Origin of the sequence: Weissella thailandensis, from assembly GCF_005405465.1 — a bacterium.
In the GTDB taxonomy this organism is placed as follows: Bacteria; Bacillota; Bacilli; order Lactobacillales; family Lactobacillaceae; genus Weissella; species Weissella thailandensis.
In genome coordinates, this window is the sequence record NZ_BJEC01000001.1 from 141,674 (window position 1) to 198,590 (window position 56,917).

Genomic DNA, 56,917 nt, shown 5'->3' on the forward strand with positions numbered 1-56,917 from the left:
GCAATCTGTTGATTTTAGTAGTTCTGTATTTAACACCCCTTATGAAGGACCAAAACAACTAAAAGCTTACCAGCAATTTATGCTAGATCATACAGACAGAGCAATTATTTTCTATGACCGAGAGGCTGAGAATGCGCGAGCTCGTTTTGACTACCAAGCAATGAAAAACTATGCTTCAGAACACAACTATCCAGTTATGTTAATTGATTTAGATCGCTTACAAGATTATGCCGACGAATATCAAATGAGAAATTCTGATTATTTGGAATAAGAAATATTATTTTTTGCATAACTAACTTTGTCATCTATAGAGAAAGCTGGTACACTAAGGTAAGAAGAAAACTAAGGAGTGCAAGTGATGGAAAACGTGCAACATACTCGTGAAGAAATTCTAAACAAGGATTTTAAGAAAACACGTATTGGTACCGGTTACGATATAACGGATGTAGATGCTTATTTAGATGAGATTATCTCTGACTATCAAGCTTTTCAAACTAATATTAGTGAATTAAATAATCAAAACCAAAAACTAAAGGATCAAGTTGCTGAATTAACAAAGCAAGTTTCAGCAGCTCCAACGACATCGTCAACGCCAAAAGCTTCGCCAGCTCCTGCTGTTAATACAAATATGGACATTTTAAAGCGTCTTTCGAATTTGGAACGCCGCGTATTTGGTGCTTCATCTGAACAATTTAAGAAGAATAAAGAAGCAGATAATGATAAGGCAGAAGAAGTGGAAGATGTAATTGTTAAAGAAAATAGTACACAATCTGCTGAATAAGTGTATAATGGTTATTCGTGATGTGTTAGTGGGTGATTGCGTGTGGCTTATGCTGCATGAGGAAAGTCCATGCTCGCACTAACTGTGATGTTAGTAGTGTTCGCGCTAGCTGAAAAAATAAGGCTAGGCATTCAATGATTTGAATGATGGCCAGCCAAAGATCTAAGGATTTTATCTATGATTTAGTAAGCTGCTAAGGTGCCACAGTGACGAACCATCAAAGAAATGCGATGGATGGAACGCGGTAAACCCCACGAGCGGGCAACCCAAACTTTGGTAGGGGCGCTTGACCTAGCGAAAAGAAGTGATGGTCGGGGAAACAGAAATGTTTGAGATAGATGATTACCACCAAATAAAGATTGCCAATTTTTATTTGGAACAAAACATGGCTTATAGCTAATACATCAGGCAGCCGGCGTCCTTGTGGCGTCGGTTTTCTTTTTGCCCAAATTTTTAATCTCATTTATAATGAAAAGTATCAACTTGAAAAGAGAACTGAATATGAAAAACTTTAAATTAATGGCAACAATGGGCGCTGGTATGGAATCACTAGTAGCCCGTGAGCTGAAAGAAATGGGCTATGCTACCGAAACAGAAAATGGACGTGTTTTCTTTGATGGCACAGTTGAAGATATTTATCGCACAAACTTATGGCTACGTGTGGCTGATCGTATTAAAATAGTTGTGCAAGAATTTGATGCCAAAACTTTTGACCAATTATTCGAAAAAACAAAAGCTTTCCCATGGGAAGATTTATTACCTTATGATGCCAATTTCCCAGTAAATGGTCGTTCAAAGCACTCTATCCTACACTCTGTACCAACTGTGCAAGCAATTACTAAAAAAGCAATTGTTAAGCGCTTGTCTGAAGCTTATCATGCTCATAGTTATCTGCCAGAAACTGGTCAACGCTATGTTTTGGAAACGGCAATCGACAAAAATCATGTCATGATTACCCTAGATACGACTGGTGACTCATTGTTTAAGCGTGGTTATCGTACCGAAAAGGGTGGGGCCCCATTAAAAGAAACAATGGCGGCCGCATTAGTCAAATTAGCCCATTGGTTCACCGATAACCCATTTGTTGATCCAACAGCTGGATCAGGGACGATTGCCATTGAAGCTGCTTTGATAGGTCGTAATATCGCTCCTGGTTTAAACCGTGAGTTTGATATTACTGATTGGGACTGGTTTGATAAAAATATTGGTCAGACGCTAAAGGCACAAGCACGCAGTATGATTAATTTTGATGAGCCCTTAGATATAACCGGTTATGATATCGACGAAAATATGATTGAGATTGCACAAGCTAACGCTGAAGCCGCTGGCGTCGGTGAGGATGTAACATTCAAGCAATTAGCCGCAGCAGATTGGTCAACTGACAAAATCAATGGTGTCTTAGTTGCTAATCCACCTTATGGGGAACGACTTGGTGATGAAGATGCTGCCCGTCAACTTTATAGCCAAATGGGCTATATTTATAACAAGATGCCAACATGGTCTAAATATATTTTGACATCAGACGAAGAATTTGAAACTGCCTTTGGTAAAAAAGCAACTAAAAAGCGTAAGTTGTACAACGGTGCTTTAAAAGTTGATTTATACCAATATTGGGGTAAAAAAATTCGTAATTAATCAAGCGATATTTGCAATTCGAGAGGAGACAGACTATGAATCCGTTACTTGCGGGTATGAATGATAAGCAAGCTGAAGCTGTTAAAACAACAGAAGGGCCATTGTTAATTATGGCTGGTGCGGGTTCTGGAAAAACACGTGTGTTAACCCATCGCGTAGCTCATCTGATACAGGATTTAGATGTTTTGCCATGGCGTATTTTAGCGATTACATTTACCAATAAAGCTGCCCGTGAAATGAAGGAACGTATTGGGCAACTGGTTGAAGAAAACGACGCTAATGCTGTTTGGGTGTCAACTTTTCACGCCTTGGCAGTTCGTATCTTGCGCCGAGACATTGATAAATTAGGATATAAAAAAGACTTTTCTATTATTGATGCTAGTGCCCAGCGTACTTTAATAAAGCGCATTCTAAAGGACCTTAACGTAGATATTGAAAAATACACGCCACGTTCAGTTCTGGGTGCTATTTCTAATGCTAAAAATGTCATGGAAACACCTGAAGAGTATGCTAAAAAAGCATCTGGTCCATTTGAAGAAATTGTTGGCAAAACATACAAAGAATATCAACATCGTTTAGCTTTAGCCCAGTCATTAGACTTTGATGATTTGATTATGCTAACAATTGAGTTACTACACAAAGACCAAGAGGTACTTAGCTACTATCAAGAAAAATTTCTTTATGTGCATGTTGATGAGTACCAGGATACTAACGATGCGCAGTATGAATTAGTGACGCTACTTGCCGCTAAGCACCGTAATTTGGCAGTTGTTGGTGATTCTGATCAATCAATTTATGGCTGGCGTGGTGCGAACATGCAAATCATTTTGAATTTCAGCAAAGAATATCCTGACGCCAAAACAGTCATGCTAGAACAAAATTATCGATCAACGCAAACAATTCTGGATGCTGCTAATGCTGTGATTCGTCATAATAATGAACGAATTGCCAAAAAGCTTTGGACAGATAATGGTGAGGGTGAAAAAATCACCTATTATCGTGGTCAATCCGATCGATCAGAAGCACTATTTGTTATCAAAGAAATTCGTGATGCGGTTAATGCGCAAAAATATGACTACAAAGATTTTGCCATTCTATATCGAACTAATGCGCAATCACGTGGTGTCGAAGAGGCACTAGTTAAAGCAAATATGCCTTATACCGTTATTGGTGGTTCTAAGTTCTATGACCGTAAAGAAATTCGCGATATTTTGGCCTATTTGTCATTAGCCACAAATCCAGCAGATAACGAAAATTTCTTGCGTATTGTTAATGAACCTAAACGTGGTATTGGACAAACTTCTCTAGAGAAGCTACGCCGCTTTTCTTTGGAAAAAGGTTGGACGTTATTAGATAGTGCAGCTAACGCCGCTTTAATTCCTAGTCTTTCTGCAAGAGCAGCCAATAAATTAATTGATTTTGCTACAATGATAGCGACATTTATCGAACAAATGTCATTTGATTTGAGTTTGACTGATTTGACAAAATCTATTTTAGAAAAATCCGGCTATGAAGCACAACTTAAGAAGTCACCAACACCAGAAAATGAAGGGCGTCTCGAAAACTTATCTGAATTTTTGTCAGTTACTGAAGAATTTGATAAAAATTATGAACCAACTGATGAAAGCATCTCAAAATATGTTGATTTCTTAGGTGAATTAGCCTTAGTCTCTGATTTAGACAATGTCGATGAAAATAGTAATAATCAGATCACGTTGATGACCTTGCATGCTGCAAAAGGATTGGAATTCCCTGTCGTCTTTCTTGTTGGTATGGAAGAAAATATTTTCCCCTTATCAAGAGCAGCTGCGGACGATGAACAACTTGAAGAAGAACGTCGGCTGGCCTATGTTGGAATTACACGTGCCAAAGAAAAGCTATTTTTAACAAATGCTTATTCAAGATTACTTTATGGTCGAACAACAAGTAACCCAGCTTCTAGATTTATTGATGAAATTGATGCACAATTAATCAATGAAAAATATGATGGTACTGGGTTCCAACCTACTAATCGTGAAAGAGATTTGCCATTTAACAAACGTTCTGTGCCTGCACAAGGTGTCACTTTTAGTGGTCGTAAACGTCAGCAACCATTGCAACGTACCAGTCAATCAAATCCCAACGTTACAAGTACTGGCGCTGAGAAAAAAGATTGGGTAATCGGTGATGCAGTGCAACACAAAAAGTGGGGTATTGGTCACGTTATTAAAATTACAGGTGAGGGCGAAGATAAAGAATTAGATATCGCTTTTCCAGATCAAGGTATTAAGCGTCTATTAGCTGCCTTCGCACCAATCAATAAAGTTGAAAAATAGACAGGAGATTGATCATGACAGAGGTTGCGCAAATGGACTCAACTGAAGCTGCTGAGCAAATAAAGAAATTACAAAAGCAGTTACAACAATGGGCGAAAGAATATTATGAAAATGATGCGCCAACTGTTGAAGATTCTGAGTATGACCAAGCTTATAAGCATTTACAAGAGCTTGAGACAGCCTTCCCAGGATTAGTCAGTCCGAATTCTATAACACAACAAGTTGGTGGACATAAAACAAAGTCGGAACTACCCAAAGTTGTACATGAAGTCCCCATGCTCTCTTTGGGAGATGTCTTTTCATTTGATGAATTGACTAACTGGATGGTAGCCACTCAAAAATCATTTATCGAAAAGCTAAGCTATAATGCAGAGTTAAAAATCGATGGTTTGGCAATAAGTTTGGTATATGAAAATGGTAAGCTGGTACAAGCTTCTACACGTGGTGACGGAAACATTGGAGAAGATGTCACTAAAAACATTAAATACGTTAATGACATCCCTAAACAGTTAAACGAACCATTGTCCATTGAAGTTCGTGGTGAAATATACATGCCAAAACAGGCTTTTGTTATCTTAAATGAAAGTCGTGAACGCGAAGGATTGCCAACATTTGCAAATCCACGTAATGCGGCAGCTGGTTCACTGCGCCAATTGGATCCACTCATCACAAAGCAACGTAAATTGTCAGCGTTTCTTTATCAAGCAATCGACGCAACACAAGTTTTGAATGTTACAACGCAATCTGAATTGCTAGCACGACTGCGTGATTTAGGATTACCGACAAATAATACAAATGCTGTAGTGACCAATATAGAAGATGTTGAAAATTATATCGTGTCACAAACCAATAACCGTGACTCACTATCATATGGTATTGATGGCATTGTAATTAAAGTTAATCGCTTAGATTATCATGAAGAGTTAGGAAACACCGTTAAAGTGCCAAAATGGGCGATTGCATACAAATTCCCACCTGAAGAGTCAGAGACAGTGATTCGAAATATTGAATGGACCGTTGGACGTACCGGTGCGGTTACACCGACTGCAGTCATGGATCCAGTCCAGCTCGCAGGAACAACAGTTTCTCGAGCTTCGCTACACAATGCTGATTATCTGCAACTAAAAGATATTCGTATTGGTGATACCGTGACGCTCCATAAAGCAGGTGACATTATTCCCGAGGTCGGAAAAGTTATTATCAACCAACGACCAGAAACAAGTGTCGTATATGAATTGCCTAACGATTGCCCAGCTTGTCACCAACCACTTGTGCATGTTGATGGTGAAGTTGCGTTAAGGTGTATTAATCCAGCTTGTCCTGCACAAGTACAAGAATCATTGACTCATTTTGCTTCGCGAAACGCTATGAATATCGATGGACTAGGTCCAAAAATCATTTCACAATTATTAGCACATGGATTGATTACGAAAATAACCGATTTATATCGCTTACGCTATGATGATTTGATCAACTTAGACAAATTCGGTGACACAGCTGCAAATAACTTATTAAATGCCATCGATTCGTCTAAAAACAATTCTGTAGAACGTTTATTATTTGGCTTAGGTATTCGAAACGTTGGTGCAAAGGCTGCTAAAACAATTGCGGCAAAATTTGGTAATTTAACTGCAGTATCTGAAGCAACCGCTGACGATATTGCCCAATTGCCAGGTATGGGATTAACCATAGGAGACAGCATTGCGCAATATTTTGCAACAGAGCAAGCAAAACAATTACTAAATGATTTTGTAAATCTTAATGTTAACCTAGAATTTACTTCTCAAACAGCAACTATCGATAATCCATTGTTTTCAGGTAAAAAAATTGTATTAACTGGTGCATTATCTCTATTTTCAAGACGTGATGCGTCAGCATGGCTAGAGTCACAAGGGGCTACTGTAGCAAGTTCAGTTTCTAAAAAAACAGACTTGTTGATTGTGGGTGAGAATGCTGGTTCTAAACTCACAAAAGCCCAAGATTTGGGCATTGAAATTTGGTCAGAAAAACAATTGCGTGATACTATGGATAGTAATCAATAAATTTCTAAGCGAAACGCGGTTTAGGTTAAAGGAGAACACGTATGCGTGCAGTAAAATGGCTTTCTACCATTGGTGTTGTTGCGGTGTTGATTGCAGCACTAGTCTTCTTTGGAAACTTCTTCTCTAAGAATTCTTCCTCAGTTTCAAATTCAAGTAATAGTGGAAAGACAACAACCACAGCAACAAAATCAAGTAGTTCAAAAAAGGGAATTCAGATAACCGAAAAGAATAACGATTCGTCTTATCAAACGGTGATTAAAAATGGTCGTTATTTGACAAGTAAAGCCAGAGGTGTTTCTGCAACCCAACAAAACAACACCTATAACCAAGTTAGTTTTGAAAATGGTCTACAGGACTTTGCAAAGGAACACTTCAGTACTTCTAAGTATATTTTCCAAGAAGGACAATATCTAACAACTGATACAGCGAATAACTGGTTGGATCGTAAATCAAACGATAACCCAACTGGTTTGAACCCTGAAGATAATGGTAAAACTGATAATAGTCGTAATCCAATCTACTTACAAACGATTGAAGAGCAAGACTTTATGACTAAAGATGGTAATAATTTGAAGTTAAACGGAATTGTTCTTGGACTTGCTATGAATACACAGGACACCTATCAAAAAGAGCAATACGGCTCAAATTATACGCAGGACATCAGCAATGCTGATCGTATTCAACAAGGTAAGCAAATGGCCAATGAAGTTGTTAAACGGTACCGTAACATGAGTGGTATCAGCAATGATATTCCTATTTATGTTGCCATGTATTCGCAATCAAAGGATGATTCATTGGCAGGTGGTAGCTTCTACAGTTGGAATGTTTCAAAGTCAGGTAACAACCTTGGTAGTTGGACAGATATTAAAGATCAAACTGTTGTATTACCTATGCAAACTGGCACTGGCGATGAGAAGTCTGTCGCAACAAAGCTAAATAAAAGTTTCACTAGCTTCTCAGAAAATATTCAAAGTTTCTTCCCTAATCTATCTTCAGTTACCGGACAAGCATCATACGAAGGTAATAACTTAAAGGGATTGGTGGTTGACGTTTCAACACAATTCTATTCAGCAACTGAAATAGAAAGTTTTGCTAATTATATCGCGCAGAGTGCACCTAATTATCTACCAACAGGCGTACCTGTCAAGATTAAGATAGAAGCTTCAACTGGTATGCAGGCATACTTAATTCAGAGATCAGATGATAGTAAATACAAGGTTACTATCCTAAACTCATATTAATACAATGAAAAGAGTCACAGCGATGTGGCTTTTTTTCTTGCTTTTCTATACACTTAACAGTAATATGATACAAATGTATATTTTATGAGGAGGCATATACTAATGGGAATGCATCAATATTTATCAGGCTTGAATGAGTTAGAGATGATTACTCGTGCACCAGGATATTTTAAATACCAACCACATTCGGTTGCAGCTCATTCTTGGAAAGTAACTGAGGCAGCTCAATTCCTTGGAGATATTGAAGAGGCACATGGCAAAGACGTTGATTGGCGTATGTTATATGAAAAGGCATTGAATCACGATATTACAGAACGTTTTATCGGTGATATCAGAACACCCGTTAAATATGCATCATCTACTTTACGACATATGCTTGCCGATGTTGAAGACACGTTGTCTGATAATTTCATTAATACTGAAATACCTGAAGAGCTACAAGATGTCTACACTCGTCGATTGCATGAAGGTAAAGACGATACCCTAGAAGGCCGCATTCTTTCAGTTGCAGATAAAGTTGATTTGCTATATGAAGCATTTGGTGAATTACAAAAAGGGAACCCCGAACCTGTATTTACAGAAATCTATAAAGAAAGTCTTGAAACGATTTTCGCTTTCCGGGATATGCCCAGTGTCGCTTACTTCATCAAAGAAGTATTACCTGAATTACTAAATGAACATTTTCCTGGTTCTGAAAAATTACAACGTATTTATATCGGTATTTTTAATGCTGACTAGTTTGTTATAATGACGTTAGTAGTTTGCAAATTAGAATTAATAAGAGCAGCTGCAGAATATGAACTAATTCAGCTGCTCTTTTATTTTTAGCAAGAAAGTAGGATAGCATAAATGTTTAATCGTGATACTGATAATGAATACGATTTAGTTTCAAAATACCAACCCACCGGTGATCAACCTGAGGCGATTACAAAATTAGTCAACGGTTTAAAAAATGGTATCAAAGAACAAGTCTTACTAGGTGCTACCGGAACAGGGAAGACATTTACTATTTCAAATGTCATTGCACAAGCAAATAAGCCAGTTTTAGTATTATCACACAACAAAACCTTGGCGGGACAATTATACGGTGAATTCAAAGAATTTTTCCCGAATAATGCTGTTGAGTATTTTGTTTCTTACTATGATTACTATCAACCTGAGGCGTATGTTCCTTCATCAGATACTTATATTGAAAAGGATTCATCTATTAATGATGAGATTGATAAGCTCCGAAATTCTGCAACTGCCTCGCTACTAGCACGAAACGACACAATTGTGGTTTCCTCAGTTTCGTCAATCTTTGGTTTAGGTAGTCCAGAACAATATTATGACCATGTTATTAATGTCCGTGTTGGAGACATTTTAGAAAGAAATGATCTCATGCATCGGTTAATAGATATTCAATTTCAGCGTAATGATATTGATTTTCAACGTGGGCGTTTTCGTGCTAGAGGTGATGTTTTAGAGGTATTCCCGGCATCATCTGATTCTAAAGCACTACGAATTGAATTTTTTGGGGACGAGGTAGATCGTATTCGCGAAATTGATGCGCTAACCGGAGAAATAACGGCTGAATTAGATTTGGCCACAATTTTCCCAGCAACGCACTTTATGACAAATGATGCAATTCGTGATCGTGCCTTAAAAACAATTCAAGCCGAATTAGATGACCAATTGCAAAATCTTGAAAAAGATGGCAAATTACTTGAAGCGCAGCGACTTAAGCAACGTACTGAATATGATATTGAAATGATTCGAGAAATGGGGTTCACCACCGGTATTGAGAATTACTCACGTCATATGGATGGTCGTAAACCTGGTGAACCACCATTCACACTGTTAGACTTCTTCCCAGATGATTTTATTATTATTGTCGATGAGTCACACGTAACGATGCCACAAGTTCGTGGTATGTATAAAGGGGACCGTGCTCGAAAAGAAACCTTAATTAATTACGGCTTTCGACTACCATCAGCTCTTGATAACCGGCCATTACGGCTCGAAGAGTTTGAAAACCATGTTAACCAAATTATTTACATGTCGGCTACGCCAGGTGACTATGAAAATGAACGCGTACCAGAAGAGAACGTCGCCCAACAAATAATCCGTCCAACTGGACTACTTGATCCTGAAATTGAAGTTCGGCCGGTTATGGGTCAAATCGATGATTTAATTGGTGAAATCAATAAGCGTGTGGCGAATGAAGAACGTGTTTTTGTAACCACCTTAACCAAAAAAATGGCTGAAGACTTAACTGACTACCTAGAAGATGTTGGTATTAAAGTTAAATATCTACATTCAGACATTAAAACTTTAGAACGTACGGAAATTATTCGTGACTTACGAATTGGTAAATTTGATGTGTTAGTTGGGATTAATCTATTACGTGAAGGAATTGATGTTCCCGAAGTATCATTGATTGCTATTCTAGATGCGGATAAAGAGGGCTTCTTACGTAATACCCGGTCATTGATTCAAACAATTGGTCGTGCAGCACGTAATGAAAATGGTCATGTAATTATGTATGCAGATTCCGTTACCGCTTCAATGCAATCGGCTATGAATGAGACATCTCGCCGTCGTAGTATACAAATGCAATATAACGAAGAACATAACATTACACCACATACCATTAAGAAAGATATTCGAGACTTGATTTCTGTTAGCCATGAAGTGGATAATGATTCAAAAGAAGAGGGTAGCTTTACTGATGTTGCCTTTAAAGACATGGCACGTGATGATCAAAATGCGATGATTTCCAATCTTGAAGATCAAATGCGCGCTGCTGCCAAGCGCCTTGATTTCGAAGATGCTGCTAATCTACGTGACGCAGTCATGGAATTAAAATTACAAATAGGCAAATAATATATTTAAATTTATTAAAACGCCCCATAAGTATTAGCGATAAAAATCTAATACTTATGGGGCGTTTTATATAAATGTGTATTTTTACTTAATTAGTTTCACTTAAACTATCATTCAAAATTTTTATCTTCTTAGTTGCAACCCATAACAACAGGCCTGCCAACACAGTAATAAAACCAATTATCAAAAAGTAGGTAACCTCTGTATCAGGTGAATAAAGCTTAACTAATTGTGCATTAGCAGCTTGTGCAGTAGCATCTGACAAATTCCAAACTGTTAACATTTGCGCTTGGAATGCAACTGGTGCCATTTTAGCTGATGCTGATAAACCAACTGGTGAAATCAACATTTCTCCAACCTCAACTAGTGCCCAAGAGGCAACTAACCAAAGTGGATTGAAATGATTATTTACACCGAATAACATCCCTGGGAATGCCATCCATACGTATGATAATCCTGCAAATACAAGACCTAAGGCGAATTTTACGCCAGTTGCTGGTTGTCTATCACTTAACTTCTTTGACCAAAGCCAAACGAAGAAAGGTGTGAATAGCATAATAAACAATGGATTTAGTGACTGGAACCAAGAAGCTGGGATGCCATGTAGAGCCGTTTGATTTGCTGCAAAGAGTGCCAAAACAACTGAACCTTGTTCTTCAATAATCCAGAATAACATAGCAGCAATAAACAACGGAATATAAGCAATGACTTTACGACGTTCAAATTTCGTTGTCTTACTTGACGTAAGCATGACGACAAAGTAAACAACGGGTACCAAAATAGCCACAGCTGTTAACACATTAATAATCGAGTCAATGTTTAACGAGTTTGTACCCTTTAAAGTAAATAAGATTAAAATAATTGCAATAAGTATCAGGCCAAGTTTCCAACCTAATGATTTCATTTCTTCAGGTTGTAATGGTGATGGCGCTTTTCTTGAAACATTACTTAAATGCTTACGTCCATCAACCGTATATTGAACTAAACCAATAAACATACCAATGGCTGCTAATGAAAAGGCAACATGAAAGTTAACGTTGACTTGGAACCAACCCACCAAAATAGGTGAGACAAAAGATCCTAAATTAATACCAAAAACATAAATAGAAAATCCTGCGTCTCGACGTTCATCATCCTTATCATAAAGATTTCCAACCATCGTGGCAACATTTGGCTTCAATAATCCTGTCCCTAAAGTAATTGGGACAATCGAACCAAAGAGGCCAGGTGTTCCAAGTGGCATTGATAAAGCAATGTGACCAAACATAATGAGCACACCACCGTAAAATACTGTCCGCCAAGAGCCTAAGACACGATCTGCCAAATAGCCACCAATTATACCAGATAGGTAAACCATCGATCCATAAATGGACATAATTGCTGCACCAGTAACCGCGTTAAATCCTAGGCCACCCTTATCGGCAGCATATACCATATAAAATAGCAGTATGGCTCGCATACCGTAATATGAAAAGCGCTCCCACATTTCAGTAAAGAACAAAGTCATTAAACCTCGTGGTTGACCGAAAAATGAGGCGCTGTCTTTCTGATTCATCAAAAAAACCTCACTTCACATTAAAAAATGTGCATATTTATTCTAAAAAACGAACGTTTGTAATTTTACGCTCATTCAAAATGAAAATCAATTGCATAATTAACCATGTGGCGGGTCATAATTACTTTGAAATTTAACCCCTCAAAATAGGAAAAAGGCTGGGACATTTTTTGTCCCAGCCTGTCCAACGTATTTATTTTTTATTTTTTGGAAAAGCAGCTAAGGTTTCTGTAATTCGTGTTTGTGCTTCATCAATACGATCAAGATGTGGTTTCTTTTTAAAATCCAATTTTTTAAGTTGAACTTGTAAATCGCTCGCCAACTCATTAATATCATTAACAGAATCTTGAATATCTGATACTGACTTTTTTATCGCATTAACAGCATCTTTTTCACCTTTAACTGCATTTTTCAAATCGTGAAATCGTATTTTTGCTTTTTCAAACATAAATTAATTCCTTTCAAATTGTTCAGCAATCTTTTGTGCTCTCTCTTGATAGATTTCTTCTGTCATCTTATCACTATTATCTAGTACAGGAATATCATAACCATCATCAACGTAACGTGGTAATAAATGAAAATGTGAATGGAAGACTGACTGACCAGCTGCTTCACCGTTATTATTAATGATATTTAATCCAATAATTCTGTCATCACTTGCTTTAATTGCACGCGCAATTTTAGGCAAAACACCTAATACACGCGCAGCTAGTTCTTCATCATATTCATAAATATCAGCAACATGTTTCTTAGGAACAACCAACGTATGACCAGGGGTTGCTTGCGTCAAATCTAAAAATGCTAGTACATCATCATCTTCATATACCTTATATGAAGGAATCTCACCATTAATTATCTTATCAAATACATCTGACATCTTATATCCCTCCTCTAACTTTACCTTCATTATACAATTAATTATAATTTCTGTCTGGTATAAATAATGATATGTTTTTTGGTAAAATAGAATAAACAATAGAAATACAGGTATATATCATGAGCTTAGAAATTAAAAACTTATCTGGCGGATATGGCAAACTAACCGTTTTGAAGGACATTTCATTTACCGTTCCCGATGGTACATTGACTGCATTAGTCGGTCTAAATGGCTCTGGAAAATCAACAACGATCAATCATATTATTGGGCTACTACAACCGAAGCGGGGTAGTATTGTCCTAAATAATTTGCTATTGGACCAAGAGCCTGTTGCCTATAAATCACAACTTGCGTACATTCCTGAGCAACCAATCGTATATGAAGAACTAACCTTAAAAGAACATCTTGAATTAACAATTGCTGCTTATCATTTAGATGAAAAAGTCGCTTGGCAAAGGGCCGAAAAACTATTAAATATCTTTCGACTAAATGATAAATTAACATGGTTCCCAACACATTTTTCAAAAGGTATGCGTCAAAAAGTAATGATTGTCATGGCCTTTATTACAGAGGCAAAATTATTCATCATTGATGAACCATTTTTAGGATTGGACGTCATTGCAGTCAATGATTTATTAAAACTAATTGATAGTCGAAAAAAAGAAGGGACTAGTTTTTTACTTACAACACATGTTTTAGACACGATTGCAGGTCATGCTGACCAATTTGTCTATCTTAAGGATGGTCAAGTAGCTGCTGCAGGTGCAGCAAGTGAATTTACGAAACTCGTACCAGAATTAGCTGTAAGTAAGGAATAATGTCAATGAAATTAACTTATCTATTTAAAGATCGCCTTGCGAAGAGGTGGCAACAGTATCTCAAGTACCTCAGATATGTTTTTAATGACCATGCTGTATTAGCATTGTTTATTTTAGCAGGAGCAGGTGGTCTAGCATATCAATCATTATGGCAAAATGCACCTATTAATATCTGGACCAAAAGCATACTGCTTATTGTTATTTTAGTGACTTTCGTTTTTTTCAAAAACCCAACCAACTTAATAAAACAGGCAGATCCAACGGCCTTGTTAGGAGACGAAGCAGTTCTACGTACACTACTAAAACAAGCAACAATATATAGTATGATTGTTAACGGTATCGTTGAAGGAATTTTGTTAGTCGCACTGTGGCCGATGATGTTTCACTTACTAACAAACTCACTGGCGTTAATTTTAATTTCCACTGTGATTTTAATTGCATTAAAAATGTTGCTTACCTATATTATTGCAAGTAAGCAGCGCCTATTTCCAGATACAACGGATTCAAAATTAATCAATTGGCGTCATCTGGTTATGACAGAAGAAAATCATCAGTTCATCGTCTTATCATTTTATAACCTATTTATTGATGTACCGGGAATTACACCAAAAATTAAGCGGCAATCTTGGGCTGATTCATTCATTAAAATGTGGGGTAAACATGTTCATAATCCACTCATTAAACTCTATGTCACAGCATTTATCCGCCGCACACAATATATTAAGTTATGGTTCCGCCTGACCATTTTCGGTGGGTTTGCTGCATGGTTTACTACTGGCTGGCTGCAAACCATTCTATTGATCATATTATTTTACTTACTAGTATTGCAGTTAATACCACTAAGCAATGTGCACAAACATATCGTTTTTAATTTTCTATATCCAATCACAAGTCGCCAACGCATACAAGCATTCCAGTACGCTATCTTGCCATGGCTAGCAATAACACAGTTAATCTGGCTAATCATTGCTTTTATGGCTACTACTAGCATTAATTTGTTGTTACAAAACCTAATTTGCCTTGTCGTAATAGGGGGCGTTTTGGTATTCTGGTATACGAAACAAAAAATAAATAAAAGCACACAAAGGAGAAATACTCGTGCGTTTACGAAATAAAAAATGGGCACAACCCTGGTTAGAAAATCATACAAACCTTGTAATAGATCAAGACCGAGCTGTCTCATTAAAGGGAAATTGGCAAGGCGTTTTTGAAAAAGAGCAGCCTTTACAAATTGAAATTGGAACTGGTAAGGGTCAATTCATTATCGGTATGGCTAAAAAATACCCAGAGATAAATTTTATCGGTATGGAAATCCAAGAAGCAGCAATCGCCGTTGCTGGTCGAAAAGCCGATGAAGATGAAGACACATTACCAAACTTAAAATTTATCTATGGTGATGGGGCAGGAGTAGATACCTACTTTGCTAAGGGTGAAGTCAGTAAGCTATTTTTGAATTTTTCTGATCCTTGGCCAAAAAAGCGTCACGAATCTCGACGTCTCACGTATAAATCATTCCTAAAAAGCTATCAGGCTGTGCTTCCTGAAGGCGGTGAAGTTGAATTTAAGACCGATAATCGAGGCCTTTTTGAATATTCACTTTATTCCTTCGCTAACTTTGGTATTCATTTTGAGCCAACCAGTATATCTTTAAACTTGCATGAAGATGACGATAAGATGGCTGATAATGTTGAAACCGAATATGAACACAAATTTGCATCTCAAGGTTATCCAATTTACAAATTTGTTGGTTCATTTAAATAATGACATAATAAAAAGACCTATGACTAACTCGATGTTTAATAATCTATGTTAACCATGGGTCTTTTAATTTTATTCATTAATTTGGCATCTCGACAGGTTCCTCTGTCATAACAGTAATCGTAACTGAATCTTTGCTAGCATCCCATTGGGCCTCTGCACCAGTATTCGTTAATTGCTGAATTGCTTGTGCCAAAAATCCAGTCTCTAGTGCAAAAACTGCATCCGGATGCTTACGCAATCTTTCATCAATAACAGGACCATTTAGTAACCATTTTTGCTCAGACGATTTTTGCTCAGTATTGGTGAGATAACCAAATCCCGCTGACATGAAGAAATTTTGGATTTCATTAATTCCTGCAAGTTGAAACTCACTTGCAATTGATTTACCGGCCCAATATGTAATCTCGGATTGATCTTCTTGTAATAATTCAGGTAGTAGATGATCGCGTAATAATACTAGTGAAAAGATGTCAAATTCCTGGTCTTGTCGTGATTCTGTCATTTTTTACTCCTTTTAACGTCCAAAGACAATTATAGTGTATTCCAGGTTAATTTGCCAACAGTTTACATGAGTGTTACAATTATATTCTTGAAAGGATGGAGTTTTACATGGTTTTACCGTATAGTCCACTAAATAACAGTACACTAGGTTTAGTTACTGGTGATTTAATAGCACAACGGCAAGTTGATGGTCAGCGAACATCATGGAGTGGAGACTCCGCTTTAACTTTAGCAACAATCAGTAGTTTGTCATATGGATATAATTTAACTGATATGATGGATCGGTACCTGAGTTGGTATCAGTCTGGTGAATACACTAATCACGCTGAAAAACCAGTTGCAGTCGGTAGTACAACAACATTTGCGTTAGATAAGTATGAAAGGACAAGTGACCCCTTTAATTCTGGAGGACGTGAAATGTCAGACAATGGTAACGGTGCGTTGATGCACATTACCCCCGTCGTACTATACTTACGTGCACAGTACGGTGAAGACTTTGTCTCTCACGCACCGGCGATGTTAATGTTACACCAAGTTACTGGTTTGACCCATAATCATCCCCAGTCACTGATTGCCAGTGGCTTATATGCGATGCTTGTCAATAATTTGTTACAAAATATACCACTTATTGAAGCAGTGGATCAAGCTGTCAGTGATTCATATGAATATTACTCACAGCATCAAATCTTTGCACAATTTTTACCAGCTTTCCAAGCTCTTAATAAGCCTGATTTAAAGAGTGAGTCTGCAGATTCATTGCGTACATCAGGTTATGTTGTTGATACATTAGAAGCGACTATTTGGGTTATACTAAATAGTACAAGCTTTGAAAGTGCAATATCACTTACAAAAACTTTACCAGGCGAATCAGAACGCATTATGCCACTTGTTGGCGCATTAGCGGGTATACTATACCATCAAGAATTTCTTGATGCGTATCAAACAAATGATAAAGAATTAGAATTAGTGATGGCAACACTGCACCTAGCAAACAAAAGCCATAATTTTAATTAATCCTGTTGCATAAAAGATGGCGAAATTAGCCATCTTTTTTTAGTTATTTTAGAAAGGGGACGTTTATATTATATGACCGCGTTAACCCACAGTATCACTGGCGTATTAATGATTCTAGGCTTAGTAGCCATCGGTTTTATCTTAATTAAAGGAAATGTTTTTGATGATTCTGATGGTAAAATAAGTCGCTTTTTATCTGGTTTTATTTCAAAAGTTGCATTACCAGCATATTTAATCGTTCATATCCCACAAGATTTTACACCCAAAACATTACTTGCTATGGGGACAAATATATTGTTTCCCTTAGCTAGCATGATGTTATTGTTAGTCTTGTCATTTTTTATTGCTCGAATTATTCATGTTGATCCAAAACATAAAGGCCTTTTTCAGTCGTTGCTTTTCAATTCAAACACGATAACCGTTGGTTTACCGGTGAATATGGCGTTATTTGGGACAAATAGTTTACCTTATGTCCTTATTTATTACATGGCTAATACAACCGTTTTTTGGACAATCGGTGTTTATATGATTTCAATTGATGGTAACCATAATAATAAACACTTTAATTTGAAGAAAACATTAGCTGGTGTGTTTAATCCACCAATGATTGCTCTGGTCATTTCATTGATATTAGTTTTTATAAATGTGAAACTACCGTCATTTTTAGTCACTGATTTAACAGAACTGGGGGATACCAACGTTCCCTTAGCCCTAATTTTTATTGGCTTTGCCATTGCCAAGACTTCTCGTAAAGAATTGTTACCAAATAAGGAGACTGTTACCCTGTCATTAAGCCGTTTTGTATTAGCACCACTAACAATGGCACTAATAATGATGCCTTTTGATTTGCCATCATTATTAAAACAAGTCTTTATCATTCAAGCGGCTATGCCAGCAATGACCAATGCCGCAGTTATGGCGCTCGAGTATAAAGCAGATTATAAATTTGCATCTATTAGTATCACGCAAACAACGTTATTAATGTTATTAGTCATACCTATTTTGATGTTCATCATTAGTTAGCCTCACGTTTTGAATTATATAAATTTCCTCTTGCATTACCCCCGTTACTCGTATTAGGGTAGGGGTGGTGGTTATCATATAACCATGTATTTAAAATAACTGGGAGGATTATTCATGACATTATTTGGTACGAAGGCTTGGGCTAAACAAACATTGAAAGCAGATGGTGTTAAAAAAATTTCAGTAGCCAAGCGCCCAAAGCGCCTTGCAAATACACCAACAATTGCTCTTTATCAAGAAATCATTCGTCGTGACTTGGTTTAGACTTTAAAACTTAATATATATATATGCGTGTTGCAAAAGGTTTCGATTCTTTGCAACACGCTTTTTTGTTTATTTATTCGTATTATATTGTTTATGTTGCATATTATTTCATTTATTGCTAATATATATGTTAATATATGGAATTGTTTTTGGGAGGATTTCTTAAATGGTTACAATAAATGTCGCAACTTATCATGATGCTTGGCTTAATGATTTAACAGAATTACTAAAAATTCCTTCAGTCCGTGAAGATGCCTTGGCTTCAACGGAAGCACCATATGGTCCCGGTCCCAAGGCTGCCCTTGACTTCATGATGTCAATCGCAAAACGTGATGGTTTTGAAAAAATAGGGACAGTAGGTAATCGAGCTGGTTACATCTATATTGGTCCAGAAGATGATCCCGAACCAATTGGCGTTATTGTCCACGTTGACGTCGTGCCGGTTAATGACATTGATCAATGGCAAACGGACCCCTTTACACCAGTTATTAAAGCAGATAACCATATTTATGCACGTGGTGCTGATGACATGAAGTCTGCCGTTATGTTGACTTACTATGCAATTAAAGCCATTCAAGACGCTCATCTCCCATTGAAACATCAAATTCGCTTTATCATTGGTACAGACGAAGAAAGCGAATGGGCAGATATGCACCAATACTTTGCTGAAGAAGGGGCACTACAGTATGGCTTTTCACCAGACGGCGCAGCAGATTTATCATACGGTGAAAAAGGTATTAGCCAACTCGACTTGTATTTTGATGCAACTAATCCTGAAAATACGACCATTCAACTAATTAATTTTAAAAGTGGTTCAGCAACGAATGTTTTACCTGGTTTTGCTGAAGCCACATTCTCTGGTATTCCTACCAATAGCTTACAAGAAAGCTTTGAGCAATATTGTCAAACAGAAAACATTACGGGTGAACTAAAACAAAAAGGTAATCAAACCACCCTTACTGTGCAGGGAGTTGCAACCCATGCTGCGCGACCAGAAACTGGTAAAAATGCCGCTACTTATCTAGCTAACTTTTTGACACAATACGATTTTGAGGGAAATGCGGCTAACTTCTTACAATTCATTGGCCAGAAACTACACAAGGATCCCTATGGGGAACAATCTGGATATGGTAAAGCAGAACCAAAACTTGGCAAAACAAGTCAAAATATTGGTATTACCGACTTCATTGTCAATAAAACTGGTCATATCAATCTTAATTTCCGTCATTCATTAGCTTTTGATGAAGCAGACACGGTTTCACAAATTCTTTCAGATGAACCTTGGCTAACGAAAATTATTCGTGATCCCGCAGGTGTTGTACCACATTATGTCGGTAAAGATAATCAATTGGTCAAATTATTAGCAGATGCCTATGAATCAGTTACTGGTAAAGTACCAGACCAAGGCGTCAACGGTGGAGCTTCATTCGGTCGTTTAATGTCGAGTGGTGTCGGATTTGGGGTTATTCCAACTGATGAACCTTCAACAGCTCACGTAGCTAATGAATCATTCAATTTGTCAAATTATGAAAGCGGTATGAAGCTTTTAATAGCGGAAATTCTTGCTTTATCAGACAACCTTTAAGTGAATTATTATCATATTGACCTTCAAAGCGATACATGTGATAATTAATATATAATTTAATATTTACTAGGGGAGCCTCTTTTAGGCTGAGACGTTAAACAACGGACCCTTTGAACCTGTTTAGTTAGTACTAACGAAGGAAAGTAATGGTCAATGCGATTTCAAAGCACAGAAAACCGATTTCCTGGTTTTCTGTGCTTTTTAATTTGCCATATATTTGGGAGGAATCATGATAGACGTACCACAAGTTATTACAATTGCTTCAACTGATGCCAGTGGTGGGGCTGGTATTAACGCTGATTTAAAGACATTCCATAATCAAGGAGTATATGCAGCAACGATTGTTGTTGGCATCACTGCTCAAAATACCTATGGTGTACAAGATCAACACCCAATTCCAGCGAATTTTATCCTAGAAGAATTTAAAAGCATTGCGGATGATTTAGATATTAAAGCTGCCAAAACCGGCGCATTATTAGATGAAACACGTGTTCATGCTGTTGCTCAAGGATGGCAAGCATATAACCTTGGTAAACTGATCATTGATCCCGTCATGGTCGCAAAAGGTGGTGCACATTTATTAAGTGACCCAGCCATTGAGGCCTTAAAGAATGAGCTTATCCCATTAGCATTTTTAATCACTCCAAATTTGCCCGAAGCTGAAGTACTTGTTGGTAACTCATTGGAAACAAATAGTGACATTATAAATGCGGCTATTAAAATACAAAAAATGGGGGCTGACAATGTTTTAATAAAGGGTGGTCATCGTGCTAGTACAAATAATGAATATGCTGATTATATTTTATATGAAGATGGTTCATCAGAATGGCTGACAACCCCCGGCATAAAAACTAATCGAACACATGGAACTGGTGATACGTTGTCATCATTTATAACTGCCAATTTAGCTAAAGGATACAATCTAAAAAGTATCATGCCGCAAGCCAAGGAATTCACCTATGAAGCTATCCGTCAAACGATTAATGTCGGTCATGGTCATGGGCCATTAAACCATTGGGTAAAAGTAACTATGGAGACGGAGGATAATCAATGAGTTTTCACGAATTTTTATTGCAACAATCCGCACCAATCCTAGATGATATTTATCAGTCATCGTTCGTGCAAGGCATTGGATACAACAATCTATCACAAGCACAACGAGACTATTATGTTGCACAAGATAGCTATTATACTGATTATTTTAGTAAATTGTTTGATTTAACAACGGCAAAATTAACACCGTTACAACAAGCATCTAAGCCATCAGCTACCGATGAACAAGATGCCCATGATGCGCTCTTAGCTAGTCCGGCAATGTCGAACATTACGCCAGATCAACATAACTTAGCCTATCTAAAGCATATGGAAACGGCCATTACGGCAGGCGATGCAACCAATGCAATGCTCGCGTTGCTACCATGTACCGAATCGTATCATCTAATTGGTAAACACTTCCTGAAGGCAACGCCAAATAATACTTATGAGCCATGGTTATCATATTATGCAAGCCCTGAATACCAGGCTTTCACACAATGGAGTTGGCAAGTAATCGATCAGCAGGTACCTGACTGGCAACAGTTGTCTCATGAAATACAACAAACTTATTTAGCAACCTACCTAACTTCTTATCGCTATGAACTGACCTTTTGGGAGCATGCCGCAAAGCACTGATTGTTATCTATAATGTTATAATAGTCATAGACTATGTATTAAAGAGAGGGAATAAAAATGAATACATTAATTTCAGTTGCAATTGCACCCTTTGGTGTTGGTGATGAATTAAGCGGTTATGTGAATGATATTATTGGCGTAATTGAAGAGTCAGGCCTAACCTACAAAACAACGGCAATGGGGACAGAAATTGAAGGGGAATGGTCAGAGGTCATGACTACTGTCCAAAAAGCCATTCAGACATTAACCGATAAGGGTATTCGTGCTTATGTTTCACTGAATGCCGATATTCGTCCTGGTCATACTAATACGATTGAAACGAAACTGCAGAAACTTGATCATAAGCTAGAAAGATAACAACTTTCTTTTATAGACAAAAAACAATCCTATCATTAATAAATTCAAGACTAAATAGATTGAAGCATAAGACGTGTTTCAATCTTTTTTTCTGTCAAAAAGAATCCAAATGAAATAAGCTCCTAATTATTATAATATTTAATATAGACAAATCCCGTAAATAGGACTATATTAAATGTCGCAAGCGTTTTCAAGATGCTTGTAGTTAATTTAGGTTTTTTAAGGAGATATTATTATGCAAACCGCATTATCATCAAAGGGTCAGCCAAAGGTTGTAAACCGCTGGCTGGTAATCTTTGGTACTGCTCTGGTGCAATTGGGTGTGGGAACCTTTTACGCATGGAGTATTTTTAACACACCAATTCTGAAAATGTTTCATCAATTGGTAATAGACCCAGCTACAGGTAAAACTGCAGCTGTTCAACCTCATTTAGGTTCTGTTTCATTGATTTTTTCAATCGGAGCACTTTCTTTATCATTATCAACAATCTTTGTTGGTGCATTGGTCAAAAAATTCGGTGTACGAAAAGTGACCATGTCAGCAGGTATTTTATTCGGGATTGCAATTTTCATTGCTTCTCGCGTTAGTTCTGTTGATCAATTATGGTTATATTACTTATCAGCAGGTATCATGCTAGGAGTTGCTGATGGTATCGCATATATGGCAACTTTGTCAAACGCCATCAAATGGTTCCCCGAGAAAACAGGTCTAATCTCTGGTATTTCTGTCGCATTCTATGGTTTAGGTTCATTTGTTTTTAAATATATTGATTCAGCAGTTTTAGGTACTAATATTGTACACAATCTACCATATGCTTTAATGACTTGGGGATTCTTATCAATGCTTCTAATCGTTGGTGGGGCCTTTTTCATTCATGATGCTCCGGAAGCCAAAGAAGAGAATGTTGTTGATGATCCAACTCATCATGAATTCACGACACGTGAAATGTTACGTAAACCACAAGCTTACTTGCTCTTTATTGCTTTACTAACCATTTCTTTGTCAGTGTACTTAACTGGAATCGCATCAAACTTGGGAACAAACCTTGCTGGATTAGACATTGCCCAAGCTACCAATATTGTTGCCGTTGTTGCAATTGCCAACACGATTGGTCGTTTCTTAATTGGATCACTTTCAGACAAATTCGGCCGTAAGTCAATGTTCATTCTGTCATATGTCGTCACATTTATTGCGGTCGCAACTTTGGCCTTTAGTAGTCACTTAAGTGTATCAGCATTTTACGCTGCAATGATTGCTGTGGGCTTCTTCTTCGGTGGTACGATTACTGTCTATCCAACAATGGTCGGTGATTATTTCGGTTTGAAGAACCATAGCCAGAACTACTCACTAATTTACCAAGGTTTCGGGTTCGGAAGTTTAGCTGGTGCGGTTATCTTGTCACTAGCTGGCGGTAACTTATCAGTTGTCTTCAATATCTATTTGGTCATGTTGGTTGTTTCATTATTGATTTGGATATTTATTAAGAAACCCGTTTACAAAAAATAATTTATTTTATAAATAGAAAAATTTTAGCTACTAATTTTGTATAAATTAGTAGCTTTTTTAATACTATTTTCCGTATAATATAATTTGGGGCAATTTTATAAATCAAATGCATAACCCCGAGTGAGAGGATTTTTATGAAAACACAATCAGGACATTTCTTACAACTAACAACTTTTGATCTTAAAATCATCGGGATAGTCTTGATGGTTATTGATCACTTTCATCAAACCTTCGTACCCTTTGGTGCACCAACATGGTTGGATTGGTTTGGCCGTCCAGTAGCAACCATATTCTTTTTTACCGCTGTAGTTGGATTTTCCCATACCCATAGTAAAAAATCTTATATGTTACGTTTGTACATTAGTATGGTCGTTATGGCAGTGCTCATGAGTCTGACACAACAACTTATCAATTTTGATCAGGTCCAATTAATTAATAACATATTCCGTGATTTATTTATTGGTACAATTTTTATGGCAGCGGTTGACCAGTTTGAGAAGGTACCTGATGGTCATGCTGGTAAACATATAACACTTGGAATTTTCTTATTCTTGTTACCATTCTTACTGTCACTAGTCATGTTGCCATTATTGACCACAGGTGGTTCAATCTCCTTTGGACACAGGCTAGCAATGCAAGCATTATTAGCCATTAACCCAGCTATTTTACTTGCTGAGAACGGTCTAATGGTCTTACTCATTCCAATCATGTATATATTCCGTAAGGTCCGTTGGGCACAGCTAGTAAGTATCCTAGTTGTTGCAGCTATCTATGGATTCTTCGGTTCTACACAATGGATGATGCTTTTTGCAATCATTCCAATCGCCTTATACAATGGCGCAAAAGGGCATGGCATGAAGTATTTCTTCTATATTTTCTATCCAGCCCATATCATTTTCTTATATGCACTTGCAGCTTGGTTATACTAAAAAATATGACATACAAAAAGAGCACACCGCTCAAGAAGGGGTGTGCTCTTTTCATGTTCTAAAAATTACTTTGCGTAACGATAAACTTTTGCTTCAAATGGTCGTAATACTGAACCTTGGTCATCTTTATAATTACTAATCAAAACTTCTGCATTATCAGGTACTTGATAATCACGAGTTTGTTCATATGCAGTAAAGTTATTGATAACTAACAATTCCTCATTATCACCAATACGCTTGTAAGTATAAACTTCTTCATCTTCAGGGTCCAAAAGTTGGTAATGTCCTGTTGTAATGATAGGCAACTCATGACGTAGTTGAATCAACTTTTGATAGTAGTAGAATACTGAATCCTTATCTGCTAAGGCTTCTTCAACGTTGATCGTATCAAAATTATCGTTCATCTTAAGCCATGGTGTTCCTTGCGTAAAGCCGGCATTTTTACTTGCATCCCATTGCATAGGAGTACGAGCGTTATCACGACCCTTATAATGAACATAGCGCAATAATGTATCATCATCTATCAAATGATCTTTATTAACTAGATACTCACGAGCATTTAAAATCTCAATGTCATTAAAGTCATCCCAGCCTAGATTATAAGCATTAGTCATTCCAATTTCTTCACCTTGATAGATGTAAGGGGTTCCTTGCATAAAGTGTAGTAGGGTAGCTGCCATCTTAGCAGAAACGACACGGAACTCTGGCTTATCACTACCATAACGACTAACCGCACGTGGCTGATCGTGGTTATTCCAGTATAGTGAATTCCATGCTTTACCATCAAGTTCATATTGCCACTTACTTAGGTTTTCCTTCAACTTAGGTAGAGAAACACGTTTATCATACCACTTACCTAAAGCATCATCAGGATTACCATCTAATTCAACGTGTTCAAATTGGAACACCATATTTAATTCTTTACCGTCATTTGAGGCATACTCTTTAGCGTTTTCAATATCAACACCAGATGCTTCACCAACAGTCATCATATCCGCATTATTTAGGACCTTATCGCGCATTTCTTGCAAGTATTGGTGAACGCGGGGACCATTCGCAACTGCACGGTTTGAATTACCATAGATATCACCTTCAGGGACCTTACCATCTGGCAAACCATCTGGCTTAGAAATCAATGAGATAACATCCATACGGAAACCATCAATTCCTTTATCGACCCACCAGTTCATCATATTCCAGATAGTATCACGTAACTTAGGATTCTCCCAGTTGAGATCTGGTTGCCCCTCGGCAAATAGGTGTAGGTAGTATTGACCAGTTTTCTCGTCAAACTTCCAAGCTGATCCTGAGAAGAATGAACCCCAATTATTTGGTTCATGACCATCCACTGGATCACGCCAAATGTAGAAGTCACGTTTGTCATTATCCTTTGATGAACGACTTTCAATAAACCACTTGTGTTGATCAGAAGAGTGGTTAACAACCAAGTCCATCACAATTTTCAAGCCACGTTCATGCGCTGCGGCAAGCAGGTGGTCAAATTGTTCCATATCTCCAAACTCTGGGTTAATACTTTGATAGTCGGAAATATCATAACCATTATCCTTATTAGGTGAGTTGTAAACGGGGTTTAGCCAAATGACATCGGCACCTAACTTTTTAACATAATCTAAGTGTTGCTCAACACCTTTCAAATCTCCGATACCATCGTTATTTGAATCTTGGAATGAGCGAGGGTAGATTTGATAAACAACCGCTTTTTGCCACCACTTAATATCTTCTTCCATTATTATTCTCTCCAATCTATTTCTTAATACTGAGTAACTTGTTTTTATTTAATTGTGTTAAATATCATCACGAACCAACCAGATAGCACATCCACCAATAAAGAAGGCAATAGCTGCAACGATAAACATGTTAGCCATTGAACCACCGATAGCAGGCAAGATTAGGAAGCTAACTGATGATGCAACGATTTGTGGAATACAAATGAAGCAATTGAACAATCCTAAAATAATACCATCATGCTTACCATCTAATGAATTCGTTAGGATAGTAAATGGAATTGTAATCAAAGCAATCCAAGCGATACCAAATAGGGCGAAGGCAATGATTGATGTTAACTTTGTTGTCCCAAAGGCGACCATTAGGAATCCAATACCACCCAAAATTAAACTAACTGTATATGCAGGTCGACGTGTCTTCTTAGTCAATCTTGCAAAGAACAAACCAACAACAATCGCAACAACTGAGTAAACTGCTTGTACAATACCGAACCAATTTCCTGCCTCTTGATAACCAGCAGTAGATGGGTCAGTAACATGCCAGATGTTTTCAGCTAGGGCACCTGTAGAATAAGTCCACATGTAAGGAATAGCAAACCAAACAAAGAATTCGACAATTCCTAGTAGCCAAAATTCCTTTGGTGCACTTTTTAGCACATTTAGAATTGAAGCTTTTTCATTTTGTTCTTCTTTTGAAATTTCATGATACTTGGCCATTTCTTCCGGTGTGTATTCTTTAACATTCGCAATAGTAAAGATTGCCGAAAGTGCCAAGATGATTGCTGACGCATAAAATGAAATTTTAACTGAAAGAGGCACTTCACCACGTGGTGCAGTATTTGCAACTCCTGCAGCCGTTAATACGAATGGAAAGACAAAGGCTACCAAACCTCCTAAGCTTCCCCAAACATTCTGCATTGACCATAATGAATTTGACTGCTTTTCATTCGCCATATCAGGAATAATCATCTTGAAGGGTTGTTGTGAAACGTTAGATGCCAAATCCATAAACAATACGGTAACAGCTCCGAACCAAAGCGCAGCCGCTGATCCATATCCAAATCCAAATGATCCCGCATTAGGCAACATTAACATAACAATAAATGAAACAACCGATCCACCAATTAAGTAGGGCATCCGTCGTCCTAATTTTGGTATCCACGTTTTGTCAGAAAAATAACCAACTAAAGGCTGCATGATCATTCCAGCCAAGGGAGGCAAGATGAAGAAAAAACCTAAGTTATTTGGATCTGCACCAATGGTTTGGAAAATACGTCCCATACTACCGGTTTGCATCGAAAATGCAACCTGTGTACCAAAATATCCAAAAGTCATCATAAACATTTGAACTTTTGTCAAATTTGGTAGTTTATTTTTCACTTTTACAGATGACTCTGTTTCTCTCAGATTATCATCTACTACGTTTGTTGACTTATCCATAAAAATCCCCTCACAAATCAAATAGATTATAAAATATTTCGTAAAACTTGTACAAACGTTTACGCAATTCATTGTAAGCGTTTCCAGATATTCTGTCAAGTTGTTTTAAATTTGTAATAATTTATGAATTTGTTGTAATTTGTATGGAGTCACTGGCAAGAGCGTGTATAATAAATACACAGGATACAAGTTAGGAGTTGCTCATGAAAGTCACATTAAAAGACGTTGCTGATGCTGCGAATTTATCAGTTGCATCAGTTTCGCGTATACTGACAAATCGTGGTCGCTACAGCGAAGTCACAGCAAAGCGCGTCAGAGAATTAGCTCAGAAAATGGGTTATTATAAAAATCAAAATGCAGCTGATTTATCTAGTAAAAAAAGTCGCGCTGTTGGGGTTGTTGTGCCACTAATACATACAAATTTCGCCGATGAAGTAATCAAAGGACTTTATGAGGCGACGATCTCATCTGGTTATGAACTATTAATTACATACCTTGATGAAAACGAAGATCATCAATATCAAGTGTTCCAAACATTGCTATCAAGGCAAGTAGGGGCTGTTTTTATGTTGTCTTTGGATATTCCATCATGGATGGTCAATACGCTTTTAGAAGAAAAAATATCTGTCATTTCATTAACAGCTTTGCTAAACGATCAAGTATCGGCAGTTACCTCAGATGAATCCGAAATGATGAACACAATTATTGACTATTTAGTAACTATGGGCCATAAAAATATTGCTTTAATTGGTGATACAAAATTGACAACGATTATATCAAACACACGTCGTACTAACTTTATTAAGTTAATGCATGCGCATGGCTTAACAGATGATAATATGTTTCTCTATGGAACTGATCATACTTACGAGACTGGTTATAACAGTGTGACAACCGACTATGATATCAATCATCTGCCATTTACAGCTGCCGTCGCAACTGCCGATCTAGTTGGCCAAGGACTAGCAAACGCAATGCTTGATCATGGCAAAAAAGTCCCTGATGATTTATCCATAGTAACTATTGACGGACTCCAGCAGACTGAAATAGCTCGTCCAAAATTAACTACTATTCAGCAAAACTTTCCGGAAATTGGACGTGTGGCTATGCAGATTTTCTTGAATTCAGATTCTTCAAACAAAGATCCTCAAGTGATTTACATTCCAACAGAATTAATTCAACGTGACAGTGTTTTAAACCTAAATGCCAAAATATAAACTGAAAATGTGACTCGTAATTAATATTTTAAAAAATTACGAGTCACATTTTTTATACAAAAAGCAACGATAAACAAAAAATTGTCTGGTTTTGTTGATAGAACCTTAATTTGTCAGTATAAATAAAGGGGCAGTAATAACTATTTATTCGTCAAAAAAATTAGTTATTCTAGTTTACATAATATATATTATCGAAAGTTAAATGTTAATGGTATTGTCAAGTATTTGATGCAACATTATTTTTATTGCCGGTTTTTGCATGTACTGTAAACGTTATCGCACCAGTTTTAGTGGCATTTTTTTACATTTTTATAACAAAAATCATTTTAGCAAAATTTTTTGTCTTTATTGACATTTTTACCTTTAATTAATGCTTTGTAACTTTTGAACATAATCTATGTACTATTGTTTGATTTAGACTAGCATTTTAAGGCACACCAAAACGCACCTCATCAAAATACAATTTTAACCAGGTGTTCCTAAAATTTTTGCGATTAATCTAATTGCTGCATTGCTGTTATGTATGTTGTTTACCCATTTGCAATTAGCTAGCTACTAATTGATCGTTACGCTGGGCACGTTGCCGTAAACGCCTAGTCGCGCGTTTAAACAGATATTGTGGTGATTTCTGCTGCTTATTAACGTGCGTTAATGGCTTACTATTAATTTCAGCGACCACTTGATTGACTTGTTGTTGGCTGACATCGCTTAATTGTGTTCCCTTTGGAAAATACCATCTAGCACGTAAATTACGATTGGTACGCTCATTTGTCCCACGTTCATACGGGGCATAACTATTAGCGATATAGAGATCGCCTAAATGGTGTAAGATGAACTTAGTAACGACACTATTAACAAATTCTTGTCCATTATCGCATGTGATTGATTTCACGTATTGACCGAATGATTGTTTAAACTGGACTAACACTTTAAGAATATTCAAAGCACTTTTAGACTTTGCCTTCAAAGCAACTTGAAAACGTGTTTTACGCTCAACAAAGGTCACTAGCAAGGAATCATTCTTTTTCTTTCCTTCCACACCATCCATTTCCCAATGACCGAATACTTTTCTTTGATTAACTTTGGCAGGCCTATCATTAATGCTTTGTCGTTTCCCGATGTATTTATAACTTCCTTTAGGTTGTAATTTGTTCCATTCTGCTGGATAAAAATGACGTTTTTTACGACTATATGTTTTGTGTAGCCGTACTTTATATCTATTTAGCTGTCGGTTAATACTTCGTTTAAATCGACGACCTTGCATCGGTAAATCTTTTTCCGTAACACCAGGAATTTGATTATGATTAATCCAGGTATAAATAATTGTCGTGTTGGAAAATAAACGTTGGTGTTTAGCAACAACTTGACCCGGTGTATAGTGGTGATCATGTATCTCTTCTTTTAAAACTTGTTGTTTATAACGTGTGAGTGATGTTGGCCGGCCGGCATGGTGCCGACGGTTGTTCGCCCTAAACTGAGCATCACGTGCCCGATACATTGACTTAATCAAATTAGTAGGATAATTCAGATTATTTTTAGGTGAATCTTGAGTGCCGCGTCTGACTTCACGAGTAATAGTAGATCGATTAAAATTTAAACGTCGGGCAATATCTGCCAACGAATAACCTTCCTTGAGTAATAATTCAATTTTGATACGTGTTTCATACGTAATTAACATGTAACCAACCCCTCCCTACTTAATTAAATTATACATGATTACCAACAAGGCATATTCTGTAAAGTATTTCTGGACAATCATCTACCTGACCAACTAAAAGCACTGATAGAATACGCCTGAGCACAACCGCTCTTTGGGTAAACAAAAAAGGCCGACATTAGCCGACCAAGAAAGAAACTATTGAAATTTAAAAGCTAATTTACCAGCCTTTAGAATCAGTTTAGCACTAAGTTATTTTACAGTCTTGCTTAACTTAAATACTTTCAGTTCAAAAATATAGATTGGCCTACTTTTATTTTCTTTCATAATCTATATATATAAATCAAGTTAACCTATTATTTCCCAACTGATTCGCCTGTATTTTGCTGTCTGAACTTAAATGGATGCAACCACTTATCTAGTTTTGCTTGACGCGCTTGTTGTGTCAATTGTTGGTGTTTTTCTAAGTCAATTCGGTCACTTTTAAGCCGTTGCTCATATTGCTTATTAAGATCAGCAACTTGTTGTTTCATGCGATCCAAATCTTCTTGCGCCGTTTCAGCTCGAAACTGCCACTTTGAAGCATCAGCTTGCAATTGGACAACCTGTCCTTCCAGGTCAAGCTTCATCTTTTCTAAATGATCACGACGTTCTTCAAGATTAAGCACATTAGCATTTTCCAGCTTGTAACGCTCTTTTTCTGCTTGTGCTTCATCTGATGCTTGTCGTGTGACTAAAGCCTGTTCATGTTCTTTGATAAAGCTTTGTCGACGTTCTTCTAAGCCATTAGCGAGGCTGCGGTAATTATTCGTCAACAATTCGTTTGCCTCTTTTTGGTCAGAGATAATCTCATCAATTACCTTATGACGCTTAAATTCAGCTCGATTATAGCGCAATTGTTGCACTTCCTGCTCGATATATTGCTTTTGTGTCGTAATAATTTGGGCAATCTCGTTTTGGATAATGTGATCACGATCAACTGTTAATTTAACCGTTGTTTTTTCCTTATCACGCTTTAACTGCTTTTCTAATTTCGTTAGCGTTTGTTCATGACGTTGTTCTTCATCCGCCACAGCCTGTTTATAATCAGAATCCAAAGCTTGGATAGACTTACCTAAACGCTCGCCATAATCTTTCGTGTGTCGCTGTTTAATCTGGTCTTTAACTGGTTGTTTGCCAATCCGTGGCCAATAAGTCATTCAGTGGCTTGGTATCTTCTCGAACATCCGCAACATTTTGCGATAAAGTCTCACGATAACTATCTGCAACTTTATCCGCTGCTTGTTGAATAAATGTATTGGCTTCAAGGGTTTCTCGTGCCATCATCACGTCAACGTAATTATCACTTTCTGGGACAACGATTTGTTTAGGGTCAACTGATTTCGTCTTAAAAAATCGTGGTTGTACCTTAAATGCCTTAATTAACTCAGCAATCACAACAGTATTATTTTCAGTAGCAATGTTCTTTGCTGGTGCAGGAACTGATTGCTTTTCTGCCAGATTATTAACAGATTGTTTTGGTGCTGTTTTAGTAGCCGCTTTATGTGCAGTTGGTTGTTTCGCTGGTGTTTTAACCTCAGCAGCAGCCTTCTCTTCAACAGGAGGCACTTCTTTTTTATCTTGTTGATTTTGATCACTCACTTTAACTTCCTTAACAATAAGTCGTTGTGGTAGCAAGTCAAACATTTGATTGGTTTCAACGGCATTAACATATTCGTCGCTAGATGGTAGCTCAGGCATATCGCCATATTTAAAACCAGCGACATCTTGGCTGGCCGTCAGGAACTCTGATAGAGCATCTGCCAACTCGTTATAAGTAACTTGATCATCCAAACGAGTGGTCTCATCATTTAACACTTGGTTCACCATTTCAATGACAAAATTTTCCATATTAGCTTTTACTGTGGCATTTTCCCATGTTAAACCTGTTTCAATCAATTTCTTAGGGTTAGCAGGATTAGGTGTTAGAAAAGTAATACTGCCTAGTTGTACCACTTCACCAGTAGTAATCGCAACATCTTGTTGTAGTTTTTCTGTCAGCAGCTTCAATTCATCTAGTTGAATGTTCGGCCACGTCTGATTCAAATCACCAGTTTCACTAATAATTTGTTGCATGATTGGATTTTCTCGATCTAACTTCGGGTTCACAAACTGCGCTTGATAGGATAATTCAGTATGTTTTTTATGTTTTTTATCTTTTTTCTCCGACTTAAACCAACTCATTTAATTTACCTCCTTTCATATATTGATTAGTTGTCTAGAATGGCCACTGCCAGTTAAAGCCACCACCGGCTCCCGTAACGGTTTGAACAATCCAAGTCACGCCTAATCCTAAACAAAGAATACCAACGATACTTGCTAATCCAATCATGACTTTTTTCGTACCTGAAGCATGTAGCATTTGGTTACCTGACGCCATCATCGCAATCCCTAAAGCAGCACCAATAGCTCCCAAAACCACTGTTAGAAGAATCAAAAAGGTAATGACCTTTGTACCAGTATTCTTAGCTGTTTCCTCCAAAGCAGCTGCGTGGACGATAGTTGCTTGACTATTCACTAATAAAGCTGTTCCCATGGTCACTGCGGCTGCTGATAGCCCACGTGTCCGCCATTTGTTCTTAATCATTGTCATGTGTTGACCTCCAAAATTTTGTCACTAATCCTAGTGCACCTATATATTAACTGAAATAATTAGGGCGATGTAAAAACGCCCCACCCCTCCTTTAGACAAAAAATAAGCTCTCACTGGCAGTGCACACAACCCAGTAAGAACTTATTTTTGTAGATCTAATTGCTAATTTCAGTATACCAGTCCGTAAATTTTTCAACTTAATATAATTATACGCAAGATTATACTTATAAATATAACTATAATTATAATCATCAGTATACTTATAAGTATGTTTTATAAGTATCCATGTTTAATGTACAAATGATTTATAACCGTTCTCTACATTAAGCCGTACGTGATGATTGCCCATAATGATCTCTTGCTGCTTATATTTATCAGCTCGACGCAACAACAATTGTAGTTTATTTTGATTGGTATCCAAGTACCTAGATAAGGTACCCAAATTTTTAAAATACTTGACCTGATCAACAATATATTTGCCTTGACTAGAAGTTAGCCATAACTTTCGACCAAGTTCTTGCGCAGCTGGACTATTTAAATCTCCTTGACCAGCCGCCATAATTTCTGGTATCCAATTCATATAAGCCCCCTCTATAACCGGCAGTTAATCAAATGAAATCGTACTGTCGATTGCCATCTCAAACATGCCTTGTTGCTTGACCTTTGACAATTTATCAGTCTGGCCATCATAAGTGATTTTAAAAACTTTTACAGTATCTTTGCCTTCTTCATCCTCATAATTAAGTTTTTGTGTTGTATAAACCGTTGCCTCTAATTGGCTATCATTAATCTTAGTTGGTACGATTTGATTCTTCACAAATGTTGATTGCAAGCCCAATTGTTTCGTCTTTTTGTACTTATCATCTTTAAATAGTTTTTTATCATCATAAACTGACTGACTAACCACTTTCTTCGTGCCTTGACCCCGGTGATCATAACCTTGTTGGTTATCATAATTAAAGAAGGCACTCATGAAAGTATCCAGTTTCTTTTCTGTTTGACTATATAAAGGCCGTTGACGTTCAAATTTAGAAGTAGCAACTTGGGCTTGTGTCTTTTTTAATTGCGTTTCTTGGTGGACTTGCGCTTGTTTATGTGATGCGCCAGTGTACGCCATGATGCTACCAAATAGAATAGCAAGGGTACTCAAGCCACCACAAATACCGTAAAACCACTTAGTAAATCGTGTCATTGGCGTTCTCACTTTCTTTCACTTTCCCTAATTGAATGGTTTCCACACGTAGTTGTTTCTGATAGGTGGTTAAAGTGACTAAAATTGTAAACTTTTGATTCGAATGACGTGTTTTCGCTTTTTTGTCATCTGAAATACCGCTTGCCTCAATTTCAATCTGTCCGTCGCCCACAACTTCACCGGATGCCATTTTATTAAAATGCAACTCATGATTTTTCAATTTTAGCGCACTATTCATGCCTGCCATACCAGTTACAGCCTCATAAGCATCTTCATTACCATAGCGTTCATCTGTTTCAGATATGTCACCACTAGCAGTTGCTTTATCTAATGCCCGATTGAGAAAATCTAACGTCCGCTTTTGATAAGCTTGATCATTGATTAGTTGTTCGTTACTTTGTGCTTGTTGTTTCACCCGTTGTTGCTGACCATTAATTTGTTTAATTTGCTGTTTGGTAGTTTCTTGCCCGTTCACCTGTTGCTGCCGGTAAACGGTTGCCAAAACGGCAAAAGTTACACTCAATATAACAATCAATCCGGCTAAACTTTTCTGCACGGTCTGTCGTTTCATGATTTACTCCTTTGCTGCGTGAATGACTTTCTCTAACTTATTTAAATTATTAATACCAGCCTGACGATCAATTTCTTTACCATCACGTAAGTGGATAGCGGTTGGTACCTCAATAATGTTGTACTTTTTATATAGATCAGAATCTTTGGTATCAACAACTACATATTCATCTGCTTGTCCTTGTTTAATCGCTTGATTGATTTGACGTACAACTTGCTTACAATCCGGACAACCTGTTTTATGAAAAATTAACACCACATCATCATTGGTTTTTTCCTTAGTTTCTAATACCTGTTGTGGTTGTCTCGTGTCATGATACGTATAATTTTGCCACGTCCAGTAACCACCAATAGCCACACCTAAACTGACCAATAAAATGACAATTTCTTTTGCATATTTTTTGACAATCATCTATTTCACCTCTACTTTTTGTCTTTATCCTCTTGATCAGTTGAAAATGGCCCGGCTGGTATCGTTTGACCCTTAGAAGGAACCGCTTGACGAGGTACTTTTGATAGGTAATCACCACCACTCACTAAACCATCTGATTGTGGCGCAAAGGCTGGTTTCTTCTTGTTGACCCCAAAATGAACGTGAACACCAGTTGCTAAACCAGTTTGACCTTGATGCGAGATATGTTGCCCTTTATGCACCGTATCACCCTTGCTAACAACAATGACACTTTGTGAAGGTGCGTGCCCGTAGTAGGTATAACTCCCATCATTATTTTTAATCACGACGTAGTTACCACCCGTTGAATCTGATGTTTTGGCATATACCTTACCATCAGCGACGGCATAAACATTACTAGCTTCACCACTTTCTTTAGCCCCAACGGTTTGAAAATCAACACCATAGTGTGGACTACCACCAGCTCCCTGATAATTAGGATAGCCACCCGTGATATTATATTTACCTTTAATTGGTAAACCAGAACTTGTTCCTGTTGAAGGTGGACAATTATTAGGATTTAATGTTGCACCACCGTTAGCGGTACTAGCATCACCACCCGTTAAATCAGTTAAGCTACCAGAAAAATCTAGTTTAAAAACCGACTTAACTTTTTGTGCAGTGGCCAATGTTTGTGTTTGTTTACGTTGCGGATCAGAAGCTGTTAATCCTTCAAAGTTCACATCCCAGGCCTCCAAAGAATGTGATAAATCTGCGTTGTGCATGTGTGATAGGGTGGCTGTATGCGTTGTTTTCAGCTCTTTAATAGCTAAATCAACCTGAGAATCCACATTATCTTTTGTGTCTTTGTAACGATTTCCATTGATACTACCAGCTCCCCATTGCCAAATCCCCCTAACTTGACCACTAGGATTGACGGCTTTGGGATTAAATTGACTTTCACGTAAACCAACAGCCAATGCGGCAGCGATATTGTCACCACTCATATGTAAATCATTTTTAAATTTATCGGCAGCTTTTTGCATCGCTTTGTGTTTGTCTGACTTACTATCTTGCCAGTCACCCCCAAAGCCTTCTCCTGATGGTGTCTCATTGTTTTCGGTGTAGCAGACATTACCATCATCACTACCACCAGATAATAGACTAATAATCACCAAGAAGAAGAAAAACAAGCCACCCAATATTAAACCGATTGGCACGATATATTTCGCCCAAACCAACCAACGCATACCAGTTTTAACCGCTTTAGCTGTTTTAACGACTTGCTGGCCTGATTTCTTTAGGTCGGGTTCCTCCTCATTCATTAACTATCCTCCAATTGCTTGTACCAATAGCAAAATGCCTAAGATTAGGAAAATAATCACCACAACTATTAATAATCGGATTGTTCGACTGACCACTGCTGGATCACGTTGTGGCCAATCACCGGTCTCTTTATAAGTTTGATAATCGTTTTCGGCCTCAGACCAAATATTCTTTGGCTTATAACGGTCTATTTTCTCCTTGATAGGCTTTGATTGCTTTTCCTCTTCTTTTGGTTCTTGCGCTTGCTTAAACCCCATCCTAAATACCTCCTCCGTACATCTTCAATTCTTCATCTGTTGGTCGGTAAGCCGTGATAAAGATTGACTGAAAACCACGTAAAATCAACAAGAATTGACCAACTTGTAGCATTGGTAAAGTATTTAACTGATCAGCAGTTGCATCTGAACTACTGGTAACACTGGCGTATCTGTTTTTATCATCCTCTGGCAACCGACCGATATGATGATTTTGGAAACGATTAAAGAAGTCAGCCATAGCTCGTGTCTCTTCACTATCTTGTTGTTGACCTGTCGGTAATACGTTCTTTAATCCGGGGAAAATCATAAACAAACCAAAGTAGTTCTTACGTTGCTGCTGCATCATCTTATCTGCAAAGGAAATTCCTAACGGGTTCGTATAGTTAATCACATCGTCTGCCTCATCCTGAATCCACCAAAAGTATTTAGGAGCAGCTGTTCCATCAGCAACCGTTTGTTTATTAAATTCTCCTGCTTGTTCACGCTTTAATTGATGGTATCCATTCATAACAACGTATGAGTTCATCAGCGACATGATACTAAAATATTGTGCCGCATAAACTTTGGCGTCCCATTCTGCCATACCGGAGGTATCAAACATAATTAATTGTTCATCAGATAAGTCAGGCACATTGGTATGACCATTAACTTTGGAACCATATTGATTGAGTAGGTTTTTTAAGACCATGATGATATTTTCCAAACGAGAACGATTGTCTGCTGTAAAATCACGTGAGTTTAAAGCACGGGCTTGTAGATAACTGATAAAGGTTTCCAAGGTTGGATAAGCATTAGCATCTAAACCAATAATTCGTAGTTCTTCGGGGTGATCTTCGGGTGAATATGACCACATTTCCTGATCTTCAATGTAGAATCGCCGCAACTCATCCATAAACAGATTCAGTTCACCAACGTTAGCCTCTGGATTCAACGTAGCATAATATGTTTTGACCTTTTCGACATGTTGCAAAAATGAGTTAATCTTATCAATATGTCCGTTTTCGTCTAGGACTGTTCCAAAGACATGAAAAATATTAACGCGGTTTTGTGAGCCATCCATCGTTAGAATCAGGCCACCTAACTGATTAACATGTGGAAAATATCGGCGGGTACGATCAAATAACCAAATCGTGTCACCACGGGCAAATAGTGGATCTAATTGTTGGTGCATCCAAGTTGACTTCCCTGAACCTGCGTCTCCAATAATTAAGTTATAAGCGGTCGTACGATGCTTACCATCAGAATGACTAGGATCAAAGGTGACTTCACCACCTTGGAAGGTTGTCGCTAGGTTAGCACCACGAGAATCTGCCAAGAATGTTTGGTTAAACGCATATGTACCAGCCAAAGAATAAGCCTTCATTGGAAAACCTTTATCCTTCAATGCTAAATTTTGTACTTTCATCGCCGGTACAAAGAATTGTCGTAAATGATTGGCCATTTCACCTGCGTAGACCATTGATTTATAGTTACTTAGTCGTTGCCGAAAATCATCTAGTTTCGTTCGTAACTGTTCAATTGTGCGCTCTGTAAACAGTACCCGCACGTATAAACGTTTATAAACTTCTTGCCCATTCAACGCATCGTTTAAATCAGCCATATTTTGTTGGTATTCATTGCCTGCCAGCATTTTTCGTTGATCATTCTGCCATTTATCACCTAGGATTGCGTTATTGGCATTTGCAGCGTCTTGTAAGGCTTTTTCGACCTTATCACGACTTTCTGTACCAACCTTTAGCATTGTAATGGTGTTGTCCGTATCTAGTAGATTACGGAACCACATTTGTTGTTGGACTTCTTTTGGATAATCGTAAATGGTGACAATGGTACCGACACCATTACCAAAATGAATAAAATCTGAATGATAAATTGTTGGACTTGGATTTTGTACTTCCCAAATTAAATCCAAGTCGTATCCTTGATTACGTAACTTTGCAGCGGTACTGCGTTTCATAGGCTCCCCCTTTTAATAGTTATTGGTTAAGTTGTTGCGTTGGATCTTGCAAGATTTTTAACATTGTTTTCTTCTGACTCAGTGACATTAATTGTGCTGTAATAGCACGACCACCAGAACTAATAAATATTTCTCTAGCGGTACGGGCTTCTGCCGCCGAATCACCATAAATAAATGCAGTATATGATTGGTGTTTGACGTTTTCTGCTACATTTCGCAAGCTTTCTAATTGGCGATTAACTAATTGATAACGGATTTGTAACTGACGATAACGATGATTATCAGTGGTGGCGGCCATTTCTTTATCAATACTTGCACGAGTCGCTAACCAAGCCCGTTGCTGGATTGTTGTTTCAGCTGACATACGAGTGATGATAATATCAAAATCACTCGTGAACGTGTTTAAGAGCAAATGATAATCACGAATGATATTTGAGGCGCCCTCTGAACCCACACCATACACGAAATCTAAATCTTTCCCATAGATGGTAAGCATATCCATATAGCCAGCATCCTTTTTATCTTCGCCGGACAATACCAATAAATTATCTTTGCCTTCAAATCGCTTGAAAGGTAATAAATCTAATAGCGAGACTTGCGGCCGTTGTAACTCTGCCAGCTGCTTAATGGATAACTTATTCTTTTTCTTTTGCTTAAATCCCATCTAGTCCTCCTTTTCTAGCGGTATACATTTCATAGACCCATGTAAGCTTTGTGAGCTAACTGTTTTTGGCCCACGAACAAAAACTTCATCTAACACTAAACTGTTTGGGTTACTTGGTGCTGGTAGAATTGCGTAGACAGCTGCAAAAATCATCACACAAACAAAGGCCACTTTAGAAAAAGTTAGCTGGTAGGAAAAAGCTTGCGATAACATGATATAGGTGAATAGAAAGAATCCGCCTAACACTGCCAAACGTTCAAAATTTAAAAATAGAAATCGTGGGGGTTTTTGCCAAATATTGTTATCTGGTGAAAATTCCCGATAATTATAACCGTTCATTTTATATCTCCTTTTCGGTCAGTCCATTGTTGTTCTTTTGATTAACTATGGTTATCGTAACTGAATTTAAAAGGGCAATGTAAAAATGCCCCACCCCTCTTTTAGTCAGTGATTAAAAAAACCAAGCAAATTAAGTCACTTGGCTAATGAGTATCTTTATAAGAATGTTTAGTAGTATAATGTTAATTATACTTTTGCGTATACTTATAAGTATAATGTTAAGTATGTTTAAAGATATACTATTAAGTATACTTAGCTATTAACCCCGGTGTTATAATATTTATAGTCATTAAGCTAATGTTCCTTTGATTAACTAATGTTTATTTCATTTTGACAAGAATAAAAGAAACAGCGAGGAAAATAAGATGCAAATTATGACGTTTACAGGTTCAAAGGGCGGCGTTGGTAAAACTACTATTATCTTTAATTACGCTGCTTGGCTAGCAAAAAATAACTATAAAGTCTTACTAATCGACGGTGATTTTCAAGCTAATTTAAGTTCTTCGTATAACTTAATTACCAATGAACATACTTTGTTAGACGTGTTCATTGCTGGTGACCCTGAGATAAGAAACGCAACGAAAAATATTGATTTATTACCCGCTTCACCTAATTTAGATCGTGTGGAAGGTTTAATCCAAACCAAAATGTATCGTGAATATTTACTAATGCAATGGATGAATGCTAACGCTGAAAAAATCCAAAGCTATGATTTTGTTTTAATTGATACCCATCCAGAGTTTGGTTTACTAACGAAAAACATGATTGCGGTCAGTGATATTGTAATCGTGCCACTTGAACCTAGTGAATATGGCTTTCAACAACTAAAAACTCAGTTTGATTTACGCATGGCTGATTATCGAAAAGATAGCGTTGATCCACGCACCGGTGTTAGTGATATTGATGCGAAAGTCTATTTTCTTGGTAATAAAATACAACATAACACAACAGAAAGTCGTGAATTTAGACGAGCGTTAGATAATATGCCTGATGTTATTGCCCAAATTAACGCCCGTGAAATTATGCGAAAGTCTACGGCACAAAAACAAGCCGTGGTCGATATGCCTGATAGTGAAATAAGAAAATATCCTGGTTTTAAAGAACACCTCATCAATCAATTTACCCAAATGACACAGACTATTCAAAATGAATCGGAGGCTTAATCATGTCATTTAATTCAAAACAAAATCAATCTTCTTCTGAATCACAAATGAAAGATGCTTTTGCCAATAATCCTGTCCGTGACAATCCGGCAGCAAATTTGGTTGCTGGGTTGGACTTAAATCAAAAAAAGGCAACTGAGCGCAAACAATCCGTTTCCATTACAATGTTGCCTAGCATGAAACAAGATCTCGTTAAGTTGGCTAAAAAGAACGGCTACAATGGTTTATCAAGTTTTGCTGTCGATGTTTTCCAAGCACTACTTGACCAAGAGAAATAAAATATTCAGTACACAAAAAGGCATCACGTTGCGTAACGCGGTGCCTTTTACTATGCGTATATTTATCATTATACTTTTGCGTATACTTATAAGTATACGCTTAATTATACGTAATCATATACTTGATATTATCGAATGATCTGAGTGACATTGTCTTGAACATCCGAGTCTTTTTGTGCTTGTTGTGGACTGTTAAAGTACCAATTATAGACATAGTCTGAATCATAACTAGTATCAGAATTAAACTTGCTATTATCAAACAATTCGCTATAAAGTATGCCTAATTCACCTTCACCAGCTTGTGTATCAACTAAATGCTTATCATTAAATTGATAATTAGTTCCTAAGTTATTTTTAGCATCTGTACTACCATCTCTATGCGCCTTATTATTTTTAACGTAATCGTATATTAAATAATTTTTTATCTTTTTTGCTGACCAAGTGGTTCTGTACAATGTTGCATCGTTCTTACGTAAATGTACATAATGACCTGCAGGTGCCTTCTCAAATTGTTCGTCAATTTCTAGTTCTTTAAATTCTTGGTCTGTCAGTGGCTTGTTATGTTGATAAACCCCATAAGACACCCCTCCAGCAACAACGATTAATGCAATAATTGCCCCAATAATCCATTTTAGTTTTAGACTCATATAACTCTCCTTATTACTAATTCATTACCTGACCCTCTTTAAAGGTTATCATGACTTTATGATCTCTGTTTATTAGTATTTGTCTTTGGATAAGCCTTTTTGAGATCATCTTGTAACTCTTTTTGTAGCCTAGAATACTGACTCTGCGATTTATTTTGCGATTGTCTAGATTGACTAAATCTTGAACCTTGTGTTACCCCTGGATTTCCAGCAAGCTTTGGATTTGATTGTGGATTAAAGCTTTGATAATTACTATTCGTCGATCTATTACTTGGATTAGCATTTGGCATATCCGTTGACCTACTTGGTTGCTGCCCCATTATGTGCGGTACAGAATTTGTAACTCGATTACCGGTATTACCAGCAGGTACCGATGTATTAACAAGATTATCAGGTTGTGACGTATTACCATCTGCCATAGGTTGTGTGTCCTTTGGCGAATTACTTGATGGTTTTGGATTATTGCTGGTGTTACTGTTCATTGTCCCAGAAGGAGTGTTTGGCGACGAACTAGGCGTATTCGTTGGAATACTCATACCAACTGGTACTGTACTATTATCGCTTGAACCCGAACTTGGAGACATTGATGATTTAGGTGATTCATTACTCAAAGATGAACCAGTCGTTTGACTAATTGCTTGTGATCCACCATTTTTAGAACCTGCCTGACTACCAGATAGATTACCGCCACTCGTTAATGGTCTACCAGGCTGAATACCTGGATTATGCGCATCCGCTGGTGTTCTAGATCCTGTTTGCTGATTACCAGACTCGTTCACTGCACCTGATTGTCTTGTATCATTGTCATGAATTTCTTGGTTAGCTGATTGATTTATACTAGTTGTTGGAATACCTGTGGCATTCTTTGATTGATGAGCATCATTATTCGTTGTGGACTTATTACCAGTACCAGATGAGCTGGGTTTACCGACTTGTTGTCCAGCACCTGAGTTTGACGAAGTGCTACCTGCTCCTACATCAATTGGATCGGACTTCTTCTGTTTGCCACCTTGGACATCATTTTGAGTATCATCACCACGTTTACGTGCTTGTGCCACCTTATCCTTAATTGATTTGGCACCGTTGACAGTCTTTTCCCCAGCTTTAGTGGCACCACGGCCAACTTTAGCGGCACCATGAAAAGGCGCTGCTACTGCACCATTAGCGCTACGACCAACACCGGCTACTGCGGCACCAGCGCCAATCAGGCTAGTAACTGTACCTCCATGTCCGGAAGGCGTACCTGTCCAATCATCAATCAATGCAAAGCCTGATAATAAACCTTTTCCAGCGGCTAGCAGTAAAGCAACGCTAACAACTGTATAAGGCCCCCAGGATAGACTTTGGTTATTGATGGCATTCATACCCCATTGCACGAAGGCAAAAAATAAAATAACATTTAGCGGCAACAAAGCAAGTCCTAGAATACTACCTTCCATAAGGTGCAATATTTGCATCGCTTTCTTGCCTTCCATATCACGAAAAGCCAATGCAAGTAGGGTTAGTGAATAATAAGCTAGTCGGAAGAAACGTACGATTAATTCAATGATCGCCAAGAAACCAACAATCGCAAAAACTATCTCAGCAGCAATGATTCCCATCCAATTAACTTTAACGCGTGGATAAGCATCCTCACTTCCTTTTATCCAACCCCCTTTGTCCATCTTTTCCGTTTTGGATTCTTCTCCCTGTTTGTTATCAAATACTTTTTTAGCCTCTTTTCCCTTTATCTCCTTTTTATCATCATCATCAATAACGCTGGTAAAAATAGAGGATTTAACAATCGCATTTGATGAATTATTTTTGACTGGACTGTAATCGTGAATATGTTTTTCATCGACATTAAAATTAGCTTGTGCCACCTTTTTTAAGTCAACAGAATTATTTTTCCAGACATCCGTTAGAATACTATGGCCACCATTCTGAGCCGTATCCGTATTATCACCTAGAAGGGTTGAGTTCATACTCTTAGCAACCGCAGTACCGCCTGAAATTAACATAGGCACTAAAGCGATAATGATCACAGCGGTGACGATTCCAGCTGGCCATTCCTTACCACGCCTACCAGAAGTTAAATTAAATTGCACTAGTTGAACGGCCATCATGATTGACATAATGATAAGGCCTATCGTGAAAAATAAACCCGTATATTGTACTAATTGATAACCAGTCATATCATTAGCTTCTTTGGCATCTGTAAATAAACTGCTAAAATCAGCCAATTTCCAGGCAGCGCTCCAAGCTGTTAAAACAGCATTGGCCAGGTCATAGAAAATATCTGCCAGTCCTTGAAACATTGTTTGTAAAACAGACAGAAACATCCGTGATTTTGGTTGTAAATAATCCGCCCACGATTCGTAAAAGGCATTATTCACGCCACCAGCTGGTAGAGTTATTAACCCAAACATCGCTTTTCCTCTCTTTCATAGATTAATTTTCTTCTGATGAATCACGAATATCATCAATTCGTATCAATAAATCAAACATGACTTCATCATCATTAATAAAGTTACGCATACTTTCTTGATTGTTTAGATCATCATGTTTCTTAAAGAATACATGCTGTGTTGCATCTGCATATACCTTCATCTTCTCTTCATTTTCGTTCAGTTGATCTTGTTTATTTAATACATCAGCAATAGCATCTTCAACCTGATTCACTAAGTCAATATCTGCTGTTTCTATCAGTGAAACTAATTCTTTACCAGAATACTTATCAAAATTACGCTGCCAAAATGTAAAGTCGTCAACTTCATCATCATTTTCTTCATTGGATTCAGATACAAGCGGTTCTATTGTATTAACAGGTGTTGATTCTGCTGCAATGAATGGTTGAGCTGTCGATGCTAATATCTTTTGTTCTGGAAATTTATCATCGTCATGGTTACCAATTGGTTCTGATGCCGTTGTATCTAGATTTGTCTCTGTGCTTGCTACATTCACTGGTTCCTGAGTCTTTTCTTCTGCCGGTTCGGTTTCTGGATTCACTTGTGCTGCTAATTGTTGATAATAACCACTGTAATCTTGGAAAATGTCTTGATAACTGAGGTTCTTGGTATTGTTTTTAATCCGTAAGTCCGTTGTGTAGTAATCCAAATGATAACTTTGTCCAATTAAATCACGCGCATTTGGCATCAACGTCTTACCAGTATCAAAGATTGGCAGTGGTCGGATACGGCGCCATTTCTTATCATTACGTTTAGCAGTACGCATAATGACCATTTCACCATCATTCAATTCTTCCAGTTCTTTAGCAGAAAGTAACGGCATTTTATCAATAGATATTTGCCGGTTTCCTCTATCTTGTTGCTGTTCACCCATTTGAGAATTAACAATTTCTTTTTGAACTTCAATTTCACCTAGCCGTTCAGAAACAGCCTGGTTAGTATCGCGATCTTTGGTTTGAATATGAAATTGCGTCAACATGTTATTCATGATCTCTTTAGCCTCTGATTCAGAATATTGTTTAGCAACCTGCACATCATCTTGAACATACATATCAACAATGTGGCCATAAGTTAGTCCACGAGTTAAGAAGTTATCAAACCCAGGGATTCTTGGAAACATTGAAAACTCATTTAGCTTATAGATAATCTGACGATCCATCTTACGGCGAGTAATTTCTGAAGCAATTTGTGTATTAACTGAAAAGACTTGTCCTAAGAATAACGAGGCAATTGCGGCATAGTTATCGTTGCTTTGAGGCGTCACAATGAACACTGCTTTTGGTTCCTCTGAATAACGCAAGCTAAACGTTGCCTTGTTATCATTAGTTAAGTGTTGTTCCAATGGATACGTCACAATTTTTTTAACTGGTTGCTTGCTGTGCGGATTAATTTTAATCGTGTGATTTAGATTACGTTGGACACGTTTTTCACCACTGATTTGTATCCATGAATCCCGTAGATGTTTCGGATTCCCTTTGTCTGCAAAGTGAACTTTAATTAACCACTCATCCGGAAATACTTCATGAAATGGATATTGAATAACACCAGCTCGACTGACCTTGACGGCATCCTGTTCCAGATAACTTCCCTTAGCCTCTTTATCTTCACGTTTATATAGTTCCACCTTGGCCGTTGTACCTGCATAACTTGTTGGTACATTGACCTTTAACATTCTGGGGAAACCATAATCGGCAATTTGAATAGTTGACCGTGAGGTAAGTCGTGCGACTGTTTCAGACGCAAATAAGCTTGAACGACTTTGCAAGGTAAACATAACCGACGACTTCGTATCACCAGTTGCTCCAAGATAAGAACCCGCTTTTAGAATCGCCTCATTAATAATTGGCGGCATCGGATCAAGTTCACGTAACATGTTGAAATATTGGGTTAAACCATCCATGTTTTTATCTTTTGGATCATTAAATTGATTCACTGAATTAATAAATTGTGGGACACCGGCAGGTGTTGCTAGGGTTTGGTCTTGATTTTCCATTGCTAACCACAAGAGAATTAAAATAATTGCTAGTTGCGTATCTTCGGCGGTCTTATCCCAAATATCATTGCCACCTTCCGATGAACTAGAAGAACCAATAATTTGCACGATAACCATTGCCTCATCACGGGCTTTATCAAGTTCACCATCCATTGCATAATTCAAAGCAACTTGAAATGGATTCCATGATTCTGACCAATCAGTATCAGCAATATTTAATAGCTGCACTTCATAACCCGCTTTTTGCAAAGGGATAAATGACATTTTGGCATCTTCGTTTTTCGCATCGGTATCAATAATATTTGGTTGAATTTCTGCACGCCGCATAATATCAATAAAGATATACCCACGACGTTGGTCTTTACCTGAACGCGTGGCACCAGTTGTGATGGCATGTGTTGGCTTAGGATCAATCCAGTAAAAACCAGTAAACCCACCTTCAACTGTTTCCTGTCCTTTGAACCAACGCTTGGTGAACTTCAAATTCATCAGTTTTGGTCGTAATGTTTGATAATAACCGGGAAAGGTTTCACGATTCAATCCTCCAAGTTTTTTACCAATTTGCTTTAACCAAAGGATTGGATGTAATCGAAGAAATTCATAGGAATACCCCGATATATGACTAATTGGTTGTCCGGATGCACCTTTATAAAACTTATTGCGATCTGGAATTAAAACATAAGTACGATCTATTTCTTTTAAGGTTGCCCAACGATTTTGGTTAGTGGTACGATCTCCGAATTTTTGTACCCAGTCATACCAGTTTTTAATCCCTAACCGTAAGAAAATCCCAAAAGCAAGGAGCATGATAATCCAAATAACAAAAGAATTTTCATGTAAGACGCCACCAGTTAAGGTAAATGTTGCGTATTGTTGCAAGTATTCCCAGCTAAACGCCGGTTGGAAGTATATATTGAACATGTTTAATGCCATGTTTCCAAGACCTGAACGAATAATGTACCAAATGACCTCTGATAGGGTTCCTAACAGGATGGCAAAAATTACACCAACCAAGCAATATAATAGAAAAACAATTAATTGAAACCACCAACGACCGCGTAATCTGATTTGGCTACTTTTTTCATAGGCACGCGATTGCTCATAACGATTCCCGAACCATTCTTTACTCATGAATACCTACTTTCTGCGTGTCTAAGTCAACTTGAGTCACCACTGACTGCCAACTACCTTTAGGATGTGTTTCATCTGGTGGCGCTCCCCAAGCACGAAAAACAAATGTATGTCCATTGGCTTGCCCTGTTCGCCGTTCGTTCAAAATAGATTCAGCCATCCTTGCTTGAACGAAATCCATGATGCTATCATCCAACGGACGGACTCCCAAACTCTTTCGATAACCCTTATCAACCAAAAAATCAATTAATGAGTGTGATTCAACTACCTGTTCACCAACATATTCAAGGCTGTCAGAAAAACTAGGGATTAAATTAATCACATCTTGATCACGAAAGATTAAGTGATAACCTTGTCGCTGCGCTCGTTTATCTAAATGACTGAGTTTTAAATCAATAATCTTTTTAACATTTGGTATTTCTAGCGGTTCAAAGATAATAATTGCTCCAATACGACTAATAAATTCTTGTCGTAAGTCAGCTCCTAATAATGCATTTTCAAAGTTCTTACCAAAGGTTTCTTGATGCTGCGGATCACGGCGATAAGCTTCACTTTTTGCTGCCCGCTCAATGATTAATTGATGCCCAATATTCGTTGTCATGACAACGATTAAGTCCTTAAAGTTAATCGTTTGGCCACGTTCATTGGTTAAACGACCATCATCCAAAATTTGTAGCAATAAATCCAACACCATTGGGTCAGCTTTTTCGATCTCATCTAATAACAAAACTGAATAGGGATTAAACTTAACGGCATCTGCCGCCCGTTCCGCAAATCTTGCCATAGACTGCTTAGCAAACTTGAACTCTGACATATCAAAACGAATTAGTTGTCGCTCGTCACCAAAATAATGTGTCGCAATTGCCTTAGCGGTTTCGGTTTTACCAACACCAGGTGTGCCTGCCAGTAGAAATGATAATGGTTTCGTCATATCACCTAAACCAGCCGCACGAACGCGAATACTGGTAACAATCTTCTTTAGAGCGGCATCTTGACCAATTACTTGCGTTTGCATCCGTTCATACAATTGAAATAACCGTTTATCATCCTCTTCGGTTAAGACAGACATGGGGACGTGATACCTTTCGTGGATAATACTTGCAATATCACTCTCCATCATTACCGAATGGTTGTTCATTTTTGATTCAACTAGCGCATTATCTAGTAAGGTAATCGCCTTTTCGGGGAAAAAGTGGGTTGTAATGTAGCGGTCAGAAAAATTAATGATTGTATCTAATGCCTCATCCGGTACCTCAACACCTGCTGGTAAATCATCGACAATCTGTTTTAAAGTTGCTCGCGTTTGACTTGGTGTAAATTCATCCAGCAGCACTTTATCAAAACGACGTTCCATCGCGTTATCTGACTCAATATATTGACGAAATTCATTATTAGTCGTTGCCCCAATCACTTGAATTTCACCACGACCAATGGCTGGCTTTAAAATATTACCGGCATCCATACCTGAGCCACCCTCAGCACCTGTACCGATCAATTCGTGCATTTCATCAATAAATAATAGAATCTTCGGATTGGCTTTCACTTCATCAACGATATGATGCAAATTTGAGGCAAAGCTACTACCAGCTGTTGATTCCATTAAACTAGCTAACTCTAGAGAAATTACCTGTCGGTCTAATAACGTCCCATGCAAAATATCATCTTGCGTTATGATTCGCTTCACCAATTCCTCGACTAACGCCGTTTTACCAACACCCGCTTCACCCAAAATAGCAGCACTATTCTTTTTATGTTGATTCAAGATGCGCACTAATCGTCCTAATTCAACATCACGTCCAAAGGCACCATATTCATCCGGTTGAGCGCTAATGATTTGATTCAAGTTGGTAGTAAAACGATCTAAATATGGTGTATTGGTCATTTGATTAATCTCCTTCCATTGGTAAATCATTAGCATCGGTGGCAACTTGCGTTCGTGCCGATAATGAGGCACCTTGTGGTTGTGTTTTTGGCTTATAGGCGTTCATATTGGCAATTTCTTCTTCGGTAAATAATTGCTCAATACCTTGTCCTTCTTGCCGTGCTTTAATATTTGCTAATCGTTGCTGCTCTTCTTGATCAACTTCCGCTTGAATATCTTGCATCAATGATTCATCTTGTCGGATGGCCGCTAAACGTTTCTCTAAAGCAGCAGCTTCCTTTTTTGTATCCATAAACTCTTCTCCTTGTAAGTCAAAATCTTGTGTCGTGATTAAAGTGGGAACTAATTCCGCTGGTACCACTTCATCAGCTAAATCAAATACACTGAGTAATTTTATTTGTTCAGGTGTTTGTTTAAAAGTTATTTCATAGTGGTCATTTAGTACGGGGTCACCTGCTGGAAATAATAGGTGATATTGCTCGGCCGTTGCTGGTAATACCAGTAAACCGTCTGCCCGACCGGTTTCAACTGACAACATATATAGCCCATTACCGCGTGCAACTTGAACTAATTTTCCTTGTATTGTCGTGTTGCTCATCTTGTTCGTCCTCTTGTTTCCTCTTGTGCTTGATCTTGTATTGCTTGATTCGTGGCCATTTGTACAGCCGTTGGATGTATATTAGGCGCCACCCGTCTCTCATTGGTTATTGTTTGGCCATCAGATAAGCGGTCTGACAAATAATTAGTGATCGACGTACTCGCTTTGGTCACATCAGCCATTAAATTAGGATTTCTATCTTTCATATCAGCGACTTTTTTAAGTCTTTTCGTCCAATCACTCATGTACTTTTCACTAATATCACCCGGTTCAACACCAATATTTTTTAAAACAACATAACTAGTCATTTCTGCTTGTAATTCCTTCTCAGCAGTTGAGGTATTAGCGTCACTCTGTTGATGCAACGCTGTATGTCCCATTTCATGCGCCAGTGTCGCAATTCGGTCGGTGACTGGTAAATCAGGTCGTAAGACGATACTTCTATCTTCTGGATCCTTACGATTAATGACAGTCGCACCTTTCGCAATACCATTACTTGTCATTGGCTTGTGATCTGCTAAAAATTTCATTGCCCCTTTATCTTGATCAATCACCTTCACATGTTGTTGTTCAGTTGCGTATTCTTTCAACGTGTCATACACCGTTTGTAACTGTTCATCGGATTGATCAGTTGATAAATTAACTGGTCGATTAGGCAGCAATTTGGGTAAATCATCAAGTGAGGCATTTGTTTGTTTAATATCAAACACTGTTTGAATTGGATAATGTTTAATCGACCGCATTTCTAGGTCACCAGTTTTAGCTTGTTGACGCTGCTCTGCGGTTGCATCACGCCAATAAACTTGCTTACCATCTGGCGCGATAATGCTTTGCAAGTTTTTAGGGGCGCCGTATATTTTCATACCTTGTTCGCCCTTATTAACTTGAATGCCCTGTTCGGCAAATTGCTTATATCCCTTCACGATAGTGGCGTCTTGACGTTGCCCATAAATCAGCATCGTGTTTCGTGGTGAATAGTTTTGTCCTTGAGCCACAAAATCTAAATAGTTTTGTACTTCTTTCGGATCATTTTGATAATTCTTCACACGTTGCAAAGCATCTTTGATAATCTCTTCATTTTTTTCACGACTTTTGCCCTTTCGGTCAGTCCGCCGTTGCTCGCGTGCTAATCGTCCTGACTTAGCACTAGCGACTTGTTTTTCATCCTTAACCTTCATGGACTTGTTCGATGGTTGCTTAGCTTGCTTACTGAAAGTCTCTAATGCCTCTAATCGTTTATGACTTTCTTCCATTGTCATTGTTTTAATACCAGGATCATTTGCTTTTAGTTGGTCATTCCAATCTTTTCCTTTGGTTGGTACTTGGCGGATATTTTCCATGCCTTCAAATTGCAAAACACTAAATTGATCAGCTGCTTTAAACCCGGCTAAATCATTATCAGTCGCTAGCACCAATTTGTTAGGCAAATGACCGTTCAATTGATTCATACGATCTAATTGTGACAGCACTTTTTGATGATCAGTTCCTGATAATGATAAAAATGTCGCATTTTCATGCGCCAATTCTGGAAAGTGTTGTTGTGCGTACGATAAAGCATCAATTGGTGATTCAAATACTAATAGTTGATCAGCACCATTCCCTGTATGGAAGTTATACCCGTAATTAGAATCTGAGCCAGCGGCAACTTTCTTTTGCGTACCACGCTTACCATATTTCTCATAATCAATTTCAGTTCCTTGTTGATCTAATCCGACAACTTCGCCTTTTTCATCATGCCAAGGAAATAAGACGGCCGGCTTTTGCCATTCTTTTGTCTGCCGGTCTTGGCGAGGTTTCCCTTGTTTAATAAAATCAGATGCTGTCAAACGCTGCACAAAGGTTTTATCAAAGCCTCGTTCATTCACTAAATAATTTTCAGTATTGTTAGTTGATTGCGAGGTACGCCATCTTTTCCAATTAAATTGATAATTATTTGTTGCGCTTTTTTGCTTATATTTGTCTTGTGCCTGTTCGTCTTGATTATCATAATGATTTTTATAGTCAGACCAGCGCACCCAAGCCTCCTTTGGCGTGACATCTTCATAAGCACTAATAAAATCCCCTAAATCACCGGATAACTGCTTAGAATTCCAAAAAAAGACGTTTTTATCAGTATTAATGATGCAACTATCATGATCCACTAACCGTAAACGATTATGTTCAGTGGTATAATCAATACCTTTATAATCTAAGTATCCTTGGATAGGTAAAGCTTTCATCGCCTCACGATTAATCGTCATTCAACTCACCGCCCTCATTGTCAGTTTGTGATTCGATTGGTGAAACTTGCTCGATAAACTTTTCAACATCTACTAAGTCTTCTGTTTGCAAATGTTGTTGTAGCTTTTGCACCAACTCTAACTCCACCTGTTTCTTAAGGTCGGCTACTTCACCTTTAAGTGTTGTCACCTTTTCTTGGGCATTTTCTAATTCGTCCTGTTTCTTTGCTAAACGTGCTGCTAATTTCTTTGATACCATGTGTCAATTCCCCCATTACTTTTTTGTTTTGATTAACTATGGTTATCGTAACTGAATTTAAAAGGCCAATGTAAAAACGCCCCACCCTTTTATGACCACTAAAATCAAATCTTTAATACAAAAACAAACAAAATAAAACTCCACAAATATTGGATATTTTTCCAATACTTGTGGAGCTATTTTGTTCATATTAACTAGCAATTAACTGTATGGCCTTTTGATAATACTCTTCTGAATAAGCAATAACACATGACAAAATCCACCTGCCCTCATCATCCGTAATATTTGTGGCCAATACTCGACGCAAGTCCTATACAACTTCTGGAATTGACTTCGGATTATGTTGCTTATCAATATATGCTAATACTTTTCCCTCATTTTTTTGATCATTAGTTAGCTGAATCATTGTTTTTCCTAAATCAAAGGTTTCTTCTGGTTCAACATACACTTGCTCAATATGATTAAATTCATCCGGATCAACTTGATTGCCCTTTTGAATCTCTCTCAAATAAGCTAATTTCCCTTTTGGTGACAGATTATTGTATATTTGATCGTTTTTAAATAAGATAGTTTTTCCCTTCCCAGTCATTAAAAATTCAACTTAATAATGCATCTATGATTCGTATGCTATCGAAATAATAAAATATATTCAAGTCGTTACTATGTACCCCAGTCCCCGCCAGCGGGGGTCTAAGCAGGCCTACGCCTGCCAACCACCTGATGACACTGGGTCTGCCTTATGTGCCTATCATTTATAGCAGGCACCAGTTAGTCCTAAGTCGCCAAGCTACTAAGGATAACTAGGACAAAGTACAAGGGTAAATAGCACGGCTACGCCGCCCTTGTACTTTGTCCCGGTACCTGCAAAAAATTTCCCGTCACAACGACAAACCCAGCGACAACAGGTGGTCGCTGGCAGAAAAATTTTTATAGGTTACCTGGCCTAAGCAAGGAGTTTTAGTATGTCACAAAACACAACCGACCTTTCATTGTCTATTTTTTCATGGCGTGGAGACCGTCCAACACCAGTCCCTTTTCCTGAACATGACGAAAGTTATTCCGACGTTGATTTATCAACCAAAGAAGTTGATGATTTAATTTTTCACTTAATTGTTGCACAAGCTAGAGATGAACAAATCACTATCAGATTAGCTAATGACGAATTTCAAGGTTTTAAATTAGGATAGGAGTTAAAAATGACAAAAACTTATTATGATGATTTTACAAAATTGCCCTTAACAAAAATGGCGCAAGCTATGTCAGATATTACTTATGGTTACCAGGAAACCCAAGTACCAAAGGAGCATTACAAAAAAGCTTTATCAACTGGTTATGAAGAACTGGTTTCCGCCAACGTTAGCGTAAAACTGGTTGAAACCATTTATAACATGTTGAACGGCTTGCAAAAAGAAAGTCCTCGATTGTTCTACCAAGCGCTTGTACTACTTGATATGGGCATTAAGCCAAGTACCATGTCAGCACAACAATACCAAGCCCTAGCGCTAGTATCAGACGACTTTGAACAAAACAAAAAGGCGCACATGTTAAACGCTCAAACATATGAAACCTTTAATGACGTGTTATTAAATGGCACAACCTACCACTTTAACAACTAAGGAGAATTGACCATGAAATGTCGTGTAGTATTTGAAGAGTATCGCAAAAAAGAAGTTGAACTTGAGATGACCCCAGAAATGAATATTGACGACCTAGACGAAAAAGCCATGACAATGTATGACAACGGCGAAATCGTTCTAACCCCCGACGATATGCAATCTGTTCACTTCCATGTTAAAAACGATTTTGAAAGGTAATTAAGGTAATTCATGAAAAAAGATATAATAGTAACTTATGAAGAAACGCTAACACAGACGGTCACGCTAACAGTCGACGACGAAAAAGATATTGATGAACAAGCCCGGCAAGCTTACCTAGACGAAAAAATCGTCCTGGATAGCAACGACTTACAGTATGCTCAATTTGAGATTGAGACACCATTTAGCGACTGGATGACAATCTAAGAACCAGGGGCGCACTGCGCCCTTCTCTGCATACCCCAGTCCCCGCCAAGCGGGGTTCCAATACTACCCCTGTCCCCTAAAACAAGGGGAACAAATGGTTTCACGTTGTTCAACACTGCTCAATTTACTAACATTTCCTTTTGCCATCCAAACGATAAAACAGCCAGTGACTGCTAAGGACTACGTCCTAAGCAGCACTAGACCAAATAACAAAGGTAAATAACACGGCGTTGCCGCCCTTGTTATTTGGCCCGCCTGTTTAATTGTCCTCCTGTCAAAATGAAATAAACGTTAGTTAATTAAGCAATTGACCAACAGAAAAAATTTAGGAGGTAATAACACATGATTCAAACAAACATCATAACACCCGAAAATACATATCAACTGGTTGTACAACACACAACCAATCAAATAAGTTTTGGTATTTTTACACCGGCTTTTGGTCAGACAACTTTTCGTTTATTCGTGAGCGATTTAGCTACTGCAAATTACTTTACGCAATATTTAGCTGGTATCCTTGCTTTAACTTTTCAAAAACATATGTCGAACGTCAACTTTTTATCTCAATTACAAAAACTAATTAATAAACAACTTGCTAATTGGCAGGTAACGAATCAATAGATTTACCCGTGGGTCATTTCAACAGCTTATTCACAAAAAATGATATAGTGAAAATAACTTAAAAATTATGGAAAGTGGCCGCCTTAAAGATCGCCTTGGCATCCTCCTTGCGTCATAGATTGATGCGATAAACTATACTAATGAACTACTGCAAATTGCCAGGAATCCTAACTACGACATACAGTTAGGATACATATATCTTTAGAACCCCCATGAAAGGAGGCAACATATATGATTAGTTTTATTATTGTAATTGGTAGTTATATAGCCGGATTATTAATCGGTTTGATATATCGAATAGCTGTTTGGTGTGTATTGATTCCTTTGGAATTGATTTGGTGGTTAATCAAAAAGATTGGTGTCGACTTAATCTGTGCCATTTCCTTCTGTATTGGGTACATTTGGAGTTATATCCGAAATCGGTGGCAAAATTACCAAGCACAAAAGTCAGTATAAAAGTATCCAAAAAAGGAGCCAACAAATGAAATTAACCAACGATCAGCAAAAAGAACAAGATAAGTATGATAAATCAAAAGATGAAAATATCGAAACTTTACTTGAATAACTTGGTAAAGCAACCCAATCCCTGCCTAAAAAAGAAGTTTCCCAAAGAGATCTAACAAAAATGATTCAAAACAATGAATAGTAAAACAATTGGTCTAGATTGTGAAATTTACAAGGATAACTACTTTGTGAAAGAACAAAATCAACTAAAAATGCTCCTATGTCAATAAATGGCACATCTTTTTCTAAACACTCGTCCTAATTCTGTCGGAATTAAACCAACTGATGTAATTTGAAGTTCGGATTACCAAGTCCTCAAAATTGGGAAAAGTTGTTTGAAAGGCAAACTCTCTCTTCAACAATGAGTGAAAAGCTTCAATTGGCCCATTATCATAAGGATAACCTTGTTTTGAGTATGAGTGGCTAATCTGATGCCGTTCAAGTAAAGTTTCAACTTCGTTGCTGGTGTACTGTGAACCCATGTCAGAGTGAAAATATTGTGGCTTTTGATGACATTCAAGCGCCTGATTAATCGTTTCTACAACTAACGTCGCCTCCATCTGACGACCAATCTTGAAAGCAAGGACTTGATGAACCTTTGGTTCGTAAATAGAACTGAGATAAACCCAGGTTCCTGGACGTAATTCCAAATAAGTAATGTCAGCACGACATATCCTTGCATTGGGCTGGTGCTTGATTAAATTGGGGCGTTGTGAATGATCCACATGAGTGCCAGGTTTTTTAAATCGCCGATTCATTAAAGAGTGAATCTCCATTTCCCTCATTAATCGTAAAATTCGTTTTGACCCAACACAGATGCCTGACTTGCGAAGCACCATCGTTATTCGTGGATAACCATAGGCACGATAATTATTTTCCCAAATCAATTTAATTTTTTCTTTGAGCTGATTATCAACACGTTCGTGTTGACTAGGTTGATATCTTTTCCAATGGTAATAGGTGCTGCGCGGTAATTTCAGTGCCGAAAGAATAATTGATAAGCGGTGTCGCAATAACTGATCTTCTATG

The 56,917-nt window shown here is 37.7% G+C and carries 57 protein-coding genes, 1 other RNA gene and 1 riboswitch (1 of these 59 only partly in view); of the genes, 30 read left to right on the top strand and 28 right to left on the bottom strand.

Annotated features, from left to right (window positions below; translation table 11 throughout):
• From FFM62_RS00740 to uvrB, 9 genes are all read left to right on the top strand, one after another.
• Positions 1–271: the final stretch of an SLOG family protein gene (locus tag FFM62_RS00740; RefSeq protein ID WP_075269656.1), read on the top strand. It extends 299 nt beyond the left edge of the window; only the last 271 of its 570 coding nucleotides appear in the window; its start codon lies beyond the left edge, outside the window; the stop codon is at positions 269–271.
• 87 nt (positions 272–358) lie between these two features.
• Entirely contained in the window at positions 359–781 is a 423-nt protein-coding gene (gpsB, locus tag FFM62_RS00745) for a cell division regulator GpsB (protein ID WP_075269655.1), read from the top strand.
• Positions 782–805: 24 nt separating this feature from the next.
• Positions 806–1,179: RNase P RNA component class B (rnpB, locus tag FFM62_RS00750), an RNA gene on the top strand.
• Between the two features lie 103 nt (positions 1,180–1,282).
• The gene (locus FFM62_RS00755; protein ID WP_075269654.1) at positions 1,283–2,416 is read left to right on the top strand and encodes a THUMP domain-containing class I SAM-dependent RNA methyltransferase; all 1,134 of its coding nucleotides are present in this window, start codon (positions 1,283–1,285) and stop codon (positions 2,414–2,416) included.
• 35 nt (positions 2,417–2,451) lie between these two features.
• A complete protein-coding gene (gene pcrA, locus FFM62_RS00760; protein WP_115470432.1) occupies positions 2,452–4,731 on the top strand; it encodes a DNA helicase PcrA in 2,280 nt (759 codons plus the stop codon).
• A gap of 14 nt (positions 4,732–4,745) precedes the next feature.
• Complete coding sequence (gene ligA, locus FFM62_RS00765) at positions 4,746–6,773, top strand: NAD-dependent DNA ligase LigA (protein ID WP_115470433.1); 2,028 nt, start codon at positions 4,746–4,748, stop codon at positions 6,771–6,773.
• Positions 6,774–6,814: 41 nt separating this feature from the next.
• The gene (locus FFM62_RS00770; RefSeq protein WP_115470434.1) at positions 6,815–8,014 is read left to right on the top strand and encodes a CamS family sex pheromone protein; all 1,200 of its coding nucleotides are present in this window, start codon (positions 6,815–6,817) and stop codon (positions 8,012–8,014) included.
• A gap of 102 nt (positions 8,015–8,116) precedes the next feature.
• Complete coding sequence (locus FFM62_RS00775; RefSeq protein ID WP_075269650.1) at positions 8,117–8,752, top strand: YfbR-like 5'-deoxynucleotidase; 636 nt, start codon at positions 8,117–8,119, stop codon at positions 8,750–8,752.
• A 111-nt stretch (positions 8,753–8,863) separates the two neighbouring features.
• Positions 8,864–10,879, top strand: coding sequence for an excinuclease ABC subunit UvrB (uvrB, locus tag FFM62_RS00780; protein ID WP_115470435.1), 2,016 nt, complete (start codon positions 8,864–8,866; stop codon positions 10,877–10,879).
• Between the two features lie 88 nt (positions 10,880–10,967).
• Here the strand turns inward: uvrB and FFM62_RS00785 are convergent, their stop codons facing one another.
• The 3 genes from FFM62_RS00785 to FFM62_RS00795 form a co-directional block, all read right to left on the bottom strand.
• Positions 10,968–12,434, bottom strand: a complete 1,467-nt coding sequence (locus FFM62_RS00785) for a peptide MFS transporter (RefSeq protein WP_115470436.1) — start codon at positions 12,432–12,434, stop codon at positions 10,968–10,970.
• A 193-nt stretch (positions 12,435–12,627) separates the two neighbouring features.
• Entirely contained in the window at positions 12,628–12,882 is a 255-nt protein-coding gene (locus tag FFM62_RS00790) for a hypothetical protein (RefSeq protein ID WP_115470437.1), read from the bottom strand.
• A 3-nt stretch (positions 12,883–12,885) separates the two neighbouring features.
• Positions 12,886–13,311 carry an HIT family protein gene (locus tag FFM62_RS00795; RefSeq protein WP_115470438.1) on the bottom strand — a complete coding sequence of 142 codons (426 nt, stop codon included), beginning with the start codon at positions 13,309–13,311 and terminating at the stop codon, positions 12,886–12,888.
• Between the two features lie 119 nt (positions 13,312–13,430).
• Here FFM62_RS00795 and FFM62_RS00800 point away from each other — a divergent pair, with 119 nt between their 5' ends.
• From FFM62_RS00800 to trmB, 3 genes are read left to right on the top strand one after another with little or no spacing between them, the layout of a single operon-like run.
• On the top strand, positions 13,431–14,129 hold the full coding sequence (locus FFM62_RS00800) for an ABC transporter ATP-binding protein (protein ID WP_115470439.1): 699 nt from the start codon (positions 13,431–13,433) through the stop codon (positions 14,127–14,129).
• 5 nt (positions 14,130–14,134) lie between these two features.
• Positions 14,135–15,244: an ABC transporter permease gene (locus FFM62_RS00805; RefSeq protein ID WP_075269644.1), complete on the top strand. Its 1,110-nt coding sequence runs from the start codon at positions 14,135–14,137 to the stop codon at positions 15,242–15,244.
• Complete coding sequence (gene trmB, locus FFM62_RS00810; RefSeq protein ID WP_115470440.1) at positions 15,228–15,890, top strand: tRNA (guanosine(46)-N7)-methyltransferase TrmB; 663 nt, start codon at positions 15,228–15,230, stop codon at positions 15,888–15,890. Before FFM62_RS00805 ends, trmB begins: the two co-directional genes overlap by 17 nt.
• Before the next feature lie 76 nt (positions 15,891–15,966).
• Here the strand turns inward: trmB and FFM62_RS00815 are convergent, their stop codons facing one another.
• On the bottom strand, positions 15,967–16,392 hold the full coding sequence (locus tag FFM62_RS00815; RefSeq protein WP_115470441.1) for a DUF2507 domain-containing protein: 426 nt from the start codon (positions 16,390–16,392) through the stop codon (positions 15,967–15,969).
• A gap of 107 nt (positions 16,393–16,499) precedes the next feature.
• Here FFM62_RS00815 and FFM62_RS00820 point away from each other — a divergent pair, with 107 nt between their 5' ends.
• The 9 genes from FFM62_RS00820 to FFM62_RS00855 all read left to right on the top strand — a co-directional run bounded on the left by FFM62_RS00820 (position 16,500) and on the right by FFM62_RS00855 (position 24,741).
• Positions 16,500–17,405, top strand: coding sequence for an ADP-ribosylglycohydrolase family protein (locus tag FFM62_RS00820; protein WP_240005887.1), 906 nt, complete (start codon positions 16,500–16,502; stop codon positions 17,403–17,405).
• A gap of 72 nt (positions 17,406–17,477) precedes the next feature.
• A complete protein-coding gene (locus tag FFM62_RS00825; protein WP_115470443.1) occupies positions 17,478–18,428 on the top strand; it encodes an AEC family transporter in 951 nt (316 codons plus the stop codon).
• A gap of 114 nt (positions 18,429–18,542) precedes the next feature.
• A complete protein-coding gene (locus FFM62_RS10070) occupies positions 18,543–18,692 on the top strand; it encodes a hypothetical protein (protein ID WP_165845859.1) in 150 nt (49 codons plus the stop codon).
• Positions 18,693–18,858: 166 nt separating this feature from the next.
• On the top strand, positions 18,859–20,277 hold the full coding sequence (locus FFM62_RS00830; RefSeq protein WP_115470444.1) for a Sapep family Mn(2+)-dependent dipeptidase: 1,419 nt from the start codon (positions 18,859–18,861) through the stop codon (positions 20,275–20,277).
• 58 nt (positions 20,278–20,335) lie between these two features.
• Positions 20,336–20,436: riboswitch (TPP riboswitch) on the top strand.
• A gap of 70 nt (positions 20,437–20,506) precedes the next feature.
• Entirely contained in the window at positions 20,507–21,331 is an 825-nt protein-coding gene (thiD, locus tag FFM62_RS00835) for a bifunctional hydroxymethylpyrimidine kinase/phosphomethylpyrimidine kinase (RefSeq protein ID WP_075269638.1), read from the top strand.
• Complete coding sequence (locus FFM62_RS00840) at positions 21,328–21,948, top strand: TenA family protein (RefSeq protein WP_115470445.1); 621 nt, start codon at positions 21,328–21,330, stop codon at positions 21,946–21,948. Before thiD ends, FFM62_RS00840 begins: the two co-directional genes overlap by 4 nt.
• A 57-nt stretch (positions 21,949–22,005) precedes the next feature.
• Positions 22,006–22,305, top strand: coding sequence for an MTH1187 family thiamine-binding protein (locus tag FFM62_RS00845; protein ID WP_075269636.1), 300 nt, complete (start codon positions 22,006–22,008; stop codon positions 22,303–22,305).
• Positions 22,306–22,540: 235 nt separating this feature from the next.
• Entirely contained in the window at positions 22,541–23,812 is a 1,272-nt protein-coding gene (locus tag FFM62_RS00850; RefSeq protein ID WP_115470446.1) for an OFA family MFS transporter, read from the top strand.
• Positions 23,813–23,946: 134 nt separating this feature from the next.
• Complete coding sequence (locus FFM62_RS00855; RefSeq protein WP_075269634.1) at positions 23,947–24,741, top strand: TraX family protein; 795 nt, start codon at positions 23,947–23,949, stop codon at positions 24,739–24,741.
• A gap of 65 nt (positions 24,742–24,806) precedes the next feature.
• Here the strand turns inward: FFM62_RS00855 and FFM62_RS00860 are convergent, their stop codons facing one another.
• Positions 24,807–26,489 (bottom strand): glycoside hydrolase family 13 protein, encoded by a 1,683-nt coding sequence (locus FFM62_RS00860; RefSeq protein ID WP_115470447.1) that lies wholly within the window; start codon positions 26,487–26,489, stop codon positions 24,807–24,809.
• Positions 26,490–26,546: 57 nt separating this feature from the next.
• Positions 26,547–27,926 (bottom strand): SLC45 family MFS transporter, encoded by a 1,380-nt coding sequence (locus FFM62_RS00865; protein ID WP_115470448.1) that lies wholly within the window; start codon positions 27,924–27,926, stop codon positions 26,547–26,549.
• A 203-nt stretch (positions 27,927–28,129) separates the two neighbouring features.
• Here FFM62_RS00865 and FFM62_RS00870 point away from each other — a divergent pair, with 203 nt between their 5' ends.
• Positions 28,130–29,143 (top strand): LacI family DNA-binding transcriptional regulator, encoded by a 1,014-nt coding sequence (locus tag FFM62_RS00870; RefSeq protein ID WP_115470449.1) that lies wholly within the window; start codon positions 28,130–28,132, stop codon positions 29,141–29,143.
• 544 nt (positions 29,144–29,687) lie between these two features.
• Here FFM62_RS00870 and FFM62_RS00875 read toward each other — a convergent pair.
• The 13 genes from FFM62_RS00875 to FFM62_RS00935 form a co-directional block, all read right to left on the bottom strand.
• Positions 29,688–30,821 (bottom strand): IS30 family transposase, encoded by a 1,134-nt coding sequence (locus tag FFM62_RS00875; protein ID WP_115470450.1) that lies wholly within the window; start codon positions 30,819–30,821, stop codon positions 29,688–29,690.
• 335 nt (positions 30,822–31,156) lie between these two features.
• Positions 31,157–31,999, bottom strand: coding sequence for a hypothetical protein (locus FFM62_RS00880; RefSeq protein ID WP_115470451.1), 843 nt, complete (start codon positions 31,997–31,999; stop codon positions 31,157–31,159).
• Entirely contained in the window at positions 31,962–33,023 is a 1,062-nt protein-coding gene (locus FFM62_RS00885; RefSeq protein WP_115470452.1) for a hypothetical protein, read from the bottom strand. The genes FFM62_RS00880 and FFM62_RS00885 overlap by 38 nt, the downstream gene beginning before the upstream one ends.
• Before the next feature lie 34 nt (positions 33,024–33,057).
• Complete coding sequence (locus FFM62_RS00890) at positions 33,058–33,432, bottom strand: hypothetical protein (RefSeq protein WP_115470453.1); 375 nt, start codon at positions 33,430–33,432, stop codon at positions 33,058–33,060.
• A 289-nt stretch (positions 33,433–33,721) separates the two neighbouring features.
• Positions 33,722–34,012 carry a hypothetical protein gene (locus tag FFM62_RS00895; RefSeq protein WP_115470454.1) on the bottom strand — a complete coding sequence of 97 codons (291 nt, stop codon included), beginning with the start codon at positions 34,010–34,012 and terminating at the stop codon, positions 33,722–33,724.
• A gap of 24 nt (positions 34,013–34,036) precedes the next feature.
• Positions 34,037–34,624 (bottom strand): hypothetical protein, encoded by a 588-nt coding sequence (locus tag FFM62_RS00900; RefSeq protein ID WP_115470455.1) that lies wholly within the window; start codon positions 34,622–34,624, stop codon positions 34,037–34,039.
• Positions 34,608–35,195 (bottom strand): hypothetical protein, encoded by a 588-nt coding sequence (locus FFM62_RS00905; protein WP_115470456.1) that lies wholly within the window; start codon positions 35,193–35,195, stop codon positions 34,608–34,610. Before FFM62_RS00905 ends, FFM62_RS00900 begins: the two co-directional genes overlap by 17 nt.
• 3 nt (positions 35,196–35,198) lie before the next feature.
• Entirely contained in the window at positions 35,199–35,606 is a 408-nt protein-coding gene (locus FFM62_RS00910; protein ID WP_115470457.1) for a thioredoxin family protein, read from the bottom strand.
• 11 nt (positions 35,607–35,617) lie between these two features.
• A complete protein-coding gene (locus tag FFM62_RS00915) occupies positions 35,618–36,910 on the bottom strand; it encodes a phage tail tip lysozyme (protein WP_240005888.1) in 1,293 nt (430 codons plus the stop codon).
• Positions 36,911–36,913: 3 nt separating this feature from the next.
• The gene (locus FFM62_RS00920; RefSeq protein ID WP_115470458.1) at positions 36,914–37,168 is read right to left on the bottom strand and encodes a hypothetical protein; all 255 of its coding nucleotides are present in this window, start codon (positions 37,166–37,168) and stop codon (positions 36,914–36,916) included.
• Between the two features lies 1 nt (position 37,169).
• On the bottom strand, positions 37,170–39,122 hold the full coding sequence (locus FFM62_RS00925) for a putative type IV secretion/conjugal transfer ATPase (protein WP_115470459.1): 1,953 nt from the start codon (positions 39,120–39,122) through the stop codon (positions 37,170–37,172).
• Positions 39,123–39,141: 19 nt separating this feature from the next.
• Positions 39,142–39,786 (bottom strand): hypothetical protein, encoded by a 645-nt coding sequence (locus FFM62_RS00930; protein WP_115470460.1) that lies wholly within the window; start codon positions 39,784–39,786, stop codon positions 39,142–39,144.
• Positions 39,787–40,125 (bottom strand): hypothetical protein, encoded by a 339-nt coding sequence (locus tag FFM62_RS00935; protein WP_115470461.1) that lies wholly within the window; start codon positions 40,123–40,125, stop codon positions 39,787–39,789.
• Positions 40,126–40,490: 365 nt separating this feature from the next.
• Between FFM62_RS00935 and FFM62_RS00940 the strand changes: the two genes are divergently transcribed.
• A complete protein-coding gene (locus tag FFM62_RS00940; RefSeq protein ID WP_115470462.1) occupies positions 40,491–41,288 on the top strand; it encodes a ParA family protein in 798 nt (265 codons plus the stop codon).
• Between the two features lie 2 nt (positions 41,289–41,290).
• Positions 41,291–41,566 (top strand): hypothetical protein, encoded by a 276-nt coding sequence (locus FFM62_RS00945; RefSeq protein WP_075269617.1) that lies wholly within the window; start codon positions 41,291–41,293, stop codon positions 41,564–41,566.
• 128 nt (positions 41,567–41,694) lie between these two features.
• Here the strand turns inward: FFM62_RS00945 and FFM62_RS00950 are convergent, their stop codons facing one another.
• From FFM62_RS00950 to FFM62_RS00985, 8 genes are all read right to left on the bottom strand, one after another.
• The gene (locus FFM62_RS00950) at positions 41,695–42,213 is read right to left on the bottom strand and encodes a hypothetical protein (protein ID WP_115470463.1); all 519 of its coding nucleotides are present in this window, start codon (positions 42,211–42,213) and stop codon (positions 41,695–41,697) included.
• A 56-nt stretch (positions 42,214–42,269) separates the two neighbouring features.
• Positions 42,270–44,621 (bottom strand): pLS20_p028 family conjugation system transmembrane protein, encoded by a 2,352-nt coding sequence (locus FFM62_RS00955; RefSeq protein ID WP_115470464.1) that lies wholly within the window; start codon positions 44,619–44,621, stop codon positions 42,270–42,272.
• Between the two features lie 22 nt (positions 44,622–44,643).
• Entirely contained in the window at positions 44,644–47,784 is a 3,141-nt protein-coding gene (locus tag FFM62_RS00960; RefSeq protein ID WP_115470465.1) for a type IV secretory system conjugative DNA transfer family protein, read from the bottom strand.
• On the bottom strand, positions 47,777–49,666 hold the full coding sequence (locus FFM62_RS00965) for an AAA family ATPase (RefSeq protein WP_165845860.1): 1,890 nt from the start codon (positions 49,664–49,666) through the stop codon (positions 47,777–47,779). The genes FFM62_RS00960 and FFM62_RS00965 overlap by 8 nt, the downstream gene beginning before the upstream one ends.
• 4 nt (positions 49,667–49,670) lie before the next feature.
• Complete coding sequence (locus FFM62_RS00970; protein WP_115470467.1) at positions 49,671–50,264, bottom strand: hypothetical protein; 594 nt, start codon at positions 50,262–50,264, stop codon at positions 49,671–49,673.
• Entirely contained in the window at positions 50,261–52,504 is a 2,244-nt protein-coding gene (locus FFM62_RS00975) for a toprim domain-containing protein (RefSeq protein WP_115470468.1), read from the bottom strand. The genes FFM62_RS00970 and FFM62_RS00975 overlap by 4 nt, the downstream gene beginning before the upstream one ends.
• Entirely contained in the window at positions 52,494–52,742 is a 249-nt protein-coding gene (locus FFM62_RS00980; protein WP_115470469.1) for a hypothetical protein, read from the bottom strand. The genes FFM62_RS00975 and FFM62_RS00980 overlap by 11 nt, the downstream gene beginning before the upstream one ends.
• A 310-nt stretch (positions 52,743–53,052) precedes the next feature.
• Positions 53,053–53,331 (bottom strand): hypothetical protein, encoded by a 279-nt coding sequence (locus FFM62_RS00985; protein WP_115470470.1) that lies wholly within the window; start codon positions 53,329–53,331, stop codon positions 53,053–53,055.
• Between the two features lie 373 nt (positions 53,332–53,704).
• On the opposite strand from FFM62_RS00985, the gene FFM62_RS00990 reads away from it, so the two are divergent.
• The 6 genes from FFM62_RS00990 to FFM62_RS01015 all read left to right on the top strand — a co-directional run bounded on the left by FFM62_RS00990 (position 53,705) and on the right by FFM62_RS01015 (position 55,840).
• Positions 53,705–53,929 (top strand): hypothetical protein, encoded by a 225-nt coding sequence (locus tag FFM62_RS00990; protein WP_115470471.1) that lies wholly within the window; start codon positions 53,705–53,707, stop codon positions 53,927–53,929.
• A 9-nt stretch (positions 53,930–53,938) separates the two neighbouring features.
• Positions 53,939–54,358 carry a hypothetical protein gene (locus FFM62_RS00995; RefSeq protein WP_115470472.1) on the top strand — a complete coding sequence of 140 codons (420 nt, stop codon included), beginning with the start codon at positions 53,939–53,941 and terminating at the stop codon, positions 54,356–54,358.
• 12 nt (positions 54,359–54,370) lie between these two features.
• Positions 54,371–54,556, top strand: a complete 186-nt coding sequence (locus FFM62_RS01000; protein ID WP_115470473.1) for a hypothetical protein — start codon at positions 54,371–54,373, stop codon at positions 54,554–54,556.
• A gap of 12 nt (positions 54,557–54,568) precedes the next feature.
• Entirely contained in the window at positions 54,569–54,763 is a 195-nt protein-coding gene (locus FFM62_RS01005; RefSeq protein WP_115470474.1) for a hypothetical protein, read from the top strand.
• A 342-nt stretch (positions 54,764–55,105) separates the two neighbouring features.
• The gene (locus FFM62_RS01010; RefSeq protein WP_115470475.1) at positions 55,106–55,384 is read left to right on the top strand and encodes a hypothetical protein; all 279 of its coding nucleotides are present in this window, start codon (positions 55,106–55,108) and stop codon (positions 55,382–55,384) included.
• Positions 55,385–55,615: 231 nt separating this feature from the next.
• Positions 55,616–55,840, top strand: coding sequence for a hypothetical protein (locus FFM62_RS01015; protein WP_115470476.1), 225 nt, complete (start codon positions 55,616–55,618; stop codon positions 55,838–55,840).
• A 293-nt stretch (positions 55,841–56,133) separates the two neighbouring features.
• On the opposite strand, the gene FFM62_RS01020 is transcribed toward FFM62_RS01015, so the two are convergent.
• Positions 56,134–56,917 (bottom strand): IS3-like element IS1163 family transposase (locus FFM62_RS01020; RefSeq protein ID WP_137604528.1); only part of this gene is annotated, 784 nt, incomplete at its 5' end.

What these genes read in the sequence shown, in the direction of transcription:
- FFM62_RS00785 (WP_115470436.1), bottom strand. Translation starts at nt 12,434, where the DNA reads ATGAATCAGAAAGACAGCGCCTCATTTTTCGGTCAACCACGAGGTTTA.
- FFM62_RS00845 (WP_075269636.1), top strand. Translation starts at nt 22,006, where the DNA reads ATGAATACATTAATTTCAGTTGCAATTGCACCCTTTGGTGTTGGTGAT.
- FFM62_RS00990 (WP_115470471.1), top strand. Translation starts at nt 53,705, where the DNA reads ATGTCACAAAACACAACCGACCTTTCATTGTCTATTTTTTCATGGCGT.
- FFM62_RS00950 (WP_115470463.1), bottom strand. Translation starts at nt 42,213, where the DNA reads ATGAGTCTAAAACTAAAATGGATTATTGGGGCAATTATTGCATTAATC.
- FFM62_RS00850 (WP_115470446.1), top strand. Translation starts at nt 22,541, where the DNA reads ATGCAAACCGCATTATCATCAAAGGGTCAGCCAAAGGTTGTAAACCGC.
- FFM62_RS00790 (WP_115470437.1), bottom strand. Translation starts at nt 12,882, where the DNA reads ATGTTTGAAAAAGCAAAAATACGATTTCACGATTTGAAAAATGCAGTT.
- FFM62_RS00890 (WP_115470453.1), bottom strand. Translation starts at nt 33,432, where the DNA reads ATGACAATGATTAAGAACAAATGGCGGACACGTGGGCTATCAGCAGCC.
- FFM62_RS00775 (WP_075269650.1), top strand. Translation starts at nt 8,117, where the DNA reads ATGGGAATGCATCAATATTTATCAGGCTTGAATGAGTTAGAGATGATT.
- FFM62_RS01000 (WP_115470473.1), top strand. Translation starts at nt 54,371, where the DNA reads ATGAAATGTCGTGTAGTATTTGAAGAGTATCGCAAAAAAGAAGTTGAA.
- FFM62_RS00805 (WP_075269644.1), top strand. Translation starts at nt 14,135, where the DNA reads ATGAAATTAACTTATCTATTTAAAGATCGCCTTGCGAAGAGGTGGCAA.
- FFM62_RS00945 (WP_075269617.1), top strand. Translation starts at nt 41,291, where the DNA reads ATGTCATTTAATTCAAAACAAAATCAATCTTCTTCTGAATCACAAATG.
- FFM62_RS00980 (WP_115470469.1), bottom strand. Translation starts at nt 52,742, where the DNA reads ATGGTATCAAAGAAATTAGCAGCACGTTTAGCAAAGAAACAGGACGAA.
- FFM62_RS01005 (WP_115470474.1), top strand. Translation starts at nt 54,569, where the DNA reads ATGAAAAAAGATATAATAGTAACTTATGAAGAAACGCTAACACAGACG.
- FFM62_RS00795 (WP_115470438.1), bottom strand. Translation starts at nt 13,311, where the DNA reads ATGTCAGATGTATTTGATAAGATAATTAATGGTGAGATTCCTTCATAT.
- gpsB (WP_075269655.1), top strand. Translation starts at nt 359, where the DNA reads ATGGAAAACGTGCAACATACTCGTGAAGAAATTCTAAACAAGGATTTT.
- FFM62_RS00960 (WP_115470465.1), bottom strand. Translation starts at nt 47,784, where the DNA reads ATGAGTAAAGAATGGTTCGGGAATCGTTATGAGCAATCGCGTGCCTAT.
- FFM62_RS00875 (WP_115470450.1), bottom strand. Translation starts at nt 30,821, where the DNA reads ATGTTAATTACGTATGAAACACGTATCAAAATTGAATTATTACTCAAG.
- FFM62_RS00915 (WP_240005888.1), bottom strand. Translation starts at nt 36,910, where the DNA reads ATGAATGAGGAGGAACCCGACCTAAAGAAATCAGGCCAGCAAGTCGTT.
- FFM62_RS00910 (WP_115470457.1), bottom strand. Translation starts at nt 35,606, where the DNA reads ATGATTGTCAAAAAATATGCAAAAGAAATTGTCATTTTATTGGTCAGT.
- FFM62_RS00820 (WP_240005887.1), top strand. Translation starts at nt 16,500, where the DNA reads ATGGTTTTACCGTATAGTCCACTAAATAACAGTACACTAGGTTTAGTT.
- FFM62_RS00900 (WP_115470455.1), bottom strand. Translation starts at nt 34,624, where the DNA reads ATGACACGATTTACTAAGTGGTTTTACGGTATTTGTGGTGGCTTGAGT.
- FFM62_RS00930 (WP_115470460.1), bottom strand. Translation starts at nt 39,786, where the DNA reads ATGGGATTTAAGCAAAAGAAAAAGAATAAGTTATCCATTAAGCAGCTG.
- FFM62_RS00970 (WP_115470467.1), bottom strand. Translation starts at nt 50,264, where the DNA reads ATGAGCAACACGACAATACAAGGAAAATTAGTTCAAGTTGCACGCGGT.
- FFM62_RS00925 (WP_115470459.1), bottom strand. Translation starts at nt 39,122, where the DNA reads ATGAAACGCAGTACCGCTGCAAAGTTACGTAATCAAGGATACGACTTG.
- FFM62_RS01010 (WP_115470475.1), top strand. Translation starts at nt 55,106, where the DNA reads ATGATTCAAACAAACATCATAACACCCGAAAATACATATCAACTGGTT.
- FFM62_RS00870 (WP_115470449.1), top strand. Translation starts at nt 28,130, where the DNA reads ATGAAAGTCACATTAAAAGACGTTGCTGATGCTGCGAATTTATCAGTT.
- FFM62_RS10070 (WP_165845859.1), top strand. Translation starts at nt 18,543, where the DNA reads ATGACATTATTTGGTACGAAGGCTTGGGCTAAACAAACATTGAAAGCA.
- FFM62_RS00830 (WP_115470444.1), top strand. Translation starts at nt 18,859, where the DNA reads ATGGTTACAATAAATGTCGCAACTTATCATGATGCTTGGCTTAATGAT.
- FFM62_RS00975 (WP_115470468.1), bottom strand. Translation starts at nt 52,504, where the DNA reads ATGACGATTAATCGTGAGGCGATGAAAGCTTTACCTATCCAAGGATAC.
- thiD (WP_075269638.1), top strand. Translation starts at nt 20,507, where the DNA reads ATGATAGACGTACCACAAGTTATTACAATTGCTTCAACTGATGCCAGT.
- FFM62_RS00755 (WP_075269654.1), top strand. Translation starts at nt 1,283, where the DNA reads ATGAAAAACTTTAAATTAATGGCAACAATGGGCGCTGGTATGGAATCA.
- FFM62_RS00880 (WP_115470451.1), bottom strand. Translation starts at nt 31,999, where the DNA reads ATGACTTATTGGCCACGGATTGGCAAACAACCAGTTAAAGACCAGATT.
- FFM62_RS00865 (WP_115470448.1), bottom strand. Translation starts at nt 27,926, where the DNA reads ATGGATAAGTCAACAAACGTAGTAGATGATAATCTGAGAGAAACAGAG.
- FFM62_RS00800 (WP_115470439.1), top strand. Translation starts at nt 13,431, where the DNA reads ATGAGCTTAGAAATTAAAAACTTATCTGGCGGATATGGCAAACTAACC.
- FFM62_RS00860 (WP_115470447.1), bottom strand. Translation starts at nt 26,489, where the DNA reads ATGGAAGAAGATATTAAGTGGTGGCAAAAAGCGGTTGTTTATCAAATC.
- FFM62_RS00825 (WP_115470443.1), top strand. Translation starts at nt 17,478, where the DNA reads ATGACCGCGTTAACCCACAGTATCACTGGCGTATTAATGATTCTAGGC.
- FFM62_RS00965 (WP_165845860.1), bottom strand. Translation starts at nt 49,666, where the DNA reads ATGACCAATACACCATATTTAGATCGTTTTACTACCAACTTGAATCAA.
- FFM62_RS01015 (WP_115470476.1), top strand. Translation starts at nt 55,616, where the DNA reads ATGATTAGTTTTATTATTGTAATTGGTAGTTATATAGCCGGATTATTA.
- FFM62_RS00955 (WP_115470464.1), bottom strand. Translation starts at nt 44,621, where the DNA reads ATGTTTGGGTTAATAACTCTACCAGCTGGTGGCGTGAATAATGCCTTT.
- FFM62_RS00815 (WP_115470441.1), bottom strand. Translation starts at nt 16,392, where the DNA reads ATGACAGAATCACGACAAGACCAGGAATTTGACATCTTTTCACTAGTA.
- FFM62_RS00935 (WP_115470461.1), bottom strand. Translation starts at nt 40,125, where the DNA reads ATGAACGGTTATAATTATCGGGAATTTTCACCAGATAACAATATTTGG.
- FFM62_RS00995 (WP_115470472.1), top strand. Translation starts at nt 53,939, where the DNA reads ATGACAAAAACTTATTATGATGATTTTACAAAATTGCCCTTAACAAAA.
- FFM62_RS00905 (WP_115470456.1), bottom strand. Translation starts at nt 35,195, where the DNA reads ATGAAACGACAGACCGTGCAGAAAAGTTTAGCCGGATTGATTGTTATA.
- FFM62_RS00940 (WP_115470462.1), top strand. Translation starts at nt 40,491, where the DNA reads ATGCAAATTATGACGTTTACAGGTTCAAAGGGCGGCGTTGGTAAAACT.
- FFM62_RS00855 (WP_075269634.1), top strand. Translation starts at nt 23,947, where the DNA reads ATGAAAACACAATCAGGACATTTCTTACAACTAACAACTTTTGATCTT.
- ligA (WP_115470433.1), top strand. Translation starts at nt 4,746, where the DNA reads ATGACAGAGGTTGCGCAAATGGACTCAACTGAAGCTGCTGAGCAAATA.
- FFM62_RS00895 (WP_115470454.1), bottom strand. Translation starts at nt 34,012, where the DNA reads ATGAATTGGATACCAGAAATTATGGCGGCTGGTCAAGGAGATTTAAAT.
- FFM62_RS00885 (WP_115470452.1), bottom strand. Translation starts at nt 33,023, where the DNA reads ATGAGTTGGTTTAAGTCGGAGAAAAAAGATAAAAAACATAAAAAACAT.
- pcrA (WP_115470432.1), top strand. Translation starts at nt 2,452, where the DNA reads ATGAATCCGTTACTTGCGGGTATGAATGATAAGCAAGCTGAAGCTGTT.
- FFM62_RS00770 (WP_115470434.1), top strand. Translation starts at nt 6,815, where the DNA reads ATGCGTGCAGTAAAATGGCTTTCTACCATTGGTGTTGTTGCGGTGTTG.
- FFM62_RS00985 (WP_115470470.1), bottom strand. Translation starts at nt 53,331, where the DNA reads ATGACTGGGAAGGGAAAAACTATCTTATTTAAAAACGATCAAATATAC.
- uvrB (WP_115470435.1), top strand. Translation starts at nt 8,864, where the DNA reads ATGTTTAATCGTGATACTGATAATGAATACGATTTAGTTTCAAAATAC.
- FFM62_RS00920 (WP_115470458.1), bottom strand. Translation starts at nt 37,168, where the DNA reads ATGGGGTTTAAGCAAGCGCAAGAACCAAAAGAAGAGGAAAAGCAATCA.
- FFM62_RS00840 (WP_115470445.1), top strand. Translation starts at nt 21,328, where the DNA reads ATGAGTTTTCACGAATTTTTATTGCAACAATCCGCACCAATCCTAGAT.